The sequence below is a fragment of the Flavobacterium sp. KMS genome (genome assembly GCF_000813005.1).
Taxonomy (GTDB): Bacteria; Bacteroidota; Bacteroidia; order Flavobacteriales; family Flavobacteriaceae; genus Flavobacterium.
Window position 1 is genome coordinate 115343 of record NZ_JSYP01000007.1, and the last position, 57671, is coordinate 173013.

50 protein-coding genes (2 of these 50 running past the window's edge) are annotated in these 57671 nt (G+C 33.4%); 28 read left to right on the forward strand and 22 right to left on the reverse strand.

What is annotated here, in order from left to right:
- The 3 genes from OA93_RS08880 to OA93_RS25260 all read left to right on the forward strand — a co-directional run.
- Positions 1 to 478 carry the 3' end of an acetyl-CoA C-acyltransferase gene (locus OA93_RS08880; RefSeq protein WP_039112818.1) on the forward strand. 701 nt of this gene lie to the left of the window's left edge, so 478 of the gene's 1179 nt are visible here — the last part of the coding sequence; its start codon lies off the left edge, out of view; it ends in the stop codon at positions 476 to 478.
- A 66-nt stretch (positions 479 to 544) separates the two neighbouring features.
- Positions 545 to 1306, forward strand: a complete 762-nt coding sequence (locus OA93_RS08885) for a C40 family peptidase (RefSeq protein ID WP_039112820.1) — start codon at positions 545 to 547, stop codon at positions 1304 to 1306.
- A 98-nt stretch (positions 1307 to 1404) separates the two neighbouring features.
- The gene (locus OA93_RS25260; RefSeq protein WP_205625775.1) at positions 1405 to 2349 is read left to right on the forward strand and encodes a hypothetical protein; all 945 of its coding nucleotides are present in this window, start codon (positions 1405 to 1407) and stop codon (positions 2347 to 2349) included.
- A gap of 204 nt (positions 2350 to 2553) precedes the next feature.
- On the opposite strand, the gene OA93_RS08900 is transcribed toward OA93_RS25260, so the two are convergent.
- On the reverse strand, positions 2554 to 3396 hold the full coding sequence (locus OA93_RS08900) for an AraC family transcriptional regulator (protein WP_039112821.1): 843 nt from the start codon (positions 3394 to 3396) through the stop codon (positions 2554 to 2556).
- Positions 3397 to 3516: 120 nt separating this feature from the next.
- Between OA93_RS08900 and OA93_RS08905 the strand changes: the two genes are divergently transcribed.
- From OA93_RS08905 to OA93_RS08920, 4 genes are all read left to right on the forward strand, one after another.
- Positions 3517 to 4503 (forward strand): aldo/keto reductase, encoded by a 987-nt coding sequence (locus OA93_RS08905; protein WP_039112822.1) that lies wholly within the window; start codon positions 3517 to 3519, stop codon positions 4501 to 4503.
- Positions 4504 to 4652: 149 nt separating this feature from the next.
- Complete coding sequence (locus OA93_RS08910) at positions 4653 to 5255, forward strand: NAD(P)H-dependent oxidoreductase (RefSeq protein WP_039112823.1); 603 nt, start codon at positions 4653 to 4655, stop codon at positions 5253 to 5255.
- Between the two features lie 2 nt (positions 5256 to 5257).
- Positions 5258 to 5536 carry a putative quinol monooxygenase gene (locus tag OA93_RS08915; RefSeq protein ID WP_039112824.1) on the forward strand — a complete coding sequence of 93 codons (279 nt, stop codon included), beginning with the start codon at positions 5258 to 5260 and terminating at the stop codon, positions 5534 to 5536.
- Between the two features lie 8 nt (positions 5537 to 5544).
- Entirely contained in the window at positions 5545 to 6525 is a 981-nt protein-coding gene (locus OA93_RS08920) for a zinc-dependent alcohol dehydrogenase family protein (protein ID WP_039112825.1), read from the forward strand.
- A gap of 116 nt (positions 6526 to 6641) precedes the next feature.
- Here the strand turns inward: OA93_RS08920 and OA93_RS08925 are convergent, their stop codons facing one another.
- Positions 6642 to 7349, reverse strand: coding sequence for a class I SAM-dependent methyltransferase (locus OA93_RS08925; RefSeq protein ID WP_039112827.1), 708 nt, complete (start codon positions 7347 to 7349; stop codon positions 6642 to 6644).
- A 430-nt stretch (positions 7350 to 7779) separates the two neighbouring features.
- Here OA93_RS08925 and OA93_RS08930 point away from each other — a divergent pair, with 430 nt between their 5' ends.
- Entirely contained in the window at positions 7780 to 9048 is a 1269-nt protein-coding gene (locus OA93_RS08930) for a DUF2130 domain-containing protein (protein ID WP_039112828.1), read from the forward strand.
- Positions 9049 to 9681: 633 nt separating this feature from the next.
- Here OA93_RS08930 and OA93_RS08935 read toward each other — a convergent pair.
- On the reverse strand, positions 9682 to 10482 hold the full coding sequence (locus OA93_RS08935; RefSeq protein WP_039112829.1) for an META domain-containing protein: 801 nt from the start codon (positions 10480 to 10482) through the stop codon (positions 9682 to 9684).
- Between the two features lie 218 nt (positions 10483 to 10700).
- Here OA93_RS08935 and OA93_RS08940 point away from each other — a divergent pair, with 218 nt between their 5' ends.
- The 4 genes from OA93_RS08940 to OA93_RS08955 all read left to right on the forward strand — a co-directional run bounded on the left by OA93_RS08940 (position 10701) and on the right by OA93_RS08955 (position 14732).
- Positions 10701 to 11285, forward strand: coding sequence for a DUF4202 domain-containing protein (locus OA93_RS08940; RefSeq protein ID WP_039112830.1), 585 nt, complete (start codon positions 10701 to 10703; stop codon positions 11283 to 11285).
- A 126-nt stretch (positions 11286 to 11411) separates the two neighbouring features.
- Entirely contained in the window at positions 11412 to 12071 is a 660-nt protein-coding gene (locus tag OA93_RS08945; protein WP_039112831.1) for a response regulator transcription factor, read from the forward strand.
- A gap of 449 nt (positions 12072 to 12520) precedes the next feature.
- Positions 12521 to 13789, forward strand: a complete 1269-nt coding sequence (locus OA93_RS08950) for an alginate export family protein (RefSeq protein WP_039112832.1) — start codon at positions 12521 to 12523, stop codon at positions 13787 to 13789.
- 247 nt (positions 13790 to 14036) lie between these two features.
- Entirely contained in the window at positions 14037 to 14732 is a 696-nt protein-coding gene (locus OA93_RS08955; RefSeq protein WP_039112833.1) for a hypothetical protein, read from the forward strand.
- 633 nt (positions 14733 to 15365) lie between these two features.
- Here OA93_RS08955 and moaA read toward each other — a convergent pair.
- From moaA to OA93_RS09035, 16 genes are all read right to left on the reverse strand, one after another.
- Positions 15366 to 16373, reverse strand: a complete 1008-nt coding sequence (moaA, locus tag OA93_RS08960; RefSeq protein WP_039112834.1) for a GTP 3',8-cyclase MoaA — start codon at positions 16371 to 16373, stop codon at positions 15366 to 15368.
- Positions 16360 to 17274, reverse strand: a complete 915-nt coding sequence (gene moaCB, locus OA93_RS08965; protein ID WP_039112835.1) for a bifunctional molybdenum cofactor biosynthesis protein MoaC/MoaB — start codon at positions 17272 to 17274, stop codon at positions 16360 to 16362. Before moaCB ends, moaA begins: the two co-directional genes overlap by 14 nt.
- 3 nt (positions 17275 to 17277) lie before the next feature.
- The gene (locus OA93_RS08970; protein WP_039112836.1) at positions 17278 to 17709 is read right to left on the reverse strand and encodes a molybdenum cofactor biosynthesis protein MoaE; all 432 of its coding nucleotides are present in this window, start codon (positions 17707 to 17709) and stop codon (positions 17278 to 17280) included.
- Between the two features lie 193 nt (positions 17710 to 17902).
- Positions 17903 to 18979 (reverse strand): HesA/MoeB/ThiF family protein, encoded by a 1077-nt coding sequence (locus tag OA93_RS08975; protein ID WP_039112837.1) that lies wholly within the window; start codon positions 18977 to 18979, stop codon positions 17903 to 17905.
- Between the two features lie 11 nt (positions 18980 to 18990).
- Positions 18991 to 19227: a MoaD/ThiS family protein gene (locus tag OA93_RS08980; protein ID WP_039112838.1), complete on the reverse strand. Its 237-nt coding sequence runs from the start codon at positions 19225 to 19227 to the stop codon at positions 18991 to 18993.
- The gene (gene cobA, locus OA93_RS08985) at positions 19224 to 20009 is read right to left on the reverse strand and encodes a uroporphyrinogen-III C-methyltransferase (protein WP_039112839.1); all 786 of its coding nucleotides are present in this window, start codon (positions 20007 to 20009) and stop codon (positions 19224 to 19226) included. The genes OA93_RS08980 and cobA overlap by 4 nt, the downstream gene beginning before the upstream one ends.
- Complete coding sequence (locus tag OA93_RS08990; protein WP_039112840.1) at positions 20006 to 20587, reverse strand: molybdenum cofactor guanylyltransferase; 582 nt, start codon at positions 20585 to 20587, stop codon at positions 20006 to 20008. Before OA93_RS08990 ends, cobA begins: the two co-directional genes overlap by 4 nt.
- A 191-nt stretch (positions 20588 to 20778) precedes the next feature.
- On the reverse strand, positions 20779 to 21525 hold the full coding sequence (locus tag OA93_RS08995) for a sulfite exporter TauE/SafE family protein (RefSeq protein WP_039112841.1): 747 nt from the start codon (positions 21523 to 21525) through the stop codon (positions 20779 to 20781).
- An 8-nt stretch (positions 21526 to 21533) separates the two neighbouring features.
- Positions 21534 to 22706 (reverse strand): gephyrin-like molybdotransferase Glp, encoded by a 1173-nt coding sequence (glp, locus tag OA93_RS09000; protein WP_039112842.1) that lies wholly within the window; start codon positions 22704 to 22706, stop codon positions 21534 to 21536.
- A gap of 244 nt (positions 22707 to 22950) precedes the next feature.
- Entirely contained in the window at positions 22951 to 23199 is a 249-nt protein-coding gene (locus OA93_RS09005; protein ID WP_039112843.1) for a DUF6755 family protein, read from the reverse strand.
- A gap of 23 nt (positions 23200 to 23222) precedes the next feature.
- Complete coding sequence (locus tag OA93_RS09010; RefSeq protein ID WP_039112844.1) at positions 23223 to 23735, reverse strand: Rieske (2Fe-2S) protein; 513 nt, start codon at positions 23733 to 23735, stop codon at positions 23223 to 23225.
- 11 nt (positions 23736 to 23746) lie between these two features.
- Complete coding sequence (locus tag OA93_RS09015) at positions 23747 to 24316, reverse strand: 4Fe-4S dicluster domain-containing protein (RefSeq protein ID WP_039112845.1); 570 nt, start codon at positions 24314 to 24316, stop codon at positions 23747 to 23749.
- Between the two features lie 17 nt (positions 24317 to 24333).
- The gene (locus OA93_RS09020; protein WP_039112846.1) at positions 24334 to 26550 is read right to left on the reverse strand and encodes a molybdopterin oxidoreductase family protein; all 2217 of its coding nucleotides are present in this window, start codon (positions 26548 to 26550) and stop codon (positions 24334 to 24336) included.
- An 84-nt stretch (positions 26551 to 26634) separates the two neighbouring features.
- On the reverse strand, positions 26635 to 27687 hold the full coding sequence (locus OA93_RS09025) for a hypothetical protein (RefSeq protein ID WP_039112847.1): 1053 nt from the start codon (positions 27685 to 27687) through the stop codon (positions 26635 to 26637).
- A gap of 28 nt (positions 27688 to 27715) precedes the next feature.
- Entirely contained in the window at positions 27716 to 29308 is a 1593-nt protein-coding gene (locus OA93_RS09030) for an MFS transporter (protein WP_039112848.1), read from the reverse strand.
- A 20-nt stretch (positions 29309 to 29328) separates the two neighbouring features.
- Positions 29329 to 30804, reverse strand: coding sequence for an MFS transporter (locus OA93_RS09035; protein ID WP_039112849.1), 1476 nt, complete (start codon positions 30802 to 30804; stop codon positions 29329 to 29331).
- A gap of 1120 nt (positions 30805 to 31924) precedes the next feature.
- On the opposite strand from OA93_RS09035, the gene OA93_RS09040 reads away from it, so the two are divergent.
- The 7 genes from OA93_RS09040 to OA93_RS09070 all read left to right on the forward strand — a co-directional run bounded on the left by OA93_RS09040 (position 31925) and on the right by OA93_RS09070 (position 43740).
- Positions 31925 to 35047, forward strand: a complete 3123-nt coding sequence (locus tag OA93_RS09040) for a TonB-dependent receptor (RefSeq protein ID WP_039112850.1) — start codon at positions 31925 to 31927, stop codon at positions 35045 to 35047.
- A 15-nt stretch (positions 35048 to 35062) separates the two neighbouring features.
- Positions 35063 to 36535 carry a RagB/SusD family nutrient uptake outer membrane protein gene (locus OA93_RS09045; protein WP_039112851.1) on the forward strand — a complete coding sequence of 491 codons (1473 nt, stop codon included), beginning with the start codon at positions 35063 to 35065 and terminating at the stop codon, positions 36533 to 36535.
- A gap of 26 nt (positions 36536 to 36561) precedes the next feature.
- Positions 36562 to 38493, forward strand: coding sequence for an arylsulfatase (locus tag OA93_RS09050; RefSeq protein ID WP_039112852.1), 1932 nt, complete (start codon positions 36562 to 36564; stop codon positions 38491 to 38493).
- Between the two features lie 191 nt (positions 38494 to 38684).
- Positions 38685 to 39758: a sterol desaturase family protein gene (locus tag OA93_RS09055; protein WP_039112853.1), complete on the forward strand. Its 1074-nt coding sequence runs from the start codon at positions 38685 to 38687 to the stop codon at positions 39756 to 39758.
- Positions 39759 to 39762: 4 nt separating this feature from the next.
- A complete protein-coding gene (locus OA93_RS09060; RefSeq protein WP_039112854.1) occupies positions 39763 to 40488 on the forward strand; it encodes a thioredoxin domain-containing protein in 726 nt (241 codons plus the stop codon).
- 305 nt (positions 40489 to 40793) lie between these two features.
- The gene (locus OA93_RS09065) at positions 40794 to 42056 is read left to right on the forward strand and encodes a putative sulfate exporter family transporter (RefSeq protein ID WP_039112855.1); all 1263 of its coding nucleotides are present in this window, start codon (positions 40794 to 40796) and stop codon (positions 42054 to 42056) included.
- A gap of 40 nt (positions 42057 to 42096) precedes the next feature.
- On the forward strand, positions 42097 to 43740 hold the full coding sequence (locus OA93_RS09070) for an arylsulfatase (protein WP_039112944.1): 1644 nt from the start codon (positions 42097 to 42099) through the stop codon (positions 43738 to 43740).
- Positions 43741 to 44076: 336 nt separating this feature from the next.
- Here OA93_RS09070 and rocD read toward each other — a convergent pair whose 3' ends face one another.
- Positions 44077 to 45330 (reverse strand): ornithine--oxo-acid transaminase, encoded by a 1254-nt coding sequence (rocD, locus tag OA93_RS09075; RefSeq protein ID WP_039112857.1) that lies wholly within the window; start codon positions 45328 to 45330, stop codon positions 44077 to 44079.
- Positions 45331 to 45477: 147 nt separating this feature from the next.
- On the opposite strand from rocD, the gene OA93_RS09080 reads away from it, so the two are divergent.
- The 5 genes from OA93_RS09080 (at position 45478) to OA93_RS09100 (ending at position 51182) form a co-directional block, all read left to right on the forward strand.
- On the forward strand, positions 45478 to 45930 hold the full coding sequence (locus tag OA93_RS09080) for an Lrp/AsnC family transcriptional regulator (protein WP_039112858.1): 453 nt from the start codon (positions 45478 to 45480) through the stop codon (positions 45928 to 45930).
- 91 nt (positions 45931 to 46021) lie between these two features.
- On the forward strand, positions 46022 to 48175 hold the full coding sequence (locus tag OA93_RS09085; RefSeq protein WP_240474709.1) for a penicillin acylase family protein: 2154 nt from the start codon (positions 46022 to 46024) through the stop codon (positions 48173 to 48175).
- A 102-nt stretch (positions 48176 to 48277) separates the two neighbouring features.
- Positions 48278 to 49051: a dienelactone hydrolase family protein gene (locus OA93_RS09090; protein WP_039112860.1), complete on the forward strand. Its 774-nt coding sequence runs from the start codon at positions 48278 to 48280 to the stop codon at positions 49049 to 49051.
- A gap of 42 nt (positions 49052 to 49093) precedes the next feature.
- On the forward strand, positions 49094 to 50158 hold the full coding sequence (locus OA93_RS09095) for a DUF3667 domain-containing protein (RefSeq protein ID WP_039112861.1): 1065 nt from the start codon (positions 49094 to 49096) through the stop codon (positions 50156 to 50158).
- A gap of 7 nt (positions 50159 to 50165) precedes the next feature.
- Entirely contained in the window at positions 50166 to 51182 is a 1017-nt protein-coding gene (locus OA93_RS09100; protein ID WP_039112862.1) for a M28 family metallopeptidase, read from the forward strand.
- 203 nt (positions 51183 to 51385) lie between these two features.
- Here the strand turns inward: OA93_RS09100 and rho are convergent, their stop codons facing one another.
- Entirely contained in the window at positions 51386 to 53227 is a 1842-nt protein-coding gene (gene rho / locus OA93_RS09105; protein ID WP_039112864.1) for a transcription termination factor Rho, read from the reverse strand.
- A gap of 186 nt (positions 53228 to 53413) precedes the next feature.
- Here rho and OA93_RS09110 point away from each other — a divergent pair, with 186 nt between their 5' ends.
- The gene (locus tag OA93_RS09110; protein WP_039112865.1) at positions 53414 to 53824 is read left to right on the forward strand and encodes a DUF4293 domain-containing protein; all 411 of its coding nucleotides are present in this window, start codon (positions 53414 to 53416) and stop codon (positions 53822 to 53824) included.
- Positions 53825 to 53990: 166 nt separating this feature from the next.
- Positions 53991 to 54653 carry a response regulator transcription factor gene (locus tag OA93_RS09115; protein ID WP_035619889.1) on the forward strand — a complete coding sequence of 221 codons (663 nt, stop codon included), beginning with the start codon at positions 53991 to 53993 and terminating at the stop codon, positions 54651 to 54653.
- 94 nt (positions 54654 to 54747) lie between these two features.
- Here OA93_RS09115 and OA93_RS25005 read toward each other — a convergent pair whose 3' ends face one another.
- On the reverse strand, positions 54748 to 54909 hold the full coding sequence (locus OA93_RS25005) for a hypothetical protein (RefSeq protein WP_165572095.1): 162 nt from the start codon (positions 54907 to 54909) through the stop codon (positions 54748 to 54750).
- 422 nt (positions 54910 to 55331) lie between these two features.
- On the opposite strand from OA93_RS25005, the gene OA93_RS09120 reads away from it, so the two are divergent.
- Positions 55332 to 57026 (forward strand): ATP-binding protein, encoded by a 1695-nt coding sequence (locus tag OA93_RS09120; RefSeq protein WP_039112866.1) that lies wholly within the window; start codon positions 55332 to 55334, stop codon positions 57024 to 57026.
- Positions 57027 to 57199: 173 nt separating this feature from the next.
- On the forward strand, positions 57200 to 57671 hold the 5' end (the start) of the coding sequence (locus OA93_RS09125) for a tetratricopeptide repeat-containing sensor histidine kinase (protein WP_039112867.1). Its footprint extends 1226 nt past the window's final position; the window shows 472 of its 1698 coding nt (coding positions 1-472); its start codon is at positions 57200 to 57202; its stop codon lies beyond the right edge, outside the window.

The following is a 57671-nucleotide window of genomic DNA, read 5'->3' on the forward strand; positions in this document are numbered from 1 at the left end:
TTTTACCAAAGACGGAACTGTAACTGCTGCAAACGCTTCAACAATAAATGATGGTGCAGCTGCTGTAGTATTAATGTCAGAAGAAAAAGCAATTGCATTAGGTTTAAAACCGCTTGCTTACATAAAAGGCTATGCCGATGCTGCACAAGAACCAAAATGGTTTACAACAAGTCCGGCAAAAGCATTACCAAAAGCATTAGATAAAGCTGGGATTTCAATAAGCGATGTAGATTATTTCGAATTCAACGAAGCCTTTGCAGTTGTTGGATTAGCAAATTCAAAAATATTAGATCTAGATAACGATAAAGTAAACGTAAATGGTGGTGCCGTTTCATTAGGACATCCACTAGGTTGTTCAGGAGTTAGAATTATCGTAACTTTAATCAATGTTTTAGAACAAAACAATGCCAAAATTGGTGCTGCAGCTATTTGTAATGGTGGTGGTGGAGCTTCGGCAATTGTTATCGAAAGAGCATAAATAAATATCAATCAGGAGTTATTACATAATAATAACTCCTGATTCTTAACTCATAAAACACCTTAAATGTTCGGAATTTGTAATCTAGCCATAGTGCCTGTTCGATTTGAACCAAGTGATAGAAGCGAAATCGTTACCCAAGTTTTATTTGGAGAACACTTTGAGATTCTGGAACAGCAAAATCAATGGTCTAAAATTAAAATCCAATTCGACGATTACGAAGGTTGGGTCGATTCCAAACAATACCAAATAATATCCGAGGCAAATTATAACTTACTATCTTCGGATGCACAAATACTAAATGCCGATTTAATCGACTATATCACGTCACCAAATAATTTATTATTACCTATTCCGCTTGGTGCATCACTAACCTTTTTGAACAATAGCGAGATAAACACTTCAAATTTTGAATTTGAAGGCACAAAAACCAGCGGTATAAAACCTAAGAAAAGTTTAATAAACACCGCTTTTATGTACCAGAATGCACCATATCTTTGGGGAGGGAAAACTCCTTTTGGGATAGATTGCTCTGGTTTTACACAAATGGTTTACAAACTAAACGGATATAAAATTAAACGCGATGCATCGCAACAAGCTTTAGAAGGAGCTCCTTTAAGTTTTATTGAAGAAAGCGAAGCAGGCGATTTAGCCTTTTTTGACAATGAAGAAGGAAACATCACGCACGTAGGTATAATCATGGACAACAACTACATCATTCACGCCAGTGGAAAAGTACGAATTGACCGTTTAGACCATTTAGGAATTTACAATCCCGAAACAAACAGACACACTCATAAACTGCGTGTTATCAAAAAGATTATCTAATATTTCTTCCTTTACAAATTACAGAAACTTCATAGCTAGTTTATACATAGCCTAAGCAACTTACGTACAAAAATCAGACTAAACTTAAAACAATTAGAATGTCAAATGCACCAGAAATAATCGCAGAAATTGATAATTTTTTAGATAAGTATTCACTGAAGAAAAACACATTAACATCTCAGGATTTAATTAATTATATCGAAGAGAAATGGCATCAGGCTGACGATGAAAAATACAACATCCATCAGGGAAGTATTTTTATTGGCAGGATGATAAATGAATATATAAGATTACAAGACTATAATAATATGCAAAGATGGCTGGATATGATGAACCTTCATTCCCTATCACAAAAACACCCAGATTACATAAACAATTATTATAATGGCGAATGTTGTTTAGAATGCGGTAACGAAGAAAAAGCATTAGAATACCTTCATTTATCCTATAAAGAAAACCCAGAATATCTATTTACCAGAGCGCCATTTTGTTTTGAGTTTTTCAATAAACATCTTGAAAACCCTAAAGAGCTTCCAGAAAAGGAACAAGATGATGAAATCTATTACAACACAATCAACCTAAAAGATTGGCAGTTATTTTTTAGTGAAAACGAAGAAACACTAGATTACGTTATATTAGACGAGGATTCAGATGAAATTGAAGAACATTCTACAGAACACAATAACGGAATAGAATATTTACAAAACAACCAGACCAGAATTCTAGAAAGCATCCTTTCTGAGCTTTTAAGCAAATACCCCGAATTACAAGAAATCTATGATTATCCAGAGGATGAAAAACAAGATTTCATGCCAGATATATCTCAAATAAAAGATTTCGCAGATTTATTATCCCCATCTACTTTTTATATAACATCCGTATTTAAAGATGATATTCCATACATTGGTTATATGTTTTCTTGCTCTTGGGATCAGGAACACGGATTGGGCGTAATGACACATAAAGACAAAATAATAGAAATAGGCGGTGCTGACACTGCATTCTCAACTTGGTCAGCAGAAGAAGATTTAAAGAAAAACTAATTGTTTTACTGCAAAGGACGCAAAGATTCACACAACATTGTCATTTCGACGCAGGAGAAATCTTCGCTAGTAGCTCGCCAAAGATTATGGAGTTTCTCATGGAGATTTCTCCTGCGTCGAAATGACAAACAGGATGGATAATTGTAATAAATTTGTAAAAATCAGTTCAATTCGAGACTAACTTTTCAGTACAAATCACCTTATTTAATTAAGACGTATCACTTTTCTAAATTCCGAAGGACTATTCCCTCTTTGTTTTTTAAAGAATTTATTAAAGTGGCTTTCATCCGTAAAACCAAATTCATACGCAATTTCGTTAATTCGTTTATCACTAAACTGCAAACGATGCTCTATGAGTTTCGTTTTATAATTACTAATATATTGCTGCATGGTTTCATTGGCATGTTTCTTAAAATAACGCCCTAAATAGGTATTCGAAATCCCAAAATATTCACTTAGCGATTCTGCTTTTATTCTTTCAGGATAGTAAATATTATTCTGAATATATTGTAAAATATCCATTGCTTTAGCCTCACACCCAATATTTACCTGCTCCGGCAAATACTTCGCAATATTTCTGGCAACAATAATAATTAAAGTGTTCACCAATTGCTGAATCAACTCCTTATTATAAACATCTTTATCCTGATGCTCACGACAAATAGCTTCAATCATCACCTTTACCAAACATTTATCAGCATCATTTTTCAAAATACAACCAGGCTGATGATTGGCATTTTGTAAAATATATTCCAAACGCTGAATATTCTCATTCTGCAAACTAGAATTTTTCAAATAAATATCATTGAATCTCAAAAAGAAAAACTTCGTTTTAGTCTCAATCGTAAAATTATGGCAATCCTCAGGAGTTAGTAAAAACATATGTCCAGCATCGTATTCAAAAATATTCTTGTTGATACATTGCGAACCCGTTCCTTCCAAAATATAAACCAATTCAAAGAAATTATGACGGTCTCCAACATCAGGATATTCATCCAGAGTTTCAAAAGAAACCGTAAAAGGTTCGTATAAATTTTCTTTCTTCATAATACCGCTTAATTAATTGAGTTTGCAAATATACCTAAAAAACACAAACATATACAAGTTAACAGTCTTAAAAACAGTATAATTTTGCCAAACAAATTTTAAGCATCAAAATACAACATCATGGAATATAAAAAATTAGGCAATACAGAACTCGAATTATCAGCAATTACATACGGCGCATTTGCCATTGGTGGTACAATGTGGGGCGGAAACGAAAAGAAAGATTCAATAGCATCAATACACGCCTCAATCGATAATGGAGTAACAACATTAGACACCGCTCCATTCTACGGATTTGGATTAAGCGAAGAAATGATTGGCGAAGCCCTAAAAACACAAGACAGAACAAAAGTACAACTACTAACTAAATTTGGACTAGTTTGGGACGGAAGCAACAACGGAAAAGGAGAATTCTTTTTTGATGCCGAAGACAACGGAAAACAAATCCCTGTATATAAATACGCTTCCAAAAACAACATTATAAAAGAAGTCGAAGAAAGCTTAAAACGCCTTCAGACCGATTATATCGATTTATTACAAATACACTGGCCAGACGCAACAACACCCATTAGCGAAACCATGGAAGCCATGGAACTATTAATCCAACAAGGAAAAATAAGAGCTGCCGGAGTTAGTAATTATAGTACAGCTCAAATTCAAGAAGCACAAAAAACAATACAATTAGCATCAAATCAAGTATCATACAGCATGCTTAATCGCAGTATCGAAACCGATTTAATTCCACTAACAGTTGCTGAAAACATTGGTATTATTGCTTACAGCCCAATGGAAAGAGGATTGCTTACTGGAAAATATTTTACCGATAGTAAACTAAAAGACAACGACCATCGTAATGGATATTTTAACCAATTCGACCTCGTAAAAGTAAAAACACTAGTCGAAGAACTAAGCTCATTGGCCAATGCCAAAAATGCAACATTAGCACAATTAGTTTTACGTTGGACAACATTACAAAAAGGAATTACAATAGTTTTAGCAGGTGCTCGAAATGCCGAACAAGCAATTTCTAACGCAAAAGCAATGGATTTCGATTTATCAGCATCAGAACTTGATTTTATTAATCAGGCAATTTCAAAAACAAAATAAAAAAAATTTGGGTGTGACCCCGCACTCTCGAAACCTCGAAAGCGGGGTCGGGTCATCCGCTAAATCTTTTATTTTTTAAAGGAAAAAAATAAAAGGATACCGCTGCTCCCCCTCACACAAAACCAATAATGCAATTAGAAGATTAAAAAATGAAAAAAATATTTATTATTAACGGCGGACAAAATTTTGCTCATTCAGGAGGAAGATTCAATCAAACCGTTACCGATTGGACAATCGAATACCTAAAAAGTAAAAACTACGAAATAAAAACAACCGATATAAAACAAGAATTCGATCTGGATCAAGAAGTTGAAAAATTCGTTTGGGCAGATGTCGTCATTTATCACACACCCGTTTGGTGGTTTCAGGTACCAAATGGTTTCAAAAAATACATCGACGACGTATTTACAGCAGGACACAATAAAGGAATTTACAAAAGTGACGGTAGAACCAGAACAAATCCAGACATTAATTACGGAACTGGCGGACTTTTACACGGGCGTAAATATATGCTAACCACAAGCTGGAATGCTCCCGCAGCAGCATTTACACTTCCCGGAGAATTCTTCGAACAAACATCTGTAGATGATGGAGTAATGTTCGGTTTTCACAAAATGAATAAATTTGTAGGAATGCAAAAATTAGATGGATTCCATTTTCATGATGTCGAAAAAGGCGCTACTGCCGAAAATATTGGTATCTTTAAGCAGGAATATACTACACATTTAGAACAAACTTTTAAAACCTTATAATCATGATTTCAATTACAGCCATTATTAAAAGTAAAAAAGAAAGTATAGAACAAGTAAAAACTTTGGTTGAAAATCTGGTAAATCAAACCCGAAAAGAAGACGCTTGTGTGCGTTACGATTTACACAACGCCGAAAATGTTTTTATCATTTGGGAAGAATGGAAAGACCAATCAGATCTTGACATACACGACAATCAACCTTTCTTACTAGAGTTCATTACAAAAAGTGAAAATTTACTTTCAGCACCAATTCAAGTTTACAAAACAGTGCAAATACTATAATCAAGAAGATGAAAGCACTTTTTATAAATACTTACGAATCTGAATTTGTAAGTACAGATATTAAAAAACCAACTCCTAAAAAAGGAGAAGTATTGGTTAAAATACACGCAAGCGGCGTAAACCCAATCGATAACAAAATCAGAATTGGAGTTTCTCCATATGCATCGCCAGTATTACCAGCTATTTTAGGTACAGACCTTGCGGGAGTAATCGAAGCAATTGGCGAAGGTGTAACCCAGTTCAAAGTTGGTGATGAAGTTTACGGGCTAGCAGGAGGTGTTTTAGGACTTCAAGGAACTCTAGCAGAATACACCGCTGTCGATGCTGATTTGTTAGCCATAAAACCAAAAAACCTAACCATGAAAGAAGCTGCCGGAATTCCGCTAGTAGTACTTACAGCTTGGGAAGGTTTAATCGACAGAGCAAAAGTAAAAAAAGGAGACAAAGTCCTTGTACATGCAGGAGCTGGTGGAGTTGGACACATTGTGGTACAACTTGCCAAAACTCTAGGTGCAGACGTTTATGCAACAGTTTCTAAACAAAAAGAAGATATTGTAAAATCGTATGGAGCAACGCCTATTGATTACAAAACCACTCAAGTCGAGGATTATGTAAACCAATACACAGACGGAAAAGGTTTTGATATTATATATGATACCGTTGGAGGTCAATCTCTTGACGATTCATTTAAAGCCATTCGTCATTATGGTCAAATTAGCAGCTGTTATGCTTTTGGAACACATACCCTTGCAACAAATTCGCTACGTTCAGCAAGTCTTCATGGTGTTTTTGTATTACATCCAGCAATCAGTGGCGAAGGACGAAAACATCATAGTGATATCCTGACACAAGCTGCAAAATTATTCGAAGAAGGAAAATTAAAACCTCTTATCGATCCTCGAAAATTCACTTTAGACAATGCCATCGAAGCCCATAAAGCAGTGAGCGATGGTTCTTCTACTGGACGAATTGTTGTAGATATCGTTTAAATTTATAGGTCTTCAATTTCCATGACTTGTCGTTGGTTTTAACCAACTGTTTAATAACAATAATAAAAAAGGCTTTAGCCGAATCTATAGTGATTCTGCTAAAGCCTTTTTTTAGATTATTTAATCCCGCCAAAAGCACCAAAACACATATTCTTGTGTAAGATTTCGACACTCCTAAAACCTACCTTTTTCATTAAATCCAACTGGTAATTCATCGATCTGGGCGAATCTTCTTTGGCAACATAATCTAATACGTTTTTACGATATTCTTTTCCTCCTAAACCTTCTAGGTAATCACCATATCTTTCCCAAGTATATTCATTTAGCAACTCCGTATCTTGGGTAATTAAATCCGAAATCATAAAACATCCACCAGGTTTTAATAGTTTAAATATCTTAGTAAATGTAGTTTCCCAATCCTGATCATCACGTAAATGATGCAAAACTGCTCCAGCCAAAATAATATCATAATGATTCTCCTGTAATTCGACTTCACGAATATCACCTTGCTTCACCTCTACCCTTCCATTAGTTTCATCAGACACTCTTTCAAAAGCTTTATCTAACATTGGTTTACTCAAATCAACCAAAGTGCAATTTAAATCCGAAACTTTCGAAAGCATCATCAACGTATAATTTCCTGCACCACAACCAATATCCAAGATGTTTTTTGCATTAGGAACAATTCTCTTAGAAGCTTCTGTTATAAGTTCCAACGAAATTTTAGCATCAATTGTAGATAATTGACCCGTATCTAAATTTGAAAATCGCTCGACATCATTATCAAAACGTTCCCTAATTTCTTTAGTAGTTGATTTTTCCATAATTTTTGTTTTAGGTTTTCACGCAGATTAAGCAGATAATCGTAGATATTAAAATCTTTTTAATCTGGAGTGGCTAAAAAAATAATCCGCTCAATCTGCCAAATCTGCGTGAAACATTTTTTTTCAAAAGTCTTCTTTTGATATATACTTCAAAAATACTTGTTTCATAATTCATCAATGCACACCAAATTTATAAAACTACGTCATCTAAAATATTTTTTGGCTCAAGCCAAAGAATTAAATCCTATTATAATTCCCCAGAACATCACTTTATTTGGTATAAATATCAAGAAATTATAAAGCCAAAATACGAAACACAAGCAAGATTATTTACCCAAATAAAATTACTGAAGCTATAAAACATTATGCATATCGCTAACTTTTAAATACCTTAGCAGAAAATAATATTACCCCATAAAAAATAAACAAAATGGCTGAGCAATCTTCAATTCAGTGTCCAAATTGCGGAACAACAATCGATGTAAATGATATCCTAAAACATCAATTGGAAGATAGCATCCGTAAAGAATTTCAGCAAAAAGCTACAGCACAGTCAAAAGAACTGGAGCTTAAAAACGAGCAATTCGAAAAAGCTAAAGCAGAATTTGAAGCCAAGAAAAAGCAAGAAAACGAACTTTTTACAGAACGCTTAGACCGAGAAAAAAAGATAGCTGAAAAAGAAATCACCGAAAAACTAAAAACAAAGCTAAACGAAGAAAACAAAGACCGTTTGCTTTCGATGGAAAAAGAACTTTCGGAAAAATCAGAAAAATTACGCGAACTAAATAAAATGGAAGGCGAGATTGCTAAACTTCAGCGTGAAAAACTGGAAATAAAAGAAGCAATCGAAGCTGAATCTCAAAAACAACTCAACGCAACTTTAGTTTTGGAACGCGATAAAATTCGCAAGCAAGAAGAAGAAAAAAACGAGTTAAAAATAAAAGAATACCAAAAACAATCCGACGACCAAAAGAAGCTTATCGAAGAAATGAAACGCAAGCAGGAACAAGGTTCTATGCAATTGCAAGGAGAAGTAATGGAATTAGCAATTGAAGAATGGCTAGCTTCTAATTTTCCTTTAGACAGTATCGACGAAGTTAAAAAAGGAGCCAATGGAGCCGATTGTTTGCAAATAGTAAATACACGCGAATTACAAAATTGTGGTTCTATATATTACGAAAGTAAGCGTACAAAAGCCTTTCAACCCGCTTGGATTGAAAAATTTAAAAACGACATTCGAGATAAAAAAGCCAATATTGGAGTTCTTGTTACCGAAGTAATGCCAACTGGAATGGATCGCATGGGAATGCGCGACGGAATCTGGATTTGTACTTATGATGAATTTAAAGGTTTAAGCGCTGTTTTACGTCAATCCCTAATACAAGTGAGCCAAGCAGTACAAGCACAGGAAAACAAAGGCGATAAAATGGCCATGTTATACGATTTCTTAACCAGCAACGAATTCCGTTTACAAATAGAAGGAATCGTAGAAGGATTTACACAAATGCAAAGCGATTTAGATTCAGAAAAAAGAGCCATGCAACGTATCTGGAAACAACGCGAAAAACAAATAGAAAAAGTAGTCAATAATACCCTGGGAATGTACGGTTCTATACGTGGTATAGCCGGAAACGCAGTCCAAACCGTAAGAGCATTGGAATTGGACTTTGTAGATGACCAAACGGAAGAATTAGAGTAAGCTCTAAGGTACAAAGGTTCAAAGATGCAAAGGTACTAAGGTTCTAAGCTACTGAGATAAAAGAGCTTCAGAGTCGTAAAGAAACAAAGGCTCTGGGGAATTACTTCAAGTCGACCTGACGTAGAAAGGACTACACTAGTAACACAATATCGTCTGGTTAACTGTTTGCGAAACTCTTTATTCACGTGACAAGGCTATGAAAAATCCCATTGAGTATTTACTCTATTTTATATATAAATGAATTCATAACGACAAGGCTGTCCGAAAAGTAATTTTCAGACAGCCTCTTTGTTTATTGAAATGATGTCTATTTTTAAAATTTATTGATAAAGAAAGTCCCAGCGGGACGTTATATTTATAGCAATTTTAATTGTAATCAAAAGAAACCCCATTGGGGTGACATATATAGCAATCTAAATAAAAATATCGCTACGCTGTAGCTTTTACCCAACCTTTTTTAAATTTGCTATAAATATGATGCTCCGCTGGAGCAATTATCTATCATGTCTTCTAAAAATTTCAAAAAATAACAAAAAGGCTGTCTGAAAATTACTTTTCGGACAGCCTCGTCTTTTTTAATCTCAGAACCTTAGAACCTCAGAACCTTTGAAGCTCTGAACCTTTGAACCTTCCTTAGTCAATTTTTCTGAAAACTAAAAGCAACCCAGACGGATTAGACAATGATAATCTATTATTGGCTACAGTATAAGTTGTAGTACTTTGAAGCGCTTGCAAAAACTCATCTTCTTTATTGTTACCACTACATGCCATTAACGTTGAAGCTACATTTGTAAAACGTAATAAATCTTTCTCATAAAATATACTTCCGTTGACCTGATTACATCCTGCAAAGCCTAAAAATCTATTCTCAGCACTATAAATTTCAATTCTAGGTAGTTCTCTTTGAAAATCAGCTACAGCAACTTTTTTTCCATTTAATTGTTCCAAAACCCAGATATCATGTAAGCGATAATCAGTAATATATCTTCCGCAACCTTCGATATTTTTTACGCTACCATCGCTATTATTTGTGATTTCGATTTTAACATTATAAGGCGATTTATCTCCCGACATTGTATCAGTACAATCCATTTGCTGAATCGTAATACTCATACTACCTGTTTTAGTATTAAAGCGATACAACTTAACATTTGCATCCATCGCTCTAATAGGCTCTATATAAGGAGAACTAACTTCCTCTAATCCTTCAATCAACGAGGTAAAAGTAATTTTTTCTTTACCTATTTTTAAGCCCCAAAAAGGTTCATTTCCAGTAGCCTTAAAAAACGTAGAACCATCATATTCGTCTGCATTATTTGTATTCATAGATGCGGGGTTTTCTTCCTTTGGTTGTGTTAAAGGTTTTGGCTTTACTGTCGTTTTACAACTGAATGACAAAATTGCGACCGAGATTAATAGTAAAAGTTTTTTCATGTGTGTAATTTTAAATTAACATCCTAAATTTAAAGATGTTAACTTCTTTAATAAATAAAATAGATTTTTAGCTAATTTACAATAAAAAAATAAGTGCAACAATCAGCTGTGATAAAGCGCTAACTCATTTGTACTACCGCTAGTACGATTCCTATTGACTTTTAGATTATTTATATATCTTAAATTATGTATCTTTGATTGTATATATCTCCTTATAAATGACAACACCTTTTCAGAAAGCAAGCGAATGGATTGATGCCGAAAATGCTCAGGATCCAAATCATGAAACCGATAATAATACGACATATCCTAAAGAGTTACTTTACTCTAACAGGATGTATGCAAAATTAATGGAGTTTCATCCAGAAGCTTCAGAAGAGGTACAAATTGCTTCTAAAGCGCAACATATTTGCAGATGGAAAGTTGCCCGCGAATCTTACCCAATGGATCGTGTAGGATATTTAAAATGGAGAGAAGATTTAAAAAAGTTTCACGCCAAAACAACTGCTGTAATTTTAGAAAAAGCAGGTTATAATTCAGAATTTATAGCTCGTGTTTCTTTTTTAATCGAAAAAAAATTACTTAAAAAAGATGCTGAAACCCAATTGTTAGAAGATGTAATTTGTCTCGTATTTTTAGAATATTATCTTGATCCGTTTGTGCATAAACACGATGAAGAAAAGCTAAAAAACATCATAAAAAAAACTTGGGATAAAATGTCTGATAAAGGACATCAGGAAGCCTTAAAAATAAACTACAGCAAAGAAAATCTCGAATTAATTAAAGCTTCTTTAAGCTTATAATTTATCATTTTCCTACCGTACAATTTTACTTTTAAATTAATATCATCTCAAAAAATTAAGAATTACGTATATTAGCATAATAATCTAGCAGAATATACGTAAATCCTAATTTGTAAATTAAGTAAAATGGCAGATATCATTCGCGTTGTTCTGGCAGATGACCATGTATTTGTAAGGGATGGCATTAAATCATTATTAAAAAACGAATCTAATATTGAGGTTGTTGGGGAAGCAGCAGATGGCTTAGAAGCCCTGGAAATTGTTATAGACAAACAACCCGATTTACTTATAGTAGATATTAGAATGCCACACTTAAATGGCATCGAAGTAGTAGAAAAACTTAGAGATCAGAATCAATCTGTTAAAATAATCATATTAACAATGCATGAATCTGAAGAATATGTTTTAAAATCTATTAAGGCAGGTGCAGATGGTTATTTATTAAAAGGCTCCAGCAAAGAAGAATTTTTAAAAGCGTTACATACTGTCGCTATGGGCGGTAAATACTTTAGCGGTGATGTATCGGCAATATTAATCAAACAGTTACTTCATAACAATTTCAATGTTGATTTAAGACAATCTTCGGGTGAAGAAACAATGATTACCAGAAGAGAGAGAGAAATTCTTAAACTATTATTAACTGGAAAAGGAAACAAAGAAATTGCAGAAACGCTGAATATTAGCAAAAGAACTGCCGAAGTTCATCGATTTAATTTAATGAAAAAACTCAAAGTAAAAAATCTAATGGAGCTATCTAATAAGGCTTCAGAATATTCTTTGATCTAGATTAAAACATCTCAATTCCTACAACTTCAGGAAACAAGTATTTATACTTACTATTAAAATGCATTAATTGCTTTTTATCTAAATACGGTATAAGTATCTATCAAGATTAAATTCCTTTATTACATCATAATTATTGTTTTTTCTACAATAATTAACTTCGCTCCTATTATATTCCACCCTACTTAAAACAAATACAACTGTTTAAAAATCTTACAGTTACAAATAAATATTATATCTTTATTAATAACTTTTGCCCTAGTTCTTCGATTTATTGTTTTCGTAACCTACTTAATAAAAATGCATCTACCTATAATAAAATATTAAGTTAAGAAGCATCTTGCAAAATAATAAATAACAATAATTTACCATAAATTTAGATTGTATGACTTTTATCACATAAAAAGACCTTTTTGTCCTTTAATTTTACACTGTATATAAATAACTTAGTTATGAAGAAATTTAAAATTATCGCTTTATTAATATTAGGAGGCATAAGCGTTGATATGCAAGCACAGGAGTTTGACGCAAATTTACAGCTTAGACCCCGCTATGAGTATAGAAACGGATATAAAACCCTTATCCCATATGGTCAGGAAGCAACATCTTTTGTTTCTCAACGTACAAGATTAAATTTAAACTTTGCGCAAGACCAACTAAAAGTTAAATTAACTTTACAGAATGTTAGAACATGGGGAGATGTGGGAACAACTACAACGAAAGATGTAAATGGTGTAGCCCTTTTTGAAGCATGGGCACAATATGACATAAGTGAAAAATGGAGCGCAAGAGCTGGACGTCAAGTGCTTTCATACGATAACCAACGTATTATGGGAGAAATCGACTGGTTACAACAAGGACAAAGTCATGATGCCTTAATGGTTTCTTTTCATCCAAAAAACCATCAGCTTGATATGGGATTAGCCTATAACTCTGACGCCGAAAGCAACTTTCAAACTCCATACACAGTAGGTAACTATAAAGCAATGCAATATGCATGGTATCATACTAATGTAGACAAATTAGGAATTAGTCTATTAGTTTTGAATACTGGTTATGAGTATATGAATAATGATGTCGACAAAAAACTACTAATTGATTACAAACAAACTTTTGGAACTTATCTGACTTACAAAACAAAAAAAATTGATGGTAATTTAAGTCTCTACGGTCAAACCGGAAAAAGTGCAGACAAACAAGTAAGCGCCTGGGATGGAGCTGTAAACTTTGCATACAGTATAACAGATTCATTTAAAGCTGGTATTGGTTACGAATATCTATCAGGAAAAGATACAAATGACGGAAGTACAGTTATCAAATCATTCAATCCTATTTTTGGTACGAATCATGCTTTCAACGGGTATATGGATTATTTTTATGTTGGAGGAGGTCATCAAAACAGCGTTGGTTTACAAGATGCTTCTTTAAAATTCAATTACAATGTAAAAAAATGGCAATTTGCATTAATGCCACACGTATTCTTATCTGCTGCTGATGTAGTTGTGGATAACAAAAAAATGGACTCCTACTTAGGAACTGAGGTCGACTTTACAGCTGGATTTAATTTCAAAAAAGATATCACGCTTACAGGAGGTTATTCTCAGATGTTTGGTACTAAAACTTTAGAAGTTTTAAAAGCTCCTGGATATGCGGGACATACCAATAACTGGGCTTGGTTAATGATCTCCGTAAATCCAAGAATTTTTACTTACAAAAAATAGAATTCTTTTGTAAAAACATTCATTCTTACACTCAACTTTATAATTTCCCTTTTGCTCAAAGCAAAGGGGATTTTTTTTGCAGATAATGTGTAAAATAATCCAAAAGCGTATGATTGAGGAAAAACTTAACATTGCCGTACATTTATATTGATTATATTTACTTAACTGAAAGTTAACAATTTAGACACATACTTAACCTTTCATCATTACTAACTTCAAAAGTTTTCAATTATAAAGCCAATATCATATGGAAAAAAAAGCGACAGAAGGTATTACTCAAAATACTGATTTACCCAAAACAGATGACGTTCAACCAATTGTAGAAGACAAAAAACCAGTAGCAACACCAGTAGCAAAAACACCAGCTAGAAAAGCTCCTGTTAGAAAAACAACCACAGCTAAACCTGTTGTTAAAACACAAACTAATGCAACTACAACACCAGTAAAAGTTGCACCAAAACCACCTGTAAAAAAAGCAACACCAGCAAAACCTGTTGTTAAAGCACAAACTACAGATACAACTCCTGCACCAGTAAAAACACCTCAAACTATTCCCGCTAAAAAAGTAACTACTCCAGTTGTAAAAACTGTAGAAAAAACAATAGTAGAGAAAACTGCTGTAGTACCAAAAGAGAAAAAAGGCACAGCACCTAGTACAGGTAATTTAGTTGATGCAATAGGAGAAATTATTAAAGAAAAATCAAAAGATAAAAAGAAGAAAAAGATGAAAGACAAGGATAAGGACAAAGAGAAAGAAAAAAAGAAATTAGCTAAGAAAAAAGAAAAAGCTAAGAAGGATAAAAAGAAAGAAAAAGCTAAAAAAGCAAAACTTAAAGCAAAAGCCAAAAAGAAAGAAAAAACTAAGAAAGCTAAAGAAAAAGCTAAGGCGAAAAAAATAGCTAAAAAGAAGGCAAAAAAATCGAAATCGAAAAAGAAGAAATAATTAAAATAGGGTTTAACTTTAAAAAGTTGAGCCCTTTTTTGTTTGGAGATGCTAAGACTTTGCTTATTCTGCATGTAGATCAATCTGTTAACCTTCTAACCTTTGTCAAAGTTTTGAACTTTGACAAAGGTGTTTTGCGTAAATTAGTCTAATCACTTTGTAAAAATTCCAAGCACAAATAACATATTATAAACATTGCCAACGGTTGAAACCGTTGGAGCATAATGCATTATCACAATCCGTATCACACGGTTGAAACCGTGAGCTATGGCAATATGATAGAATTTAAAAAATGAAAGGAATTATAACCCTGACTTAAACTCAAAACCTTAGTAACTCAGAACCTTTGTCCTTTTGAGCCTCAAAAACCTCTGAACCTCTGCTCCTTTTTCTCTCCAATCTTGTCACCCTGAGGAACGAAGGGTCTCCACAAGAAACTAACACAAACTTATCCTAAATTGTCGAGCCACTCGCGGAGATTCTTCCTACGTCAGAAAGACAAATTTGGGCTTGCATTATAAATAAACCAATATTGCGTAGACGCACTGCGGTGCGTCACTACAAAAAACCTTTGCATCTTTGAACCTCTGAACCTTTGAGCCTTAAAAAAACCTTTGAACCTCAAAAAAAAAACTACCCCCCAATAGCAATCATACTACGATTGTCCTGGTTTAAACTTGGGTTGTTCAATTCCTTTATTGTAGTCATTCCTGCTCTTACTTTTTTCTTACTATCAATGGCAGCAGAAATCAAATCGGTAATCGTTTCTCCATTCCTAAAAGGAGTTAATAAATCAGTTTCGGCATTAGAGAACAAACAGTTTTTTATTTTACCATTTGCCGTAAGGCGGATTCTATTGCAACTATCACAAAACGGATTTGTAACCGAACTGATAATTCCGAAACTTCCTTGGTAATCTTTTATTTTAAAAGTTCTGGCTGTGAAGTTTTTTTCATCCTCTAACTTTTCAATTTCAGATGGATTATAATGATTGGAAAGAGTCTCTAAAATTTGTTTTTGGGAAACCATTTTGCTTTTATCCCATGCATTTCCTGCAAAAGGCATAAACTCTATAAACCGAATTGATAAAGGTAAAAATTTCGTTAATTTGATAAAATCGATAACCTCATCATCATTAAATCCTTTTATCAGAACGACATTTACTTTTACATTAAAATCATTGTTTAAAAGTAAATGTAAGTTGTCAATTACTTTTTCAAACTGATTACGAAGCGTTATAGAATTAAATTTTGAAGCAATTAAAGTATCCAGACTCAAATTAATGTCCCGAACATTAAATTGCTTTAAAACGTCTAAATGTCTATCTATCAAAATACCGTTGGTAGTAAGAGACAGTTTAATATTAAAAGTGGCTAATTTTGAAATAATTTCAGGAAAATCCTTTCTTAAAAGTGGCTCCCCTCCTGTTAATCGGATTTTGTCAACACCGTTTTGTACAAAAGTTTGAGCAATAGCAAATACCTCGTCGGCAGTCATTAACTCATTTTTTGGAGTTAATGTAATTCCGTCAGCAGGCATGCAATAGGTACAACGCAAATTGCATTTCTCTATGAGGGAGATACGCAAATAGTTGTGCTTACGCCCAAAATCATCTGTTAAAACTGTTTTATTTGGCATCATGATTATTGCCTTTTAAAATATGAAATACATGTAAAACATGCGGAAAAATAGCATCCATAGATTCTCTGGCTCCATTAGTTGACCCTGGCAAAGCCAAAACCAAAGTCTTCCCTAAAGTTCCTGCGACTGTGCGTGATAACATGGCATACGGCATACGTTGTTGCCCATAGTTACGAACTGCTTCTTCAATTCCTGGAATACGACTTTCTAATAATGGCGCTAGTGCTTCGGGAGTTACATCTCGTGGTGATAAGCCTGTACCTCCTGTAAAAATTACTAACTGATTCTCTTTTGCGTAAGCTTTAGTTCTTTCCTGAATAATATCAACTTCATCAGGAATAATCTCGTAATGTGCCGTTTCTACTCCACAAGATTCTAGTTTTTCGACAATAATTTTACCAGAACGGTCTTCTTTATCGCCTGCAAAAATAGAATCGGAACATACAAAAACTGCCGCTTTTATAGTTGCTGGAAAACGATTCTTAAATGACGATTTCCCTCCTTCTTTATTAATTAATTTGATCGTAGATATCTCAATCTCTTTATCAATTGGTTTAAGCATATCATACATTGTAAGCGCCACAATTGAAGCTCCGTGCATTGCTTCGACCTCTACTCCAGTTTTGTAAACTGTTTTAACTTTAAATATAATTTCGATAGTTAAACCCTCAATTTTATATTCTACAGATGTAAATTCGATTGGAATCGGATGACAATCCGGAATGGATAAATGGGTGTTTTTTACAGCAAATAATCCTGCTGTTTTTGCCATTTCCATAACATTCCCTTTTGGTACTAAATTATTAACAACTGCATCTATAGTCGCTTGTTGACTCACTTTTACAATTGCTGTTGCTGTTGCTGAACGTAATGTATTTATTTTATGGGTAATATCAACCATTTTCTAGGTATTTTGCTTCCAGGTGAAAGTATCGTTTTCAAATAATTCTTTGCCAAAAATAGGCACATCGGTTTTTATCCAATTTACAATGGCTTCTGTAGCTTCATAAACTTGTTTGCGCCTTGTAGCCGAAACAAAAACAAATAAACAAATCTCACCTGCTTTTACTACACCCAAACTATGATAAATATGCATACATGTTAAATCATATTTGGCAAACGCTTTTTCTCTAATTGCATGCAAAGCTTCATTCGCCATATCTGTATAAGCCGAATAATCAATGGCGACTACAGTGTTCTCATGAATTACATCGGCACGAACCTGCCCTAAAAAAATATTATGCGCACCAATAGTATATTTCGATTGATGTTTCGCAATAGATTCAGCGATAAACTCAGAAGAAATTGGTCCTTCTACAAATACATTTTTACTCATTATTTTTTATTTTTATTTGCCACGGATTATTTTTAAAAAACCTTTTTGCCACTGATTACACAGATTCTCTCAGATTTTTTTAATCCTTTTAATCTGTGACTAAGAAATTAACCGCAAAGTTCGCAAAGCTTAAAAACTTAGAATCTCAGAGCCTTAGATCCTTTTTTTTAAAACCTTTGAACCTTTGTTCCTTTTAAAAAGCCTTTGAACCTTCCTCCATCAATTGATTCAGTGCCATAGCTCCTCCAATTATACTTTTTACATTTTTGAACTGATTCTTACTAAGCAATTCAACTGCCATTTTACTTCTTATTCCTGATTGACAGAAAACATAAATAGCTTGATTTTTATTCAGTTTCTCTATTTCATCTTCTAAATTCAATAACGGAATCTGAACTCTATTTTTGAGATTAATTTCTGGAAGTTCTCCTAAATTTCTAACATCTAAAAAAAGTATCTCTTCAAAATCTATTTGATTCAAAACTGTTTCGACAGTAATTTCTTCTGCTTGATTTTTGATTACTTTATATTTTGCTTCAAAAACAGATTTATCAATAACTAAGTTTTCCTTTTTTTCAAAGTCATACTTTTGTTGTTCGTTATTCAATAAATTATAAACCAGTATTTTACCACTCAACACCTCGCCTATTCCTAAAATCATTTTTATGACTTCATTTGCTTGTAGCATTCCGATAATCCCTACCGAAATTCCAATTACTCCTGCATCATTACAATTTAAAGATTGACTATTTTCATCTGAATATAAACAACGATACGTAGGTCCGTTTTTATAATTAAAGACCGAAACTTGCCCTTCAAATCTATAAATAGAACCATAAACTAATGGTTTGTTTACAACGCAACAGGCATCGTTTATAAGATATTTTGTTGATAGATTATCTGTCGCATCAACTATTATATCATAATGCTTAAATAAATCGAGTGCATTTTCTCCCGAAAGTCTTTCGGATATAGCGTTTATTTTAACTGTTGGATTTAATTCAGTCGCCATGCGTTTTGCCTCTAGCACTTTACTATTTCCAACTGCGTCATTTTTATAAATAACCTGACGATGCAAATTACTCAACTCGATTACATCATCATCTACAATTCCTATTTCTCCAACTCCCGCAGCAGCCAAATAAGGCAATATAGCCGATGCTAAACCTCCTGCACCAATTATCAATACTTTGGCTTTAAATAATTTTTGCTGACCAATTTCTCCCACTTCAGGAAGTATAATTTGTCGATTATAACGTGATGCTGACATATTAAATGTATTTATCCACCTGCAAAAGGTGGTAATAAAGCAATAATATCATTGCTTTTTAATTCATAAACAGTTGTTTTGGGAACTATCTTCTGATTGATTGCTATACTAAACGAGAGTGTATTTAACTGATATTTTTTATCTAAATCGTTTAATAATTGTTCCAATGACAAATTCCCCAGAGGAACTTTTTCTGTTGGGCAATTTGTTTTTTCTGCGACAGCACCAAAATATTTAACCTCTATCATGGCTTTAAATTTAAATTCTGATAAATAAACTCATCTTCTAAGTATTCTTCAAAGTAGGAGTTTAGTTCTAATATATTTCTTACTACTTCGCCAATAACTATTATTGCTGGCGAAGTTATTTCTTTATCTTTAACCAGTTGAACAATTGTACTAATCGTTCCTGTTACTTTCTTTTGATTCTGTTTTGTTCCGTTTTGAATAACCGTAATGGACAAATCATCCGTTCTGTTTTTTTGATATAAAGCAATTATTTCACCTAGCTTATGCATTCCCATAAGGATAACTACTGTTGCTGCCGATTGTGATGCTAAATTTATATCTTTTGATAATTTATGATCTGCAGTTGTTCCTGTAATAACCCAAAAACTTTCGGCTATTTCTCTTTGTGTCAAACTAATTCCGTTTGTAGCAGGAACTCCTAAAGCCGATGAAATTCCGGGAACAACAGCTGTTTCCAAATTAAACTTTTGAGCATATTCTATTTCTTCAATCCCACGCCCAAATACAAAAGAATCTCCTCCTTTTAACCGAACTACATGACCATAACGATTTGCCATCGATACAATTAATTCATTTATCTGATCCTGACTATACGCATGGCATCCCAAACGTTTCCCTACAAAAACAATTTCTGCATTTATAGCATATTTTAACAATTCTTCGTTTACCAAAGCATCATACAAAACTACATCGGCATTTTGTAATGCTTTTATCGTAATTAACTCTACATCGCCTGGCCCAGCTCCTACAACGGTTAACTTAGGTCTTAATGATATTTTCATAACATCGTATTTAAATTGGCATTAAGATCATTTAATTCGTCTGGCGAATTTATATTCGTAAAATTAAGACTTTGACTTTCGTCGAAAGTTATAATTTGATGTGGCACTTTGGCTATCAGATTCATTAATTTTAAATCTCCTTGGGCAATTGCTTCTTTAATAATTGGAAGATTTTTTTTAGCATAAATCCCAATCAAAGGATGCATCCGACTCTCTGATGATAAAACAGTAATCGCTGCTTCTTCATCATGTTTTTCGATTAACTCAGATAATAATTCGGTAGATATTAAAGGAATATCACAACTCAAAATCATGCTAAATTCACTTTCTGAATGATACAAAGCAGTATAAATTCCTCCCAACGGACCTTTGTCAATTTCGATATCACTTATTTTATTATACTCCAAATAGTCATAATCATTTCCATTTGTAACCAACTGTATGTTATTTGTAATAGGCACAATAGCCTGAATGATATGTTCTATAAAGGGTTTGCCTTTAAACAATACTAATCCTTTCTCAGATTGCATCCGGGAACTTTTTCCTCCACATAGAATAAAAACTGCCAGATCTTTCATATCACATCATATATAAATTAAATCTTTTTCTTTTTTAACACATAGAAACATAGATTTTTGTACTCTTAAAAAGGCGTTTCAATTATTTATAAAACACAGAGCTAGCTATGTGAAAGAAATGTATTTCTTTTTGTGTTCTTTATTAACCCATAAACCTATGTTTCTATGTGTTAAATAAAATATTTATAATCCTATGGAAATATCAATTTTACACTTGCGAGCAGAATAACAACTCCTAAAACATATTTTAATGTTTTATTAGAGAAATATCCACTTCCGTAATAACCACCTAAGATTCCTCCAAAAACTGCAATTGGTACTAAATAAAAACTATCTATCGGAATGGTTTTTCCTCCTAGAAAATAACCTGTTATTCCCGCTAGTGAATTTACGAAAATAAATAGACTTGAAACCGCTGCGGACTCTTTAACTGATGCCCATCCTAAAAATAATAAAATCGGACTTAATATAATTCCGCCTCCAATTCCTAGCATTCCTGATAATAAACCTATCCCAAATCCTAAAGTCAATGCAAAAGGAAGTTTAATTACTACAGCTTCTTTTTCTTTAAAATTAAAAAAACCAAATAATCTAAACGCTGCAAATACCAAAACTAATCCTAATATTACTTTGTAAACCGTACTATCTAATGTTATAAATCCCCCTATAAAAGCCGCTGGAATCGATGCTATTGCAAAAGGATAAAAGAGCTTGGGCTTAAAATAATTCATCTTATAATAAAAGAAGAAAGAGATACTGGACACAAACAAATTAAGCAACAGCGCCGAGGGCTTCATTATACCTATAGGGAAAGCAAAAATTGCCATAAGCGCCAAATAGCCTGAAGCTCCGCCATGACCAACACTTGAGTATAAAAAAGCAATTACTACAAGTGCAATGCTAAAAATGATTAAATTTTCGGTCGTTAATATGTTCATAATTATTTTTAATCTAATGGTAACAAGATTACATCTTCATCTTTTTTAATTTCTGTGCTGTCATAAGGTACAAAAAGCAAAGAGTTTGCTGTAGCAAAAGTATTTAACATTGCCGAGCTTTGGCTATCTAACACACTTACATGAGTTTCATTATATAGCGCTTTTAAAAATAATGTTTTCCCTGTAGTATTAATTACTGCTGTACTTAGTTTTCTAACAATTCTTTTTAAATGAATATCCTCAAATCCCATCATTTTTTTTAGTGCTGGTAAAACATACACATAAAAACTGGTAAGTGACGATGCTGGATTTCCTGGTAATGCAAAAACTAATTTTTCTTCTTTATTTCCAAAGAACAATGGTTTTCCTGGCTTTTGGTTTATTTTATAAAACAACTCTTCTACTCCATTTTTTAATAAAGCTTCTTTAACAAAATCATAGTCTCCAACCGAAATTCCTCCTGAAACAAGAATCATATCGTATTTTTCTAAAAGCTTTTTCAGAACTTTTTTAGTGGCTTTTAAATTATCTTTTACTCTAAAAACTTTTACTTTTTTAATTCCTGCAGTTTCAAGAGCAGCTTGTAACATAATCGAATTACTTTCGAAAATCTTACCTAATTTTAATTTCTTTCCTGGTTGTACCAATTCATTTCCTGTAACAAGAATTGCTACTTTTGGTTTACTATAAACCTCAACTTCAGTAATTCCTAAACAAGCCAAAAAGCCTATTCCTGCTGGAGTTAATAGCGTGTTTTTTTCGAGCATGATATCGCCTTCATCAACCTGTTCGCCTTTGGCTCTAACATTTGCATTAGGTTCTGGCATTTTATCTATCGTAATCAAATCTCCATCGACAGTAACATGCTCTTGCATTACTACTGTATCTACAGAATCTGGTACAAATGCTCCAGTAAAAATTCGTATTGCCTGATTGGCTTTTATCTTATGCTTATCACTATCTCCTGCTTGCGAAATACCAATTACGTCATATTGCTTATTATCTGAATGTGTAAAAGCATACCCATCCATAGCCGATTGACGAAATGGTGGCATTGCGATAGGTGCATAAACCGTTTCGGCAAGTATATAACCAAGTGATTTACTCACTTTTATTTTACGAACTGGCATTTTAATACTGTTGTCAGCAATAATGGATAAGGCTTTATCTACTTGAATCATGTTGATGTTTTATATAAGTAAAAATACGTATTACAAATACAAGTATTTTAATTTGGTAGAAATCTTTACTAATTTAAAATTTCTAAGGAGTATAAATTTAAGCTTAATTCTTTAAATACTGTGTTCTAAATTAACACAACCTTTGTCAAAATTAAAAACATTGACAAAGGTATTCAAAGACATTTATTAGGTACAAACTCGTTTTTAAACCTATATATTAAGCAATTACAATTGTAGAAATATCTTATTTCTTTTTAAAGTTTCCTTGTGGTAAATAATACATCCATGAAAACCCAATTAAAAACAATACAGCAGAAGCTATAAATGCAGGCAATAATATTTCTGTGTTATTATCCAATGCGTTGTTCAGTGAAGCATATAACAACCAAATTTGGATACTTACATTTAAGATTAAAATGAAAATTAGTGTCGAAAGTATATTGTTCAACTTATTTGGATTGGCACGATTCTGACTTCTTCTAAAAGTACTCATACTACTATTTTTTTAGGGTTGCTCTAGCTTTCTTTCTGTTCTACAAATTCTTTTACAAAAACGCCTTTATCTTTAAAAAACACTTCTAATTTTGGTAATGCTCTAGGCGGAGGTCCAGAAATTACATCTCCAGTCGCAGCATCAAATGAGCCATCATGACAAGGACAATGAATTATTCCTGTTCCTGGTTTATAAAATACAGAACAAGACAAATGCGTACATTTTTGTTCGTATGCTTTGAAATCTCCATTTTCCAGATGTATCAAAATATAAGGTACAGTACTTCCTTCTATTACAAATCCTCTTGTTCCTCCTACAGGAACTTCATCTTTATTGCAAATAAAATGCTCTCCTTGCACTCCTTCTTTTGGTAATAAATAGGCTTTTGCAGCAACAAATCCGCTACCTACCATTAATCCTCCTGACACAAATGTTAGGAATTTAGCAAAATCACGTCGGCTTACCTGAGTAGATTCTTGCTTTTTTATTGGGAAATCTTTTTTCCAGTTTTGATTTAAATTATCTTCTTTTGACATGGATTTTAGATTTAATATATTCTTAATTCATTACTGCCTTTAGGCATCATAATGTTTACTTTGGTATTTACTACTTCTTTTCCGAAGATAAATGTGTTGATTGGTGTACTATTTGGTCTCATTTCTTCAATTTCGGCTCTTGTTCCGTAAAATAAAGCTCCACTAGGACAAACAGTTGCACACATTGGTTTTTTACCCACACTTGTTCTATCATAACACATCGTACATTTCATCATTAAATCGTACTCTTCCATCTTTTTAGGCACTCCAAACGGACATGCCATCACGCAGTTTGAGCAACCTATACATCTTTCGGTATTGGCAGTATGTACGATTCCGAATTCGTCTTGCGAAATTGCATCGGCTGGACATACGTTTGCACACACTGGATCTTCACAATGCATACAAACCTGTACAGTAGTTTGAATTGTTGATGAACGCTCGACATAATTCACACTGATTAATGATTCTTGCCCATTAGTTTCACATTCTGCACAAGCCATTTCGCAAGCCTTACAACCAATACAACGCTGCAGATCTACAAAAAACTCTTCATTTGTATTAAAATTAGTTTGGTTCATAGTCACGTTTTTATAGATTAAATACTTGCATAAGCTTCAGATTCTGTAGATGGTGGCGCAATTACTCCTTGTGGATCCAATAAACAGGCACAAACTTTAAATTCTGGCATTTTAGAAACCGGATCTAATGTTCCGATTGTTAATTGATTTGCTGATTTTGCTCCTGGCCAATGATAAGGGATAAAAACGGTATCTTTTCGGATTGTCTCAACAATATTTGCTGGAAAAATCCCTTCTCCTCTTCGGGTTTCAACTCGCACTAATTCACGCTGTTTAATTCCGTATTTCAAAGCCAGCTCAGGATGAATTTCTAGTAAAGGTTCTGGAATTTGATCTACTAACTTCCCTATTCTTCGTGTTTGAGTTCCGCTTAGATATTGAGAAACAACACGCCCAGTTGTGAGCGTTATCGGATATTTATCATCTGTAACTTCACTTGGTAATCTATATGGCGCCGGATTAAAATGAGCTTTCTTATCTGGAGTACAAAATACTTTATCTTCCCATAATCTAGGTGTTCCTGGATGAACATCTGTTGGACAAGGCCAGAAAACTCCCATATTATCTTCTATTTTTTTATAAGATATTCCAAAATAGTCTGCAGTTCCTCCTTTTGAGGCAACTCGAAGCTCATTAAAAATAGCTTCACTATTTTCATAAGTAAACTTGTCTTCTTCTCCTAGTCTTTTTGCCAGTTCTAAGAAAATAGAAGTATCTGTTCTTGCATCTCCCGGAGGAGTTACAGCTTGGCGAATTCGGATTACTCTTCCTTCTGCTGATGTAGTTGTTCCTTCTTCTTCTTCTTGCAAAGATCCCGCAAGAACAATATCTGCATGACGGGCAGTTTCATTCAAGAAGAAATCGATACAAACATAAAACTCTAATTTTTCAAGTGCTTCTCTTACATAACTATTATTTGGCAATGATACCAACGGATTAAAACAAATAGAAAGTAATCCTTTTATTTCTCCTCTATGAATGGCATCAATGATTTCGTAAGCTGATAGCCCTTTTCCTGGCATATCTTTTTCATCAATTCCCCAAACTTGCGATATGTATTTACGATGTTCCGGATTTTCAATATCTCTGTTTCCTGGCAATTGATCGCATTTATGACCATGCTCTCTTCCTCCTTGTCCATTTCCTTGTCCGGTTATTGTTCCGTATCCGCAGTAAGGTTTGCCTAGTCTTCCTGTTGCCAGAACTAAATTGATGCATCCTACTACATTATCAACTCCTTTAGTATGTTGTTCGATTCCGCGTGCGTGAAGCAAAAAGCTAGTTTTAGCTTTACCCCATAATTCTGCCGCAGCTTTAATTTTATTTTTATCAATTCCTGTAATTTCCTCTGCCCATTCTAAGGTATAATCTTTTACAGCATCGATTGTTTCCTGAAAACCTGATGTATAATTGTCTATAAAATCATGATCTAACATATCATGATCAACTAGATATTTTAGCATCGCTCCGTACAATGCCGAGTCGGTTCCTGGTTTTACATCTAGATGAATATCTGCAGTTCTTGCCAACGGAATCATTCTAGGATCTATAACTATAAGTTTAGCTCCTCTATCTCTGGCTTTCCAAATCCAATGGGTTAATGTTGGGAAAGTTTCGCTAATGTTTGCACCACTAACAATAATTACTTCGGCATATTCTAAATCAGAATAATTATTTGAAGCACGGTCTAATCCAAAAGCTTTTTTATTTCCTGCTCCTGCACTCACCATACAAAGTCTTCCGTTATAATCCAGGTTTCTAGTTTTTAACGCTACACGCGCAAACTTCCCTACCAAATAACTTTTTTCGTTGGAAAGTGAAACTCCAGATAACATAGAAAAAGCATGCTTACCATATTTTTCCTGAATTCTTTTTATTTCAGATACTGTTTTATCCATTGCTTCATCCCAAGTAGTTTTCTCAAAGCCTTTTCCTTCTACTCTTTTTATAGGATGTAAAAGTCGGTCTGGATGATTATTTTGTAAATAGCGCTGTACTCCTTTTGGACACAAACGACCTTCGTTAAAAGGAAATTCCATCCAAGGTTCGAAACCTACTACTTTATTTTCTTTTACTAATAATTGAATACCACATTGCATACCGCAAAAACAACAATGCGTTTTTACTATTTCATCTGGTTCATCTCTACCTTCGTAACCATCTTTGGGAGCATAATTTAAATGCGGTCCAAAATCTTCAATTATTTTTTCGGTTGATACAGGTAATTTTGCCATGTTTATTTTGTTTTATTTTGTTTCAAGTTTAAAGTTCAAAGTTTAAAACTGTGACTGTAAACTGTGACTGTGTACTTTTAAAAATTATCCAAATAAGCTTCCGCCGCTTTCTAATCTTGCTTTTAAATGTGCTTGCGCCAATCGGGATCTTTTTCCTTCTGGACTTAAATCAAGGTGTGAAGTTCCATCTTCATGAGTAAAGTCAAATCCTAATTCTTTGGTAACAATCTTTAGATCATTAATATGTAATTGGGTAGCAAATTCTTCTCCTGTATGCGGACAAACTGCCATTCCTTTTTTCATTCCTTCTTTCTTGTAAATATGGGCTCCAATCTGGGCTGGACGCTGAATGATATGGAAGAATTTCCCGAAAGGAATCCATATTAAAAACATAATTACTGTTACGGCATGAATTACAGCTAAGAAATCAAACGCAAATCCTTTCATAAATTGATAAGAATAGGTAAGACATAATCCTGTAACTGATATTGCGATTAATAAAATAAGTGGTAACAAATCACCTTCAAAAGATTGTGTTGCTATTAAACCCGGATTTGTTAATCGTCTTCGCAAATAATAAACTGATCCAATTATAACTAACCAAGATGACCAGTTTAAAGCATGAAAAATCATGAATGCCATAAATGATCCTATTTTGAAATCCATCATTTTAAATCCAAAAAAATGGGCTTCATAAATTGAAATAGAATCTGGTGCCAGAGTAAAATGTATCCAACCGAACGTAAGCGGAATTGTTATTGCAAATGCCGACATACAACCTAATGCAATACAAAAGTGTGCTATCCAACGGTATTTACTTCTTGGGTAAATGAATTTCTGAACAACAATATTCTCTACCGATTCTTTTCCTAAAAACCATAAATGGGAGAATATTTTTCCTGTAAAGAGAAACTTGATACTACGCTTAAAATACATCCATGTGGGTGGGCGTTGTAACCAAACTGAATAACGATATACGATCCCGAAGAAGGCAAACACAGTTCCAAATAAATAAGTAACTAGTGCAGCATCAAAATTTTGTAGTTGTCTCGACCCGTAAAACACAAGTACTATAGTTAATGCAGATACAAGAGTTGCAACAAGTAAAGCTTTAGTATTAAAAGTTTTATTTTTCATCCTTAATTAAAATTTAATGAATTACTTATTAACTCGGTTTCTCACAACCTTTACGATTATAGAACCACCAATTGATACCTGTAGCTAATATAGTGAAAATAGCAACGCCAATAAAGAATTGATTTACAGTACCATTAGCAGAAAGATTATTCCCGATTAATTTTGAAAAGATAAATGGCCCAAATGCTGCGATTGCTGCTGTCCAACCAATAACTCCAGCTGCCTGACGTTGGTTTTCGGCAAAAATAATTGGGTATTGTCTAAACGTACCTGCGTTTCCAATTCCGGTAAAAAAGAACATCGCTAAAATTACTGTTACAAAAAGAGGAAATTGATCCATACTTGTTGGTGCTACTAATCCTTCTGTAACTAAAATAATTGCTCCTGCTAAAATTCCTAAACCAGTAATTGTAGTAAGTATAGCTCCTCCCACTTTATCTGCAACAAAACCAAAAGCAATACGGCTCGCAGAACCTATAAGTGGTCCGTAAAAAGCATAGACTAAAGGATCTGGCGCATTAGGGAAATCTCCATATAAAAACTTGATCATTAACGGGAAAGCTGCAGATAAACCAGCGAAAGTTCCAAAAGTCATTACGTAAGTAATTGTACAATACCAAGTATGCTTGTTTGAAAAAATATCTAATTGCTCTTTAACAGATGCTTTCATTGGAATACTTTTTAAGTAAAACCAACTTATAATAGACAATAATATCAGAAAGGGAGCATACCAAAATGCAGCCGACTGTAAATAGATTTCTTTATTATTAACCGCTGTATTTTTTGGACTGATATCATTTAATATTTTTTCAGCCATTTTTGGGTTTGCATTTGCAATAGCCTTAGCTTTCGCTTTTAAAGGCAGTGACGTAAAAAGAGCCACTTTATCATCTGATTGTATTGATGTACTTACAGAGTCAATGACAGTTTTCTTTACATTGGTCAATATTCTAGCTTGTACCTCAGGATCTAATGCAGCAAAAACCTCTTTTTGTTTTTCAATACTAGCATTCTGAAAAACGACTATTGCTTCTTTATGATCAATACTTGTAAATACTGATGCGGCTCCAAAAATACTAACACTTATAATAAGTGGTGTTACAAATTGTGCTACCGAAACACCAAAATTCCCAATACCTGCCTGAATTCCGAGTGCCGTACCTTTAAGTCTTTTAGGGAAAAATAAACTTGTACTTGGCATATAAGAGGAGAAATCTCCACCTCCAAAACCTGTAGTAAAAGCTAGAACTGCAAATACCCAAAATGGAGTATTTACATCCATCACTGCAAAACCAATCCCGATTACAGGAATTAATTTAATAAGTGTAGCAATCGACACTATATGTCGCGTTCCAAATATTGGTAATATAAAAGTGTGAATAATTCTTAAGATTCCGGCAGCTAATCCAGGAATTGCTGTTAGCCAGAAAAGTTGATCTTTAGTAAAACGAAACCCTAATCCTGGTAATTTAACCGCTATAACACTCATCATAAACCATGAGGCAAATGATAATACTAAAGTTATTGTTGTTATTGTTAATGTCCTCCAAGCAATTTTACTTCCGGTAGAACTCCAAAATGCTTCATCTTCGGGCTCCCATTTGTCTAACCAAGTTTTCATATATTAATTTATTTTAATTTTTAATGTTTGTCTTCTATTTCTCTGGTGAAATTTGGAGATTTTGCTCTCATTGCATTTATAATAGTTCGGTGCATCCATAACAAGCAAAGAACTGATACTGTGAAAATAAATATCCAGGAACTGGTCCAGAGTCCAGTATAATTAAGGAGATAACCAAAGATAATCGGGCCTACAAATCCGCCTAATCCACCTATTAAACCTACCATTCCACCAACAACACCTACCTCATTAGGAAAGTATTCCGGAATGTGTTTATATACTGCTGCTTTACCAATTCCCCATGAAATTCCTATCAGGATTACCAAAATCACATAGACCCAAAGATTGGCGCTAAATTTTATTTGAGTGATTCCCTTAGCTAGTAATTCTTTCTTTTTTACTTCTTGATTTTGTTCTACAACTATTTCCTGCCAAGAATTTTTTACTGGAAAAATTGCTGTGTCATCATTACCCGAAATTACTTTTGTATTGATTTTATGCTCTTTACCATTTACAATTACTGCATCGGCAGCAACTTCGGTAACAATACCATTATTACTAGCCAGAACTCCAGGACCTGCTGTAAATATTTCCATTTTTGGGAACATCAGTAAGAAACTAATAACTATCGATGAACCTAAAACCCAATACATAACTTTTCGGGCTCCGAATTTATCAGATAAATAACCTCCAAAAGCTCTGATTATTCCAGATGGCAAACTGAACATTGTTGCAAACATCCCTCCCATTACCAATGAAGTATGGTAAACATTCATGAAATTAGGTACTAACCATTGTGAGTATGCTACGAAACACCCGAAAACTAAAAAGTAATAGGCTCCAAATCGCCAAACTCGAATATTTTTAAGCGGAGACATTAGCTCTTTCATTGTTTTTGAAACTCCTGGATTGGTTTTATTTTTAGCAAAAACAATAAAAAGTATTCCTATAAGAACTAAAACGCCTCCGTAAATTATTGGTAACATTTTCCAACCATTTAATGGATCTTTTTCTGATAGATGATTTAATAAAGTTGGCGCAACAAAAGTTGTAATCGCTGCACCAGCATTTCCCATTCCGAAAATACCCAAAGCTCTTCCTTGCCAGTTTTGAGGATACCAAGCCGAAGTATATCCAATACCTACAGCAAAGCTGGTTCCTACTAAACCAAATAAAAAACTTAAAACTGCAAAACTCCAGAATGAATTTGCAAACGGAAGAAGAAAAAGAGGAACAGAACATAATAACAATAAAACAGAAAATATAATCTTCCCTCCATATTTATCTGTTAATATACCTATAGGAAGTCTGAAAACTGATCCTGAAAGAATAGGGATTCCTAGCAACCAACCTGTTTCTACAACTGTCCAATTAAATATACCTTTATCTACAAGATACGTAACCAAAACACCATTTAGTGTCCAGCAAGCAAAACAGATTGTAAATGCTAAAGTATTTAAAAATAAAATTTTGTGTGATTGAGATAAACTACTCATAATTGACTGTTTTTAATATCGTTTTTAATTAAATCAGTACTCTAGTTATGAACCTCTTTAATTAAAAATCAAAATTAAAGAAATCAATTTCCACTTAAAATGACATTTGTCATATTAAGGACAATATTATCCTTAATGACTTTTTTATGGCCAATTGGATATTATATTAAACAATGATGGTTTTATTCCGAATAAAATTAACAAAAAAATTTACACAAAAAGGAATAAACTCGTATTAATAAAGAATATAAATAACTTAATATCAACATCATAAACTAATAAATTTTGATTATCGTTTATTATAAGAGAATAACAAAAATCCTTTTCTGCTCCACTTTTGTTAAAATTTTAGCTGCAAATGAGATAAACGGCGCTTTCATACCAAAACAATAATAAAAACGAAGATTTTGATAGTCAATAAATTAAGATTCCATATTGAAATTGTATTAAAAAAGCTATTTTTTTATTAATTACTATATCTTTTTTTTAAATAAAAAAAGAAGCAACAAACAAAAACAAACGCCTAGTAATCAATAAATTAAAACACACAAAAAGAATAATAAATTGTATCTCCCCTATTTATTTTCAAAAATAATTATATAAATTTTTGGTTTTTATTATATATAATTTAACTTTGTCTATAGAATTAGTAGAGTTTAAATAAAAACAATCTATATTTTGAAAACAATCGAGAGAATATCTAACTACAGTCTTCCTAAAGTATACACTTATAACACCTTCTGTTATATGTGTATCTGTTGCTAATTCTCATCGTAATATTTTCGTTTACCTATTATAAAACTATAAACTTATTATAGTTTGACTTAAACGAATTTTATTAAACACCCCCCACAATTATCTTACTGAAAAGACAAAAACTATTCTTTACCACATGCGTAAGGAACAAGTTGGTGGAAAAACATGTAAAAAACTAAAATAAATAATTAACTAAAAAAAGGAAAATGAAAACAATGTATAGAAGTTGCTGTAAATAAAAAAAGCCATTTCTGCGGCAACAGAAATGGCAGGCTTAAAAAAAATGTGAATCTCTTTATAAAGGAAACGATAGTTGATTTCTCAGCTTTCGCTATGCCTTTACTATTTAAACCAACACAAAGAAATGAAAAAAAAATTAAACATATACTCATTGCTATTACTTCTGCTTGTATCTGCCGGAATTAATGCACAAGATACAACCCCTCTTATACAATCTAAACTCGACGGAACCATAGTCGATGACATTACAAATCAACCCATTATTGGAGCATCTGTAAACATTAAAGGTACTACGCACGGAGTAGTTACAGATGCCGAAGGAAAATTTTATTTTCAGACAGGTCAAAAATTCCCATACACTTTAATAGTAAGTTATATAGGATATAAAAAAGCCGAAGTAATTGTTGAGAAGAATCCTATTACCATTAGTTTAAAAGAAGAACGCCAAGAACTAGACGAATTAGTAGTTGTGGGATATGGAGCTCAAAAAAGAAAAGACATTACAGGTTCTGTAGCTTCAGTTCCTAAAGCAAATCTGGCACAGGTTACCTCATCGGCAGATAACTTACTACGAGGCGCAATTCCCGGAGTAGTTGTTACCCAAAGTTCTGGACAGCCCGGAGCTTCATCTAGTGTACGTATCCGAGGAGGAAACTCGATTACGGCAGGTAATGAACCTCTTTATGTTGTAGATGGAATATTAATTTATAATGACAATAGTAATAGTACTGCGGGTGTATCTTATTCTGGAGCAACGGTTAATGTACTATCAACAATTAATCCTGGTGATATAGAATCTATTGAGGTTCTTAAAGATGCATCGGCAACTGCAATTTATGGATCTCGTGGTGCAAATGGTGTCGTACTTATTACTACCAAAAAAGGAATAAAAGGACAAGACAATATTTCGTATCAAGGGTATTTTGGATTTCAGAATGTTTCAAAAAAATTAAACTTGATGAATGCCAGCGAATGGGCAAGTTTACGTAATGATGTTCAGGCAAGTATAGGACAAGCACCTTCATTCTCGCCAGCTCAGATAGAAGCACTAAAAACTTCTGGAGATTATGACTGGCAAAAGGCAGCTTTTAGAACTGCAGCTCCTATCCAAAATCATCAATTGACTTTTTCTGGCGGAGATGATCGCTCAAGATATGCCGTTTCTGCAGGTTATTTTGATCAAGAAGGTATTTTACTTGGATCAGATTTTAAACGAATTTCTCTTCGCGCCAATTATGAAAGAAACTATTCTCAAGCATTTAAGTTTGGTGTAAACGCTAATTATAGCAACTCAATATCTAATGGTGTCGGTTCTAATTCTAGCAGCAGACAACCAAATCCGCTAGTTGCTGCTTTATTAATGGCTCCTGTAGTTCCTATCAAAAATTCTGATGGATCTTATAATGTAACACAAAATCCTTACGCTACATCTGTTAATGGTTATATACCAAATCCGATTAATGATTTGGAAAATACTACCAATGAAACCAAAATTAATAGAATATTGACCAGCCTGTTTGGGGAATATAAAATAACTAAAGAACTAACCGCCAAAGTTGCTGTAAGTGGAGATGTTATTGGTACTAAACAAAATTATTATGCTCCGTCGTATACTACAAATGGTGCAGGAACAAAAGGATTGGCTTCTGTAGGTGACCGATTAGTAAGTTCTGTATTAAATGAAAACACTTTAAACTACAACACCACTTTTGGCGAAGACCATAAATTCTCTGCTTTGGCAGGATATACACTTCAATACACCGAAGGAGAAATAGTTAATGCAGGTGCAAATACTTTTGTAAATGATGCAAATACTTACAATGCTTTACAAGATGGTGTACCCGTAAAACCATATAGTGATGCTTTTGAGAGTGTGTTGAAATCATGGTTAACCAGAATAAATTATTCTTATAAAGGCAAATATAATTTTACATTATCTGCTCGTGCGGATGGATCTTCGAGATTTGGTTCGGAATCGCTTTGGGGCTATTTCCCATCGGCAGGATTTTCATGGAACATAACCGAAGAAGAATTTGCTAAAAATATTAAAGGTGTAACCGAAGCAAAATTAAGATTAACAGCGGGAACAACAGGAAATCAGGAAATCGGAAATTATCTTTCTTTGGCTTCAATGGGTTCTGTTAACTATGCTTTTGGAGGAACCTTACAAACAGGATTAGCTCCTACCCGATTAGCAAATCCAGACTTAAAATGGGAAAAAACCAATCAATATAATGTAGGTTTAGATTTATCATTATTAGACAGAAGAGTAAATTTTGTTTTTGATGTGTACTATAAAAAAACAAACGATTTACTTATAAATGTACCAATTCCGCTTACTTCAGGATATGCGACAGTACTACAAAATATTGGTGGAGTTGAAAATAAAGGAATCGAAATTGGCTTAACAACAGAAAATTTAAGAACAGAAAACTTCTCATGGAATTCTAACATTGTTTTCTCTGCCAATAAAAACAAAGTAGTTTCTATAGGAAATGGAGTTGATCAATTTTTTCCTGTAGTTCCTAATGGTTCTTTATTGCAACAACAACCTGTAACGGTAAAAGTAGGTTCGCCTTTGGGAACTTTTTGGGGATACAAAACCAATGGTATTTTTCAGACTCAAGAAGAAGTTAACACACAACCTAAAATAAACAGTCTTGCTAATACCAAAGTTGGAGATAGAAAATATGTAGATACTAATGGCGATGGCGTAATATCGGCTGCTGATAAAGGAGATCTTGGAAGTTCACAACCAAAATTTGTTGGAAGTTTTAGTAATACAATTTCTTATCATGACTTCGATTTGAATTTCTCTCTACAAGGATCTTATGGCGGAAAAATATTTAATGCGCTTAACCAACAATTAGAAATTTCTACTCTTGGTACTAATGCAGCAGCAACTCTAAATGATCGCTGGACTCCAACAAATCCAAGCAATGAAATCCCTAGAGCATCTAGTTCTCCACTAGGTATAGTTTCAGAACGCTACGTAGAAGATGCTTCTTTCCTGAGATTAAAATTAATCACTTTTGGATATACATTACCTAAAAGCCTTTCGTCTAAACTAGGAACAAAGAGCATTAAATTTTATGTATCTGCCGAAAACTTAATAACATGGACTAAATACACTGGTTATGATCCAGAGGTAAGTTCTTATGAACAAAATAATTTATATCCCGGAATTGACTTTGGAGCTTATCCAAATTCTAAAACATTCATTTCTGGCTTGAACGTAACTTTCTAAGTAAAAAAATAAACGATGAAAAAAATAATAATAACATTACTATTAAGTGTCGGTCTGTTTATATCGTGCACCGAACTTGAGGTAACACCAACCTCATTTGTAACCGAAGACAATTACTTTAAAACCCAAGATGATGCAGTAGCAAGCGTAAATGCTGTATATGCCTCTTTGAGTCTTGATCCGGGAGAACAAAGTTTATTTGGGAGAAATCTTTATTTCCTAACCGATATGGCGACTGATTATGCTGCGGCAGGAGTTTCGGCTACAAATCCACAAGTAAGAGCATTGAGTAGTTTAACTCATGATGCAACTTCTGATCGTGTACAAGTGGCTTGGCGCCAAATATATTCTGGAATAAACAGAGCCAATGTATCTATCGATAACATCCCAAAAGTATCAGGATCTGAAGTGGTAAAAACCAGATTGATTAATGAAGCCAAATTTATTAGAGCACTATTATATTTTCAGGCAGTTCGTCTTTGGGGTGGAGTTCCGATAGTTTTACACGAACCAAAATCTATTGATTTAGAAAGTCTAAAAGCAAATAGAGCAACAGTAGAACAAGTATACGCACAAATTATTAGCGACTTAAAAGATGCCGAAGGCTTACCTACTACTTATCCTGCAAATGATGCCGGACGTGCTACATCTGGAGCTGCAAAAGCTATTTTGGCAAAAGTATATTTGACAAGAAAAGATTGGCCTAATGCCATCCTTAAAACCAAAGAAGTTATTAATGGTGGATATGGATATGCTCTTTTTGAAAATTTTGCTGATGTATTTAATAAAACTAAAAAGAACGGAAAAGAACATATTTTTTCGGTACAATTTGAGCCAAATCAGGCAGGAAATGGATCTAGTGGAAGTACTTTTCAAGGAACATCTTTTACAGGATTTACAGCCACAGAACCCGCAGATATCATCTCGGATGTAGCTTTATTTTATGATACTTATACCGCTGGAGATACCAGAAGAGATGTAAGTTATGCCAAACAACTGCTGAATCCTGCTACAGGAACACTTTATACTTTTCCTAAACCAATTTTTAAAAAATACCTAGATCTCACAAACCTAGCGACTCCGGGTAATGTGGCCATTAATTTTCCGATTATTCGCTATGCCGACATCTTATTGTCTTTAGCGGAAGCGACAAATGAACAATCCGGACCTACTACCGAAGCTTATGAAGCTTTAAACCAAGTAAGAAGGAGAGCTTATGGAAAACCAATTAATACACCAGATCCAACAATAGATTTATCAGGATTAACCCCTGTAACATTTAGAGCAGCGATTCAGGAAGAACGCAAAAAAGAATTTGTACAAGAAGGACAACGCTGGTATGATTTAGTACGTTGGGGAACATTGGTAACCGAAGTTAAAAAAGTAGTAGCAAAAGCTTCAGTTTCAGAAAGAAACAATCTATACCCAATTCCGCAAAGCGAAAGAAATATTAACCCAGTTGGTTTACCACAAAACCCTGGATATTAACTACAAACCATAAAAAACTATTAAAAATGAAAAAAATTAATATTAACAGCACGATCAAAAGTCCTAAAAAAGGGCTTTTGATTACTGCTCTCCTAGCCACACAATTAGGAGCAGTACAAGGATTTGCACAAACAAATCCAGATACAAACTTTAAAGGCGTAATAGGTAAAACCTTAGCCGACTCTAAAGAATATTGGCCAGAGCCTGTTACGGCACCAAAAGGCGCACCAAATATAATCTGGATTTTACTAGACGATGTAGGCTTTGGTGCTTCTAGTTCTTTTGGAGGTTTAATACAAACACCAACATTTGATAATTTGGCTAATAATGGTTTACGCTATACCAACTTTCATACAACAGCTATTTGTGCGCCAACACGTGCGGCATTATTAACCGGAAGAAATTCAGGTAAAGTACATGTTAGCGGATTTTCGCATACAGTTATGTCAGCAGGTTTTCCGGGTTGGGACGGAAGAATCCCATCTGATAAAGGAACTATAGCTGAGATTTTAAGAGATAAAGGATACAACACTTTTGCAGTTGGTAAATATGGATTAACTCCTGATGAAGAAGCTACAGATGCTGGGCCGTTTGACAGATGGCCAACAGGTAAAGGTTTTGAACACTTTTTTGGTTTCTTAGGATCACAAACCGATCAATACAAACCAGATTTAGTCGAGGATAATGCGCATGTTACTCCAGATGGCAGACATTTAACAGATCAGATTACCGATAAAGCTATTAGTTATATTACCAAGCAGCACAAAGCCGCTCCCAATAAACCATTCTTTTTATATTATGCACCCGGAGCAGTTCATGCACCTCATCAGGTAGCTGATTCTTGGAGCGATCAATATAAAGGAAAGTTTGATGAAGGTTGGGATGTATATCGTGAAAAAGTATTGGCTAATCAGAAAAAATTAGGTGTAATTCCTGCCAATGCTGTATTACCAGAACGCAATCCGCTTATTACCGATTGGAAAAAATTATCAGCAGATGAGAAAAAAGTATACGCCAGATTCATGGAAGTATATGCTGGATATCTTACTTATACTGATCACGAGATTGGAAGAATCGTAAATCATCTAAAAGAAACCAATCAATTAGAGAACACCTTAATTTTTGTTGCCATTGGTGATAATGGAGCAAGTAAAGAAGGAACTTTACAAGGTACAATTAACCAATCTCTTTTTTCTAAAACAGTATCTGATGAACAAAATCTTCAGAACAATTTAAACAATATCGGAGAAATTGGTACAGCCAAAGGATTAAATACCAATTACCCTTTAGGATGGGCACAAGCAACAAATTCGCCTTTTAAAAATTGGAAACAAGATGCACAATCAGAAGGAGGAACACGCAACCCATTGATTGTTTATTATCCAAAAGAAATTAAAGAAAAAGGCGGTATCAGAAACCAATACAGCCATGTAACCGACTTACTGCCTACAACCTTAGATATTGCAGGAATTAAAGCTCCTGAATATATTAGAGAAATCAAGCAAGATGCTATACAAGGTTCTACTTTGTACGCTTCGCTAAATAATGCCAAAGCAGAGTCATTACACAAAATACAATACTACTACATTTTTGGAAACAGAGCCATTTACAAAGATGGATGGAAAGCAGCTGCTGCACACCTTCCAGATTCATTTGCTATAAAAAATTCATTGGGCAAAAACGAAGCACCAGCACCTAGCAATTTTGATACCGATGTTTGGGAATTGTATAACCTAAACGAAGATTTTAACGAGCGTGTAAACTTGGCTAAAAAGTACCCAGAGAAATTAGCCGAACTTCAGAAATTATTTGATGAGCAAGCAAAAGAAAACAACGTTTATCCGCTAATCGACTGGCAAGATGTATTTAATAGAAGAATACATAATCTTGGAGCCGACAAAGGAAAAACACTTCAGGAATTGGCTAAAAAAGCAACACAATCTGGAGCAACAAATTAATAATAAATCATGATTCAGGTCTTTTACCAAAACATAAAAGACCTGATTCTATTAAATAAAAAAATATGAAACGAGTAGACTTTGAAATTATAGCAAAAAAGATTCTTGTTGGTGCAATACTCTTTTTAGTTCCGCTAATCATTTTGGCTGGAGGTTTAACCTTAGTAAATCAACTTTTAAAATAAGAAATCATGGCAATAGTGCAAAACTCAAATAAAAATTTAAAAAGAGACTTAGCCATCAGTCTTTTTATATACTCCTTGCCAGTATTGGCAATTTACCTTTACTTTAAATTAAGTAACGGCATCGTAACCGAATCACATATTACATTACCATCGTTTTTAGAATTTGCAAAACCTGCATTTTCAAACATAAGAACATGGGGATTAACCGTATTTATGCTTGTTCTGGGAATCATAGAATTCACCGCTGGTTTATACGATGATCAATGGACAGGTGAAGAACGCAAAATAGATATTATAAGCTTCTTGGCTCCTAAGTTAATCCTACCTCCTATTATTGCATTTTTCAGCTTAACAATATTACCAATAATAATTCCGAATCTAGAAAATGCACTTTCTTGGGTTCCGTTTTGGGGAGGTTTTTTCTTAATTGCAGTAGCCGATGATTTAACCCAATATTGGTATCACCGTTTGCATCATCAAGTACCATTTTTATGGCGTTTTCATAGAACACATCATTCAGCTCCGTATATGGGAATGGCGATGCTTTCTAGACAAAACTTTATTTACACCGTGTTTTTCTCTCAAATATACCTAACAGCTACATTAACCTATTTAGGATTAGGATTACCTGCTTTGTTTGTTTTGGTTATAAAAAGTTTTATCACATTAGGAGCACATTCTAGTATTGCTTGGGACAAACCTCTTTATAAATACAAAGTATTGCATCCTATTGCATGGGTTTTAGAACGATTAATTTCGACTCCAGCCACGCATCACGCACATCATGCAGATACTAGTGGTGATGGTATCGGACATTTTAAAGGCAACTTTGGGAATATGTTTTTCATTTGGGACGTAATCTTCGGGACAGGTTTAATCACACGTAAATTCCCAAAATCTTACGGAATCAAATCATACAAACAAGAAGAATGGTATGCACAATTTCTTTGGCCAATATTCAAATCTAAAAAAGAAGGAAGTGCTCTCGCCGATGGTGTTTTTTCAGTTCCACTAACACAAAAATCAAATAATAACGCTACTCAAACTCCTGCCTATTTTGAACAGCAAACCCAATCCTAAAAACATGAAAAATTTAAACATAAAAAACAGCATTACAGCATTAATCCTGCTATTTACGATTGCAGGCTTTGCCCAAGATAAAAGCTCGAATATAGTATCGCTAGATGTATTTTATTCGAAAATAAAAAGTCAAAAAAATCCACAGATAATTGATGCTCGTGGTGCAGAGGAATTTGCATTGAATCATATAAATGGCGCAGTCAATTTTAATTTGCAATCTGAGAATTATGTCAAATCTGTGGCTGCTTTAGATAAATCAAAACCCGTATTTATTTACTCCATCGGAGCAGGGCGAAGTGTAGCATTAGAAAAAGAATTATTAAAAAATGGCTTTAAAGAAGCCTACAGTCTAGAAGGTGGAATCGCCAACTGGATTGGAAACGGAAAACCATTTTATGCTAATCCCGATAGCTATCGGGATAAAAGCAAATTATCGCTAGCAGAATACAACAAAATCATTGCCGATAACAATTCGGTTTTGGTAGATATTGGATCTAAATATTGTGGCGCTTGCAAAAAAGTAAAACCAGTTCTAGAAACAATAAAAGCACAATATGGTGAAAACTTAAAAATCGTAGAAATTGACTTAGAAGAAAACCCACAAGTCATAGCCGACTTAAAATCAATAAAAGTTTTCCCAACCTTGATTCTATATCAAAAAGGAAAAATTGTTTTCAAGAAAGAAGGATTAGGTGATTTGAAAAAAGATGTTGATCTAGCTTTGAATTAAAGGTTCTAAGGTTCTGAGGCGCAAAGGTTCAAAGGTTTTCCTGTAGAGACGCACCGCAGTGCGTCTAACCATTCAAAGGTTTAAAAAAAGGTACTAAGACACTAAGATTCTGAGGTTCTAAGCCGCAAAGGTTTTCTGTAGAGACACACCGCAGTGCGTCTAACCATTCAAAAGCTTTATAGAAATAAATAATCCTTCAAATCCTTTTAATCTGTGGCAGAAAAAGAAGCAAAGCTTTTACGCAACATTACCATACCTACAAGGTCAAAAAAAGACCTTGCAGGAAAAAAATAAAAAACATTAAAATGTCAATTAAAACAAAACAATATACCATTCACGAAGACTGGACAGTCGTTATTCTAGGATTCTTAATAATTGGGATATCCTTATTTATTTTTCTTCCGGAAGTTCCTGTATTCAAATGGACAAATGGAACAGATTTATTAAAAGATGTATTTGCTTCAGATAATTTACAAATCATCGCATTGCAGTTTTTATACCTTATCACTATAGGTACAATTGGTGCTTTCCTAATCGGAAAATCAGTAAAAAACTTTTTACTCGGTTTTCCAATAGTTTATATACTAACCGTTATTGCCTTGATTATTGCAGGAAATGCAACGATAAAAGGATTCAATCTCGAAGCCGTAATTTTCAGTCTAATAATAGGTTTAGTCATTGGTAACTTTTTCAAACTACCCGAATGGTTTCGTACAGCACTTGCTACAGAAGTATTTGTAAAAATCGGATTAGTATTATTAGGCACAAGCGTAATCTTCTCCGACATTCTTAAAGCAGGCACATTAGGATTAGCTCAAGCTTTGATAGTCGTATTATCCGTTTGGTACTTTGCTTTTTGGTTGTGCAAAAAACTAAAGGTCGATGATGAACTAACAATGATGATTTCTAGTGCCGTTTCCATTTGTGGCGTTTCTGCTGCTATTGCAACATCAGGTGCTATCAAAGGAGATTCTAAAAAACTGTCCTATGTCATTTCGATGGTATTAGTAACGGCAATACCCATGATGATATTTATGCCCATAATTGCCAAGTATTTCAACTTCCCCGAAGAAGTAACCGGAGCTTGGCTCGGCGGTAGTATCGATACCTCGGGAGCAGTCGTAGCATCAGGTTCACTAGTAGGAGAAACCGCTTTAAAAATTAGCACAATTGTAAAATTCTCTCAAAATGTATTATTAGGATTAGCTGCTTTTGCCATATCTGTTTACTGGACATATACCCATAATAAATCAGCCGAAGCAGTCGCATCAAAGCCGACATTAGGAGTTATTTGGGAACGCTTCCCAAAATTTGTTATCGGTTTTATAGCTGCTTCATTGATCTTTTCGTTCCTGCTTACTCCCGAAGTTAGAGATCAGGTCAAGGATAGTTTAAAGAATTTACAAGGAATTTGGTTTGCATTAGCATTTACAAGTATAGGTCTGGAAACCAACTTTAAAGATTTGTTTAGCAACAACAGCAAAAAACCATTATATGCCTTTTTAATCGCGCAGTTATTCAATGTAATCATAACCTTAATAATTGCCTTTTTACTATTTAGTAACTAAAATTACAGATTAGAATTAGCTCACAAAATTTAAAATGAAAATGAAAAAAATAATTATCACACTAAACCTTCTACTGACAACAGTCGTTTTAGTTCAGGCACAAAACAACACTTCAAAACCTAACATCATCCTAATTATGGTTGATGATATGGGATATTCGGATTTAGGAAATTATGGCTCCGAAATAAAAACACCAAACCTAGATAAACTAGCCACAGAAGGATTACGATTACGAGAATTTTACAACAACTCTATTTGTGCTCCAACCAGAGCATCCCTATTAACAGGACAATATCAGCATAAAGCAGGCGTAGGTTTTTTTGATGTAAATCTTGGCTTACCAGCCTATCAAGGTTATTTAAATAAAGAATCATTAACCCTAGGCGAAGTTTTCCGCTCTGGTGGTTACAGTACTTTATTGTCTGGAAAATGGCACGTAGGATCAGAGGATCAGGCACAATGGCCCAACCAAAGAGGATTTGATAAATTTTACGGAATCCTAAAAGGAGCATCAAACTATTTTGATACCAAACCATTGCCATTCGGAAAAACACCTTATCCAGTAAAACTGATAAAAAACAATGTCGAATTACACCCAAAAGACGATTCGTATTATTTTACAGATGAAATCGGGAATAATGCTGTAACATTTCTAGAAGAACAAAATAAAGAAAACAAACCATTCTTTTTGTATTTAGCCTTTACAGCGCCACACTGGCCATTGCAGGCAAAACCTGTAGATATAGCCAAATACAGAGGTAAATTTGATGAAGGTTGGGATGTATTGAGAGAAAAAAGAATCCAAAAACTAAAAGAAAACGGAATCCTTCAGGCAGATCAAACCATTGGACCAAGAGATCCCGAAGTACCAGAATGGAATAAATTAACCTACGACGAGAAACAATTCTGGAAAGCCAAAATGGAAATTTATGCTGCAATGGTCGATAATATGGATCAAAATGTTGGAAAAGTTTTAGACGAATTAAAAGCATTAAAAAAAGATAAAAACACCCTAATAATTTTCATTTCAGACAATGGTGCACAAGGCGGATTCAATAGTTACAATCCGTTAAACAGAGGACTTGTACGAAATACAGGACCAGTAGGAACATCAGGTTCATTTGATTATCAGGAACAAAACTGGGCGTATTTATCCAATACCCCATTGCAACAATATAAAAACAATATGCACGAAGGAGGTTTTAGCTCCCCATTTATCGCATGGTATCCATCACAAATAAAAGCTGGACGAATCGATAAAGGAACAGGACACATCATCGACCTTGCCCCTACTTTTTACGAATTGGCAGGAATACAATATCCCAAAGAATATAATGGTGTGACGACAAATCCTTTGGTTGGAAGTAGTTTGATACCTGTTTTATTTAATAATGTTTCGCAGGTAGATCGAGGCACATCATTATTTTGGGAAAGAGCAGGAAACCGAGCCGTGAGAGATGGCAAGTGGAAATTAGTTTCCATATATCCATCCTACGAGTGGGAACTTTATAACATCGATACCGATAGAGGCGAAACTACCAATGTAGCCCAGCAAAACCCTGGAATCGTAAATCAGTTATCGGCAAAATATTTTGATTGGGCAGATAAAACCGGAGTAGTCGAATACAGCAAATTCAAACTAAAAACCGAAGTAATGTCCGGTGGATCCCCATTAAAGAAATAGTTGCTTTTTTTGATATTTTAAGCAATTATAAACGAAAAGCGATAGTCCTCAAACTATCGCTTTTTTATTTTTCAAGAGCTAAATCCTGCTGTACACTATATCTTTTTCTGTCTAAAAAAGCCAGAAAAAGGATGCCGTTCCCATCAGGGCTAGGCTATGAATATTGTAAATAAATTTTAAACACGAATTACACTAATTTGCACAAATTTTAAAGATTAAATTAGTTTGTGAAATTAATTTCACAAACTAATTAGTGTCAATTCGTGAAATTCGTGTTTATTTTATACCAATCTCTAGATGGCAAGTTACCATCAAGATTAGGCTATAAATTGCTACTTATTTTTTAAAATCATTAAGCGCTTTTTCTATAATAGCAAGACATTCCTTAATTTGATCTTCGGTAATAACCAAAGGTGGCGCCAAACGAATTTTGTTTCCATGAGTAGGTTTAGCTAATAAACCGTAATCTCTAAATCTCAAACAAATTTCCCAAGCAAGATCAGATTCTTCATCGCAGTTAATTACAATTGCATTTAGTAAACCTTTACCACGAACCAAAGTAATAAGGTCATTTCGCTTAGCAATATCATTTAAACCATTACGTAATATAATCCCTAAACGCTCTGCATTCTCAGATAAATTTTCATCCCTTACAACCTCAAGAGCTGCAATTGCAACAGCAGCAGCAACAGGATTTCCTCCAAAAGTTGACCCGTGTTGACCTGGTTTAATAACGTTCATGATAACATCATTACACAATACAGCCGAAACAGGATATACACCACCAGAAATTGCTTTACCTAAAATTAAAATATCAGGTTGAACATTTTCATGGTGTACAGCTAATAATTTTCCTGTACGAGCAATTCCCGTTTGAACTTCATCGGCAATAAACAAAACATTATGTTTCTCACAAAGTGCTTTGGCTTTAGCCAAATAACCTTCAGAAGGAACATAAACCCCAGCTTCACCCTGAATAGGTTCTACAAGAAAACCAGCGATATTTTTAGACGATTCCAATACTTTTTCCAAAGCATCAAGATTATCATATTCTATTTTTATAAAACCAGCAGTATAAGGACCAAAGTTCTTACGTGCACTCTCATCATTAGAGAACGAAATAATAGTAGTCGTTCTACCATGAAAGTTATTCTCACAAACAATAATTTGCGCCTCATGCTCAGCAACTCCTTTTACTTCATATGCCCATTTACGACATAATTTAATAGCAGTTTCTACAGCTTCAGCACCAGTATTCATTGGTAAAACCTTATCAAAACCAAAAAACTTAGTTACAAATTCTTCATAGTTTCCTAGTTTATCATTGTAAAAAGCTCTCGAAGTCAATGTTAATGTTTGAGCCTGATCCACCATTGCTTTCACAATTTTAGGATGACAATGCCCTTGATTTACCGCAGAATATGCCGATAAAAAATCAAAATATTTCTTTCCGTCAACATCCCAAACATAAACCCCCTCACCTTTTTCTAAAACAACTGGTAATGGATGATAATTATGAGCACCGTATTTATTTTCTTTCTCAATTAATACATTAGATTTTGACGAAAGAATTTGTTGAACCTGTTCCATGATCTTTATTTTTAACTTTTTACAAAACTAAGACTATTTTTTAATTTTACAATAATTTTTAATACTTTTGACTTGATTAAGGATATAAAAAGTCAATTTATATTTATTTAATCAAAAATAAAGTCAATTTAATTTAAAACAAATTTCATGGATTCATTAGACGAATTTGACATCAACATCATCAAACAATTAGAAAAAGACGGTCGAATGGCATATTCTGCTATTGCAACCAACTTAAAAATTTCTAATACAATGGTGCATCAGCGCATCAATCGTTTAATAGAACAAGGTGTATTATCTGGAATAAAGCCAGTTGTTAACGAAAAGAAAATTGGATACGATTGGGCATCATTTACAGGAATAACTCTTAATAAAGATTCAGATTCTGACAGGATAATCGAGGCATTAAAAAAAATTCCCGAAATCACCGAATGTTATTATGTTACGGGATCCTTTACCCTTTACATAAAAATTATAGCCAAGAATCACGAACACATGAGAAAAATACTCTACGAAAAAATCGATAGCATTCCAGGAATCGCCAAAACAGATTCTATTATAGAATTAGGATGCGCTTTTAAAAGAAATGCAAGTCTATAAAAAATAGACTAATTTCGAAAGAAACTTAAACTGGCTAAATCATATGGTTTATTCTAAAAAAAACATACTATTTATATTCTTTTTTTTCCTTTTGAGCTTAACCCTTTTTTCGCAAAAAACAAGAAAAAGAGAGGTTAAAAAACTTCAGGAAAAAGCACAAAAAGTAACCATCATACGTGACAATTGGGGTATCCCTCACATTTATGGAAAAACAGATGCCGATGCTGTTTTTGGCTTAATGTATGCCCAATGTGAAGACGATTTTAAACGTATTGAAATGAATTACATAGAAAAACTAGGACGCCTTTCAGAAATAAAAGGAGAATCAGTTTTATATAATGATTTAGAAATTAAACTTTTAATAGATGCTAATGAGGCCAAAGCCGATTATAAAAAAGCGGCTCCATGGTTAAAAAAATTATTGAATAGTTATGCTGACGGAATTAACTACTATCTATACAAACATCCCGAAGTAAAACCTCTTTTATTAACCCATTTTGAACCTTGGTTTCCTTTGCTTTGGACTGATGGAAGTATTGGTGCCATAAGCACAGCCGATCTTTCTACAGGAGAATTAAAAGCATTTTACTCCGGAAACAATGACAAAGTAGCGTATGTAGAACGAGAGAAAAATGTGCAAACTGGCTCAAACGGATTTGCTTTTGCCCCCTCTAAAACCGCATCAGGAAATTCAATTCTTTATATAAACCCACATACTACTTTTTATTTCAGACCCGAAGTACAAGTTACAAGCGAAGAAGGTCTTAATGTTTATGGAGCAGTAACTTGGGGACAATTTTTCGTTTATCAGGGATTTAATGAAAACTGTGGTTGGATGCATACTTCTTCAAATGTAGATGTTGCCGACATGTATGCCGAAAAAATAGTCGAAAAAAACGGAAACCTATTTTATGAATATGACCAAGAATTGATTCCTGTAATTGAGAAGAAAATCACAATTAGCTATTTGGAAAACGGAAAATTAATTCCAAAAAAGTTCAAAACCTATTTTACAAACAATGGTCCCATAATGGCTAAACGAAATGGGAAATGGATTAGCCTTAAATCTAACAATCGCTCCATGAATAGTTTGGTTCAAAGCTGGATTAGAACAAAATCAAAAGGATTTGAAGATTATAAAAAGGCCATGGATTTAAAAGCAAATACATCCAACAATACCGTATATGCCGATAACAAAGGAAACATTGGGTACTGGCATGGGAACTTTATACCTATTAGAGATAAAAAACTAAATTGGTCAAAAGTTATAGACGGCACAACATCGGCCACACAATGGAAAGGATTACACGACGTATCCGAAACAGTTCATTTATATAATCCCGCAAATGGATGGTTACAAAATTGTAATTCTACACCTTACACTGTAGCTGGAGATAATAGCCCTAAAAGAGAAAACTATCCTGCATATATGGCACCCGACGGAGAAAATTTTAGAGGTATAAATGCCGTTCGCATTTTTAGTAAAGGCGAAAAATATACACTGGACAAAGTAATCGCCGATGGCTATGATAGTAAACTCTCCATTTTCGAAATATTAATTCCAGCCTTACTTACTACTTTTGAAAAAGACATAAGCCTAACTGATTTAGAATTTAGTGATTTATCCGAACCTATTGCTGTTTTAAAAAACTGGGATTATTATGCCCGAGAAAATTCTGTTGCAACTACACTAGCAGTCGAATGGGCATACAAATTAGACCCAATTATACAAAAAGCATACATTAATGAAGGAGAAGCCGATCAGGTAGAAAACACTAAAAACTTTGCAAAAAATGCAACCGACAGTCAATTAATTCCACAACTACAAGCTACAATAAAAGAATTAAAAGATAAATGGGGAACATGGCAGGTTCCTTGGGGAGATATAAACCGTTTTCAGAGATTATCAGGAGATCTAAATCTAACTTATAATGATTCACAGGCAAGTTTACCTATAGGATATGGCCCAGGATCCTGGGGCAGCTTACCCTCATTTAAAAGTAGTTTCCAGAAAAATACTAAAAAGCGTTACGGATATAATGGCAATAGTTTTGTTTGTGCCGTAGAATTTGGTACTAAAGTAAAAGCAAAATCTTTACTTGCAGGCGGAAACAGCGGAGATGTTAAATCAAAACATTTTTACGATCAAGCCGAAATATACCAAAAAGGGCAATTTAAAGATGTTTTGTTTTATAAAGAAGATGTCGAAAAAAATGCCGAACGTACCTATCATCCAGGTCAATAATTTACAGAATCTACGACAATCAATATAAACCTCAGAAGAAAAATCTTTTGAGGTTTTTTTCTATTATTATATTTCTGATATTTGTCTTAAAAACATATTATTATGAAAACCATATATCTATTTATTTTAGGAATTTCACTAAATACCACAATTATGTTTGCACAATTAAAGCCCATAAAATATACCGATGGCAGTCAGACTCTTAACGGCTTAGCCATTCAGCCAACTACAAAAAGCAATAATAAACCAGGTATACTAATGATTCCTGCTTGGCTAGGAATCGATAATGCTTCAAAAGCAATTGCCGAAGATTTGGCTAAACTGGGTTATCATGTCTTTATTGCCGATATATATGGAGAAGGTAATTACCCAAAAAATACTACTGAGGCTAACAAAATTGCTACCCATTACAAAACCAACTATACCGAATTCCAGAAAAGAATTAATCTTGCCTTGCAACAATTGGTAAAATCTGGAGCTAATGCCGACAATATCGTTGCAATAGGATATTGTTTTGGAGGAACAGGCGTTCTGGAAGCTGCAAGAGGGCATCTTAATTTAAAAGGTGTTGTTTCATTTCACGGAAGTTTAGCCAGAGATGCAGCCAGAACCAACGAAGCTATTACAACCAAAGTTTTAGTTTGCCATGGTGCAGATGATCCATATGAATCTGCAGAAGAAATTACCGCTTTTCAACAAGAAATGCGTGACACCAAAGCCGATTGGCAAATGATTTATTATGCCAACGCGGTACACTCATTCACCAATCCCGAAGCAGGAAACGATAATTCTAAAGGAGCTGCATACAATGAAAAAGCTGCCAAACGTTCATTTGAACACTTAAAACTTTTCTTAAACGAAGTGTTAAAAAAATAAATACAATAATCTCAAACCAAAAAATACCAAACCAAATAATTTATGTCAAAAAGTCCATTAAGAAAAGACAAAACCTGCTTAAATTGCAGACACGTTGTCGAACAACATTACTGTCCAAATTGTGGACAAGAAAACACTGATACCAGAAAAACATTTCATCATTTATTCATTCACTTTTTTGAAGATTTAACGCATTATGAAAATGCTTTTTGGCGTACGATTAAAAACCTTTTATTTAAACCATCAGCTTTAACTAAAGAGTATCTTTCTGGAAAACGATTATCTTATTTGGCACCAGTTCGTCTTTATATTTTTATCAGTTTTGTAACTTTTCTTTTAATCGCCATGTTTCCTCTTCATGTAAATGACGACACAAGCGAAGCTATTAATCCAGAAAACGTTCAAAAGCAAACTACAACCATTACCAAGTCATTAAAAGAAAATAAAGATGTAAAAGCACTACTAAACTCTGAATCAATATCGAAAGAAGATAAAAAAGCGATTGAAGAAGTTTTAAGTAATCCCAAAGCAAGCAAAGAAAGCCTAATTCAATTTGGATATACATCTGTTAATCAACTAGACTCCATTCAAAAATATGGTCCAGAATCTAAAAAACTTTCCGACTTTAGTTATTGGCTGAACAGAAAAGTCCAACTTATAAAAGATAAAAATAATGGCCGAGAAGTACTCGATAAATTCGTAGAGTCATTTATACACAATTTACCTAAAGTTTTATTTATCATCATGCCATTTTTCGCTTTCTTTTTATGGATTTTTCATAATAAAAAGCGTTGGTATTATTTTGACCACGGGATATTTACCCTACATTATTTTTCATTCTTATTGCTAATATTCTTAATTCTATTTACAATAGGAAAAATAGGAGATGCAATAAACTATCCATTTCTTTCTACTATAATTAATTGGTTCACGGCTGCCGGAGTACTGTGGATGTTTTATTATTTTTTCCCTGCTCACCATAGATTTTACGGAGAGTCAAGAATTGTATCATTTATTAAAAGTATGGTATTATTTTTCATAAATTCAATTTTTATACTATTTTTACTAGTTGCATTCGCTTTTTACACATTTATCAATTTACATTAAATAAACAATGAAAAAATTATTAATTCTATTCGTAATTGCTTCGGCATTTTCATGTAAAAACACCCAAGGTGTTGTTGCAAAGGATAATTCGGATCCAACCAAATACATGAACACTATTACTGCCAAAGATTTAAAAAAGCATCTTTACATAGTAGCTTCTGATGAAATGGAAGGAAGAGAAACAGGATCAGAAGGACAAAAAAAAGCAGGAGTTTATTTAATTAATCAGTACAAAAAAGACAAAGTTTCTTTTCCTAAAGGGGCAGCCGATTACTACCAACCCGTTCCGGCTTCTTACCTTAATGCCAAAAGAAATCAAAACTTACCCGATTCAGAAAATATTTGGGCGTATATCGAGGGTTCAGAAAAGCCAGATGAAGTCTTAGTTATTTCTGCACATTATGACCACGTAGGAGTAAAAGATGGCGAAGTATATAATGGTGCCGATGATGATGGCTCAGGAACAGTTGCTTTACTAGAAATGGCACAAGCTTTTGCAAAAGCAAAAAAAGAAGGACATGGACCTAAACGTTCTATACTTTTCTTACATGTAACTGGAGAAGAACATGGTTTACACGGTTCACGTTTTTACTCAGAAAACCCATTGTTTCCGCTTGCAAATACAATCGCTGATATTAATATTGACATGATTGGACGTCGCGATGTAGAACATGCAAAATCAAACAATTATGTATATGTAATTGGTGCCGACAGATTATCTAGCGATTTACATAATATTGTAGTAGCCCAAAACGAAAAGTACGCTAAACTCGATTTGGACTTCAAATTCAATGATCCAAAAGATCCAAATCATTTTTATGAGCGTTCTGATCATTATAATTTTGCTAAACATGGTATTCCATCTGTGTTTTTCTTTAATGGTGTTCACGAAGATTACCACCAAAAAGGCGATGAGCCAGAAAAAATCGAATACGATGCTTTAACAAAAAGAACGCAACTTGCTTTTGTAATTGCCTGGGATTTAGCAAACAGAGAAAACAGACCAGTAGTTGATAAAAAGTAAAATAAGGTTCAAAGAGACAAAGGTTCAGAGGTTCAGAGATTTTCCGTAGAGACGCACCTCAGTGCGTCTTTGATAGAGAGTTGCAAAAGTTCTGAGGTTCATAAAAAAAGGGATGAGTTTAAAACTCATCCCTTTTTTTATATTTATAGATTCCAAAGAAAAACCTCAGAACCTTTGTAACTTAGAGCCTTTGAACCTCTCCTCTAGTCATTCATAGAGATTAAAAACTCTTCGTTGTTTTTGGTTTTCTTGAAACGATCGTTGATAAAGTCCATTGCTTCAACAGGATTCATGTCAGAAAGGTATTTTCTCATGATCCACATTCTTTGTAATGTTTTCTCATCTAGTAACATATCATCACGACGCGTACTTGAAGAAGTCAAATCGATTGCAGGGAAAATACGTTTGTTAGCAATCTTACGATCCAATTGTAACTCCATATTACCTGTACCTTTAAATTCTTCAAAGATAACCTCGTCCATTTTTGATCCGGTTTCCGTTAATGCTGTAGCAATAATACTTAATGAACCTCCATTTTCTACATTACGAGCAGCTCCAAAGAATCTTTTTGGTTTTTGTAATGCATTCGCATCAACACCTCCACTTAATACTTTACCTGAAGCTGGTTGTACCGTATTGTAAGCTCTAGCCAAACGTGTAATCGAGTCTAACAAGATTACTACATCATGACCACATTCTACCAAACGTTTTGCTTTTTCTAATACTATATTAGCAATTTTAACGTGCTCTTGTGGTTCTCTGTCAAAAGTAGAAGCAATTACTTCTCCACGCACACTACGTTGCATATCGGTAACCTCCTCAGGACGCTCATCTATAAGAAGAACGATTAAATATACCTCTGGATGATTTGCAGCAATAGCATTTGCAATATCTTTAAGCAACATTGTTTTACCCGTTTTAGGCTGTGCTACAATCATACCACGTTGCCCTTTTCCTATTGGAGAGAACAAATCGATTATACGAGTTGAAATTGTACTTTGCTTTTCGGCTAATTTAAATTTTTCAGAAGGAAAAACTGGAGTTAAATGTTCGAATGAAACACGATCGCGAACTACTTGAGGATCATGTCCGTTTATTTTTAAAACTCGAACTAATGGGAAAAACTTTTCTCCTTCTTTAGGAGGACGCACTACTCCTTTTACTGTATCACCTGTTTTAAGACCAAACAATCTGATTTGTGAAGTTGATAAATAAATATCATCTGGTGAGGCTAAATAATTATAATCTGAAGAACGTAAGAATCCGTAACCATCCGGCATCATTTCCAGAACACCTTCACTTTCGATAATTCCGTCAAACTCAAAATCAGAGTCTCTGAAATTATTCTTTTTATTCTTAAAGTTTGGATTTTGATTACCATTATTCCCGTTTTGATTTGGATTTTGATTCGGGTTCTGGTTTGGATTTTGATTTGGATTCTGCTTATTCTGGTTCGGATTTGTCTTTTTTACCTGAACTGGTGCTTCAGTTTTTTCCGATGTCGCATTTGTTGGAGTCTCATTTTCAGTTTCAGCTGAATTTTCATTTGAAATTTCTGCTTCTGGCGCAACCTCTTTAGCTGCTTCTTTTTCCTTTTGTAAAGCGACCTTTTTTTCGTAGGCCGATTTATTGAATTTTATAATTTTTGATCCTTTTTTCTCAGGAACAATCTTTTCTGATGTTTGAACAGGTTCAACTGTTTCTATAGATTCTGCTTCTGGAGCAATTGGTGCTACTGGAGTATCAAGAATTTCAGTTGGTTTACTTTCTTTTTCTTCTTCAAAAACTAAATTCTTTTGAACTGTATTCTTTTGTATAGCTGCTTTTTTAACTGGAACAATTCGAGCTCTTTTAGGCTTATCATCTTCAACAACTTCATTTTCTTTTTGAACAACTGGCGGTTGCACAGTCGTTTCTTGATGTGCTAAAATCTGACTTATTAATGTGTCCTTTTTTACACCGTTAAATTTTATTGTTTTAGCTAACTTAGCTATTTCTTGAAGCTCAGAAAGCTTCATTTCTTTTAATGCAGAAATATCAAACATGAATGTTCTATGAATTTAATTAATTTTCGGAAATACTGTAAAAGAATAGGTAGTACTGTTTTTTTTTGAATCAACCGCAGTATGAAGTGCTTACGGTATTGTGATGCAATAATACGAATAAAATTTTATCATACAATAGTATTTGTAAAAAAGAAAATATATTTTTGTAAAACAATAATCAAGAAAATGATACAACGAATTCAAACTATATATTTACTTTTAACATTTGCGGTTACTATATTAATGACTTTCGTTCCGCTTTGGACAACAGCAGATGCTAAGCCTTATTATTTCATGCAAAATCAACTTTACGTTGTTTTACTAGGTTTAAGTGCTATGTTATCTATCGTAAGTATTATTTCATATAAAAAGAGACAAAACCAGTTTGTCATGGGCAGACTGAATATAATATTAAATTTAATTTTATTAGGATTGTTTGTATATCATTCACTAAATGTATCTGGAGAAACACCTGCTGTTTCTGAGAAAGGTATTGGGATGTTTCTACCTATAGTTGCTATCGTATTATTAGTGTTAGCTAATAAAGCCATCAAAAAGGATGAAGATCTTGTAAAATCTGTGGATAGATTGAGGTAAACCTATAAACTTAATTTATTTTGTGCGAAGAAGACCCGAATTATATAATTCGGGTTTTTTTGTGGGAAATATCAAGATTTTTGCACTACTATGATTAAATTAAGCCCTATAAACACTTATAGTCCCTTATTTTTTCATAAATTTGAAACGAATAGTTATCATTTTTATGAAAGACAAAATACGAGTACATCTAGCCGATGATCATCAGGTACTTATTGACGGGCTTACCAATTTATTACATACCGTTTCTGACTTTGAGGTTGTAGGCTCTTCTTTGAACGGAATGAATATTTTTGATGATGTATCTACAAATAACACTAGTATCTTAGTTCTAGATATTAGTATGCCTCAAAAAGATGGTATCGAAGTCCTTAAAGAATTCTCAGAAAAAGGTTTTCCCTGCAAAGTAATAATTCTTTCTAGTTATGATGATTTAAAAATCATTAAAGAGGTAATGAATCTTGGAGCCAGTGGTTATCTAACCAAAAAATGTGCTGGCGAAAATATCATTGAGGCTATTGAAGCTGTTAATAAAGGTGAAGAATATTTTTGCGATTCGGTTAGAGAAAAAATATTTACCACTTTTACAAGAGGTAATCCTAAACTCAACGAACGTACGCGAGAAGAAAATTCTATATTAAGCTCTCGTGAACTTGAGATTATCACATTGATTTCTCTTGAATATAGCGGAAAAGAAATTAGTGAATTGCTTTTCATCAGTACTAATACTGTTGAAACACATCGCAAGAATATCATGAAAAAATTAAAAACAAAAAACACTATTGGTCTCGTAAAATATGCGATTAAGAACAATTTGATTAAATCATAAACATAAAAAGTGCTTCAAAAACTGAAGCACTTTTTTTATTTTTTACTAAATTAATTTACACCTTTTTATTTAAGTTAATTAGCAATAGATTTTATTAACCTTCTCCCTTTCCTCCTTTATCAATATCTACCTTTTCTTCTATTGGCTCTTCTGGTTGATTTTCATCTTCAGGAGTTGGTTCACCTCCAGTATTAGTGTTTGGATCTTCTCCTGCTAAATTGTAATTTTCTTCTCCTTCTAAAAATTGTTTTGACATTTGTTATTTTATTTAAATTAATTAATCCCAAATCATTTTAAGACACTTTGGGCTCTGTCTTTATTATTTAGTGAATTACACCTTTTTATCTATTTTTGTCAGAATTTAAGCTTCATATACCTAAAATAATCTTTAGGATCTTCTGGTCGTTTCCTGAATTATATAATACATATAAAACTCCGTAAATGATACATTTTTACACAAACAAGCTTTACAGCTATCTCAAATACCATCCACACATCTATTTAGTATTTAATTACTTACAAATTAAATTCGTAAATCTATTCATAAAAAGCCTTAATTAACCAGAAACATTACCTACACAATAATAACTTTTTTTTTTCAATCATAAAGGGATTTAATTATTAAATTTGGAGCTAAAATGTTAGAAATTCTTATCTATAAAATAACAGTCGTATTAAATGCATAAAACTCGATTTTTCTTATTACTCATTATATTACTAATATGTTTTAGCACCGACTCTTACTCTCAAAATAAACCACTTCCAAAAAATGAAATTGATAAATTAATAAAAGAAGCTGTTAGTAACTGGAAAACTAACAATTATGAGAAATCATTGAAGCAATCAAGAATTGCCTTAAAACAAGCAATTGACATTAATGACAACTATCTTATCGCATACAGTTACAACACAATAGGCTTAAATTTTGATGATTTAATCATGCTTGATAAAGCTTTAGTATTTTATCAAAAAGCACTATACTATGCTGATAAAACTAACGACAATAAATTAAAAGCCAAAATCCATAACAATCTGGCAAACACCTATTTTTTCTATAAAAAAGAGTACCAAAAAGGGATTAATCACTATAAAAAATCACTTGAATACAGCCAGAATTCACCCGAAAATTCAAGAATATATCTTAAAAAACTTAATATTACCTGGGCCTATTTTGAGATTAAGAATTATGATAAAGGTTTAGATTATTTAAATTATATAAATGAATTTAAACAATATGGAGATGAGTCAACTGAGGTTGCTCTTAATATGCTAAATGCAATATATTATGATCATAAAAACGATACGATAAAAGCAAATGCATTTTTCACGAAAGCAATTGCGCTAGGAAATAAAAGTAACGAAAAATTTGATTTAGCAAAAACACATGAAAAATATGCTGATTTTTTATTCAGAAATCATGACTACAAAAAAGCATATCAAAACATAATTAGACTCAACACCCTCAACAAAGAACTTACTGAGTCTATAGAATTAAAAAAGACAAAACTGGTAGGTGTTAATCTTGAATTAGATGAATACAAAAGAGAAGTTGATAAAATTGAATCTCAATATAAAACCAAACAACAATCTTTATTAAAGGAACAATCCCGCAACAAAAAAATTGTTAGCATTATGTTTTCCTTATTTATTGTTACTATCATCTTATTTTATTTTTTCTATCAAAATACCAAACTTAAACAGAAAAACAGACTTAAAGATGTACAAAGTAAAATACAACAAAACATCATTAATGCCAGTATTGACGGTCAGGAAAGCGAGCGCAAAAAAATAGCATTATTTTTACATGACAACATTAGTGCCTTATTATCTACGGCAGGAATGCATCTGAATGTTTTTTCTACTCAAAACGAACCTGTCTCTGAAGAAATTCTTAAAACAAAATTTATTCTCGAAGAAGCGCATGATAAAGTACGTGATTTATCTCATGAACTTTTACCTACATTATTAGTTCGCTTTGGTTTGTTTTATGCTCTTGAAGATTTATGCGAAAAAAATTCGAACTCGACTCTTCTTTTTGAATACTCCTGTACAATTCCCCCGAAGACACGTTATCATGAAAAATTCGAAATGAGAATCTACTTTATAATTTCAGAACTTTTAAATAATATCATAAAACACAGTGAGGCTACCATTGCCAGTGTTTCGTTAGTAGAGAATAATTCGAATCTTATCATTAATGTAAATGATAACGGAAAAGGATATAATACCAATGAATTTAACATCGCTGAAGGCTTTGGTCTGAATCAAATTAGAGCAAGAATAAAAAATTTAAAAGGAGATATTGAAGTTATTTCTAAAATTGACATGGGAACCTCAATAAAGATAGATGTTCCGATAATGTCTGAATCGTAATTTAATCCTAAAAACTGGTTTATATAAATCATCAAATATTAAATTACTTACTATTGTATTCTAAATTAACATGTCACGTTTTGAGCATCAATTAAACATCAATAGCAATAAAATTAATTATTAAATTTGAACCCTAATCTTTGAAATTACATATATAATAATCATTATATTAAATGCACAAAAATCGAATTGTCTTATTACTCGTCATATTGCTAATTTGTTTAAGCAACAAATTTTACCCTCAAAGCAAGCCTCTTTCTAAAAAAGAGACAGAAAAACTTTATGATGAAGCTGTAAAATTTATGCGTGAAGGACAATACGAAAAATCCCTAACACTATCCCGTCTTACTTTAAACTATGCAATCGCTGCTAATGATCCAAATCTTATTGCAAAATCATACAATACAATTGCTGCCAATTTTGATGAATTAACAGAACCTGACAAAGCCTTATTTTATTACAAAAAAGGATTAATATATGCCGAAAAAACCAACAATGGCGAACTTAAGAATTGGCTTTATAATAATTTAGGTAATATTTACTGCTTTAATAAAAAGGAATATGAAAAAGGAATTTCTTATTATAAAAAGTCTCTTTTTTACAGTACTAAAATAAAAGACTCGGTACAAGTAGTTTTTACAAAAC

What these genes read in the sequence shown, in the direction of transcription:
- OA93_RS08970 (WP_039112836.1), bottom strand. Translation starts at nt 17,709, where the DNA reads ATGAGTAAAAATGTATTTGTAGAAGGACCAATTTCTTCTGAGTTTATC.
- OA93_RS08940 (WP_039112830.1), top strand. Translation starts at nt 10,701, where the DNA reads ATGACAACACCTTTTCAGAAAGCAAGCGAATGGATTGATGCCGAAAAT.
- OA93_RS09115 (WP_035619889.1), top strand. Translation starts at nt 53,991, where the DNA reads ATGAAAGACAAAATACGAGTACATCTAGCCGATGATCATCAGGTACTT.
- OA93_RS09100 (WP_039112862.1), top strand. Translation starts at nt 50,166, where the DNA reads ATGAAAAAATTATTAATTCTATTCGTAATTGCTTCGGCATTTTCATGT.
- cobA (WP_039112839.1), bottom strand. Translation starts at nt 20,009, where the DNA reads ATGAAAATATCATTAAGACCTAAGTTAACCGTTGTAGGAGCTGGGCCA.
- glp (WP_039112842.1), bottom strand. Translation starts at nt 22,706, where the DNA reads ATGATTCAAGTAGATAAAGCCTTATCCATTATTGCTGACAACAGTATT.
- OA93_RS09015 (WP_039112845.1), bottom strand. Translation starts at nt 24,316, where the DNA reads ATGAACCAAACTAATTTTAATACAAATGAAGAGTTTTTTGTAGATCTG.
- OA93_RS08910 (WP_039112823.1), top strand. Translation starts at nt 4,653, where the DNA reads ATGAAAAAAATATTTATTATTAACGGCGGACAAAATTTTGCTCATTCA.
- OA93_RS08915 (WP_039112824.1), top strand. Translation starts at nt 5,258, where the DNA reads ATGATTTCAATTACAGCCATTATTAAAAGTAAAAAAGAAAGTATAGAA.
- OA93_RS08930 (WP_039112828.1), top strand. Translation starts at nt 7,780, where the DNA reads ATGGCTGAGCAATCTTCAATTCAGTGTCCAAATTGCGGAACAACAATC.
- OA93_RS08995 (WP_039112841.1), bottom strand. Translation starts at nt 21,525, where the DNA reads ATGAACATATTAACGACCGAAAATTTAATCATTTTTAGCATTGCACTT.
- rho (WP_039112864.1), bottom strand. Translation starts at nt 53,227, where the DNA reads ATGTTTGATATTTCTGCATTAAAAGAAATGAAGCTTTCTGAGCTTCAA.
- OA93_RS09060 (WP_039112854.1), top strand. Translation starts at nt 39,763, where the DNA reads ATGAAAAATTTAAACATAAAAAACAGCATTACAGCATTAATCCTGCTA.
- OA93_RS25260 (WP_205625775.1), top strand. Translation starts at nt 1,405, where the DNA reads ATGTCAAATGCACCAGAAATAATCGCAGAAATTGATAATTTTTTAGAT.
- OA93_RS09095 (WP_039112861.1), top strand. Translation starts at nt 49,094, where the DNA reads ATGTCAAAAAGTCCATTAAGAAAAGACAAAACCTGCTTAAATTGCAGA.
- OA93_RS09025 (WP_039112847.1), bottom strand. Translation starts at nt 27,687, where the DNA reads ATGAAAAATAAAACTTTTAATACTAAAGCTTTACTTGTTGCAACTCTT.
- OA93_RS09050 (WP_039112852.1), top strand. Translation starts at nt 36,562, where the DNA reads ATGAAAAAAATTAATATTAACAGCACGATCAAAAGTCCTAAAAAAGGG.
- OA93_RS09055 (WP_039112853.1), top strand. Translation starts at nt 38,685, where the DNA reads ATGGCAATAGTGCAAAACTCAAATAAAAATTTAAAAAGAGACTTAGCC.
- OA93_RS08945 (WP_039112831.1), top strand. Translation starts at nt 11,412, where the DNA reads ATGGCAGATATCATTCGCGTTGTTCTGGCAGATGACCATGTATTTGTA.
- OA93_RS08955 (WP_039112833.1), top strand. Translation starts at nt 14,037, where the DNA reads ATGGAAAAAAAAGCGACAGAAGGTATTACTCAAAATACTGATTTACCC.
- OA93_RS08975 (WP_039112837.1), bottom strand. Translation starts at nt 18,979, where the DNA reads ATGTCAGCATCACGTTATAATCGACAAATTATACTTCCTGAAGTGGGA.
- OA93_RS08935 (WP_039112829.1), bottom strand. Translation starts at nt 10,482, where the DNA reads ATGAAAAAACTTTTACTATTAATCTCGGTCGCAATTTTGTCATTCAGT.
- OA93_RS09120 (WP_039112866.1), top strand. Translation starts at nt 55,332, where the DNA reads ATGCATAAAACTCGATTTTTCTTATTACTCATTATATTACTAATATGT.
- OA93_RS25005 (WP_165572095.1), bottom strand. Translation starts at nt 54,909, where the DNA reads ATGTCAAAACAATTTTTAGAAGGAGAAGAAAATTACAATTTAGCAGGA.
- rocD (WP_039112857.1), bottom strand. Translation starts at nt 45,330, where the DNA reads ATGGAACAGGTTCAACAAATTCTTTCGTCAAAATCTAATGTATTAATT.
- OA93_RS09070 (WP_039112944.1), top strand. Translation starts at nt 42,097, where the DNA reads ATGAAAAAAATAATTATCACACTAAACCTTCTACTGACAACAGTCGTT.
- OA93_RS08885 (WP_039112820.1), top strand. Translation starts at nt 545, where the DNA reads ATGTTCGGAATTTGTAATCTAGCCATAGTGCCTGTTCGATTTGAACCA.
- OA93_RS09010 (WP_039112844.1), bottom strand. Translation starts at nt 23,735, where the DNA reads ATGTCAAAAGAAGATAATTTAAATCAAAACTGGAAAAAAGATTTCCCA.
- OA93_RS08925 (WP_039112827.1), bottom strand. Translation starts at nt 7,349, where the DNA reads ATGGAAAAATCAACTACTAAAGAAATTAGGGAACGTTTTGATAATGAT.
- OA93_RS08900 (WP_039112821.1), bottom strand. Translation starts at nt 3,396, where the DNA reads ATGAAGAAAGAAAATTTATACGAACCTTTTACGGTTTCTTTTGAAACT.
- OA93_RS09110 (WP_039112865.1), top strand. Translation starts at nt 53,414, where the DNA reads ATGATACAACGAATTCAAACTATATATTTACTTTTAACATTTGCGGTT.
- OA93_RS09035 (WP_039112849.1), bottom strand. Translation starts at nt 30,804, where the DNA reads ATGAGTAGTTTATCTCAATCACACAAAATTTTATTTTTAAATACTTTA.
- OA93_RS08920 (WP_039112825.1), top strand. Translation starts at nt 5,545, where the DNA reads ATGAAAGCACTTTTTATAAATACTTACGAATCTGAATTTGTAAGTACA.
- OA93_RS09090 (WP_039112860.1), top strand. Translation starts at nt 48,278, where the DNA reads ATGAAAACCATATATCTATTTATTTTAGGAATTTCACTAAATACCACA.
- moaA (WP_039112834.1), bottom strand. Translation starts at nt 16,373, where the DNA reads ATGATGCCAAATAAAACAGTTTTAACAGATGATTTTGGGCGTAAGCAC.
- OA93_RS09045 (WP_039112851.1), top strand. Translation starts at nt 35,063, where the DNA reads ATGAAAAAAATAATAATAACATTACTATTAAGTGTCGGTCTGTTTATA.
- OA93_RS09040 (WP_039112850.1), top strand. Translation starts at nt 31,925, where the DNA reads ATGAAAAAAAAATTAAACATATACTCATTGCTATTACTTCTGCTTGTA.
- OA93_RS09030 (WP_039112848.1), bottom strand. Translation starts at nt 29,308, where the DNA reads ATGAAAACTTGGTTAGACAAATGGGAGCCCGAAGATGAAGCATTTTGG.
- OA93_RS09020 (WP_039112846.1), bottom strand. Translation starts at nt 26,550, where the DNA reads ATGGCAAAATTACCTGTATCAACCGAAAAAATAATTGAAGATTTTGGA.
- OA93_RS08905 (WP_039112822.1), top strand. Translation starts at nt 3,517, where the DNA reads ATGGAATATAAAAAATTAGGCAATACAGAACTCGAATTATCAGCAATT.
- OA93_RS08950 (WP_039112832.1), top strand. Translation starts at nt 12,521, where the DNA reads ATGAAGAAATTTAAAATTATCGCTTTATTAATATTAGGAGGCATAAGC.
- OA93_RS09065 (WP_039112855.1), top strand. Translation starts at nt 40,794, where the DNA reads ATGTCAATTAAAACAAAACAATATACCATTCACGAAGACTGGACAGTC.
- moaCB (WP_039112835.1), bottom strand. Translation starts at nt 17,274, where the DNA reads ATGGTTGATATTACCCATAAAATAAATACATTACGTTCAGCAACAGCA.
- OA93_RS09080 (WP_039112858.1), top strand. Translation starts at nt 45,478, where the DNA reads ATGGATTCATTAGACGAATTTGACATCAACATCATCAAACAATTAGAA.
- OA93_RS08990 (WP_039112840.1), bottom strand. Translation starts at nt 20,587, where the DNA reads ATGAAAGATCTGGCAGTTTTTATTCTATGTGGAGGAAAAAGTTCCCGG.
- OA93_RS09005 (WP_039112843.1), bottom strand. Translation starts at nt 23,199, where the DNA reads ATGAGTACTTTTAGAAGAAGTCAGAATCGTGCCAATCCAAATAAGTTG.
- OA93_RS08980 (WP_039112838.1), bottom strand. Translation starts at nt 19,227, where the DNA reads ATGATAGAGGTTAAATATTTTGGTGCTGTCGCAGAAAAAACAAATTGC.